The 57,671-nt window shown below is 61.9% G+C and carries 46 protein-coding genes and 1 pseudogene (2 of these 47 running past the window's edge); 27 read left to right on the top strand and 20 right to left on the bottom strand.

Translation table 11 applies throughout. The features are described from left to right. A protein-coding gene (locus tag M5C01_RS06320; RefSeq protein WP_152737682.1) for a DUF6543 domain-containing protein crosses the window boundary here: on the bottom strand, window positions 1-2,442 show its 5' portion. The gene continues 1,233 nt to the left of window position 1, outside the view; the window shows 2,442 of its 3,675 coding nt (coding positions 1-2,442); it begins with the start codon at window positions 2,440-2,442; the stop codon falls past the left edge of the window. A gap of 251 nt (window positions 2,443-2,693) precedes the next feature. Here M5C01_RS06320 and M5C01_RS06315 point away from each other — a divergent pair, with 251 nt between their 5' ends. After that, window positions 2,694-4,997 (top strand): YgiQ family radical SAM protein, encoded by a 2,304-nt coding sequence (locus M5C01_RS06315; RefSeq protein WP_103495682.1) that lies wholly within the window; start codon window positions 2,694-2,696, stop codon window positions 4,995-4,997. Between the two features lie 135 nt (window positions 4,998-5,132). On the opposite strand, the gene M5C01_RS06310 is transcribed toward M5C01_RS06315, so the two are convergent. Further along, window positions 5,133-6,512, bottom strand: a complete 1,380-nt coding sequence (locus M5C01_RS06310; protein WP_103495660.1) for an ATP-binding protein — start codon at window positions 6,510-6,512, stop codon at window positions 5,133-5,135. 316 nt (window positions 6,513-6,828) lie between these two features. On the opposite strand from M5C01_RS06310, the gene M5C01_RS06305 reads away from it, so the two are divergent. The 5 genes from M5C01_RS06305 to M5C01_RS06285 all read left to right on the top strand — a co-directional run bounded on the left by M5C01_RS06305 (window position 6,829) and on the right by M5C01_RS06285 (window position 15,151). After that, complete coding sequence (locus M5C01_RS06305) at window positions 6,829-7,749, top strand: NAD synthetase (RefSeq protein WP_152737681.1); 921 nt, start codon at window positions 6,829-6,831, stop codon at window positions 7,747-7,749. Beyond that, on the top strand, window positions 7,749-8,207 hold the full coding sequence (locus M5C01_RS06300) for a hypothetical protein (protein ID WP_152737680.1): 459 nt from the start codon (window positions 7,749-7,751) through the stop codon (window positions 8,205-8,207). Before M5C01_RS06305 ends, M5C01_RS06300 begins: the two co-directional genes overlap by 1 nt. Before the next feature lie 182 nt (window positions 8,208-8,389). Then, entirely contained in the window at window positions 8,390-11,665 is a 3,276-nt protein-coding gene (locus tag M5C01_RS06295) for a transglutaminase family protein (protein WP_177098575.1), read from the top strand. An 88-nt stretch (window positions 11,666-11,753) separates the two neighbouring features. Beyond that, a complete protein-coding gene (locus tag M5C01_RS06290) occupies window positions 11,754-14,240 on the top strand; it encodes a circularly permuted type 2 ATP-grasp protein (RefSeq protein ID WP_152737679.1) in 2,487 nt (828 codons plus the stop codon). Further along, entirely contained in the window at window positions 14,240-15,151 is a 912-nt protein-coding gene (locus M5C01_RS06285; protein ID WP_152737678.1) for a transglutaminase family protein, read from the top strand. Before M5C01_RS06290 ends, M5C01_RS06285 begins: the two co-directional genes overlap by 1 nt. Window positions 15,152-15,319: 168 nt before the next feature. On the opposite strand, the gene M5C01_RS06280 is transcribed toward M5C01_RS06285, so the two are convergent. After that, window positions 15,320-15,496, bottom strand: coding sequence for a hypothetical protein (locus M5C01_RS06280; protein ID WP_177098578.1), 177 nt, complete (start codon window positions 15,494-15,496; stop codon window positions 15,320-15,322). 419 nt (window positions 15,497-15,915) lie between these two features. On the opposite strand from M5C01_RS06280, the gene azu reads away from it, so the two are divergent. Continuing rightward, window positions 15,916-16,362 (top strand): azurin, encoded by a 447-nt coding sequence (gene azu / locus M5C01_RS06275; protein ID WP_152737677.1) that lies wholly within the window; start codon window positions 15,916-15,918, stop codon window positions 16,360-16,362. A 27-nt stretch (window positions 16,363-16,389) separates the two neighbouring features. Here the strand turns inward: azu and M5C01_RS06270 are convergent, their stop codons facing one another. From M5C01_RS06270 to M5C01_RS06255, 4 genes are all read right to left on the bottom strand, one after another. After that, a complete protein-coding gene (locus M5C01_RS06270; RefSeq protein ID WP_103495667.1) occupies window positions 16,390-17,085 on the bottom strand; it encodes a hypothetical protein in 696 nt (231 codons plus the stop codon). Between the two features lie 112 nt (window positions 17,086-17,197). Then, window positions 17,198-18,025: an ammonia-dependent NAD(+) synthetase gene (gene nadE, locus M5C01_RS06265; RefSeq protein ID WP_103495668.1), complete on the bottom strand. Its 828-nt coding sequence runs from the start codon at window positions 18,023-18,025 to the stop codon at window positions 17,198-17,200. A gap of 59 nt (window positions 18,026-18,084) precedes the next feature. Further along, window positions 18,085-19,284, bottom strand: coding sequence for a nicotinate phosphoribosyltransferase (pncB, locus tag M5C01_RS06260; RefSeq protein ID WP_103495669.1), 1,200 nt, complete (start codon window positions 19,282-19,284; stop codon window positions 18,085-18,087). A gap of 240 nt (window positions 19,285-19,524) precedes the next feature. After that, entirely contained in the window at window positions 19,525-20,430 is a 906-nt protein-coding gene (locus M5C01_RS06255; protein ID WP_103495683.1) for a LysR family transcriptional regulator, read from the bottom strand. Between the two features lie 163 nt (window positions 20,431-20,593). Here M5C01_RS06255 and M5C01_RS06250 point away from each other — a divergent pair, with 163 nt between their 5' ends. The 8 genes from M5C01_RS06250 (at window position 20,594) to M5C01_RS06215 (ending at window position 30,376) form a co-directional block, all read left to right on the top strand. Then, on the top strand, window positions 20,594-22,084 hold the full coding sequence (locus M5C01_RS06250) for an aldehyde dehydrogenase family protein (RefSeq protein WP_152737676.1): 1,491 nt from the start codon (window positions 20,594-20,596) through the stop codon (window positions 22,082-22,084). Window positions 22,085-22,109: 25 nt separating this feature from the next. Then, on the top strand, window positions 22,110-23,393 hold the full coding sequence (locus tag M5C01_RS06245; protein ID WP_152737675.1) for an FAD-binding oxidoreductase: 1,284 nt from the start codon (window positions 22,110-22,112) through the stop codon (window positions 23,391-23,393). Between the two features lie 363 nt (window positions 23,394-23,756). Continuing rightward, the gene (locus M5C01_RS06240; RefSeq protein WP_152737674.1) at window positions 23,757-24,890 is read left to right on the top strand and encodes a branched-chain amino acid ABC transporter substrate-binding protein; all 1,134 of its coding nucleotides are present in this window, start codon (window positions 23,757-23,759) and stop codon (window positions 24,888-24,890) included. Between the two features lie 170 nt (window positions 24,891-25,060). Continuing rightward, window positions 25,061-25,975, top strand: coding sequence for a branched-chain amino acid ABC transporter permease LivH (locus M5C01_RS06235; RefSeq protein ID WP_100939679.1), 915 nt, complete (start codon window positions 25,061-25,063; stop codon window positions 25,973-25,975). A 3-nt stretch (window positions 25,976-25,978) separates the two neighbouring features. Next, window positions 25,979-27,277 (top strand): high-affinity branched-chain amino acid ABC transporter permease LivM, encoded by a 1,299-nt coding sequence (gene livM, locus M5C01_RS06230; RefSeq protein WP_103495674.1) that lies wholly within the window; start codon window positions 25,979-25,981, stop codon window positions 27,275-27,277. Further along, window positions 27,274-28,149 carry an ATP-binding cassette domain-containing protein gene (locus M5C01_RS06225; protein WP_152737673.1) on the top strand — a complete coding sequence of 292 codons (876 nt, stop codon included), beginning with the start codon at window positions 27,274-27,276 and terminating at the stop codon, window positions 28,147-28,149. The genes livM and M5C01_RS06225 overlap by 4 nt, the downstream gene beginning before the upstream one ends. Then, complete coding sequence (locus M5C01_RS06220; RefSeq protein WP_100939676.1) at window positions 28,146-28,862, top strand: ABC transporter ATP-binding protein; 717 nt, start codon at window positions 28,146-28,148, stop codon at window positions 28,860-28,862. The genes M5C01_RS06225 and M5C01_RS06220 overlap by 4 nt, the downstream gene beginning before the upstream one ends. Window positions 28,863-29,611: 749 nt before the next feature. Further along, window positions 29,612-30,376, top strand: a complete 765-nt coding sequence (locus tag M5C01_RS06215) for an SDR family oxidoreductase (RefSeq protein ID WP_103495676.1) — start codon at window positions 29,612-29,614, stop codon at window positions 30,374-30,376. Between the two features lie 185 nt (window positions 30,377-30,561). Here the strand turns inward: M5C01_RS06215 and M5C01_RS06210 are convergent, their stop codons facing one another. The 7 genes from M5C01_RS06210 to M5C01_RS06180 form a co-directional block, all read right to left on the bottom strand. Continuing rightward, window positions 30,562-31,695, bottom strand: a complete 1,134-nt coding sequence (locus tag M5C01_RS06210; RefSeq protein WP_152737672.1) for an AGE family epimerase/isomerase — start codon at window positions 31,693-31,695, stop codon at window positions 30,562-30,564. A 270-nt stretch (window positions 31,696-31,965) separates the two neighbouring features. Continuing rightward, on the bottom strand, window positions 31,966-32,538 hold the full coding sequence (locus tag M5C01_RS06205) for a HupE/UreJ family protein (protein ID WP_103495678.1): 573 nt from the start codon (window positions 32,536-32,538) through the stop codon (window positions 31,966-31,968). Between the two features lie 40 nt (window positions 32,539-32,578). Then, on the bottom strand, window positions 32,579-33,193 hold the full coding sequence (gene ureG / locus M5C01_RS06200; RefSeq protein ID WP_103495679.1) for an urease accessory protein UreG: 615 nt from the start codon (window positions 33,191-33,193) through the stop codon (window positions 32,579-32,581). 9 nt (window positions 33,194-33,202) lie between these two features. Beyond that, complete coding sequence (locus M5C01_RS06195) at window positions 33,203-33,877, bottom strand: urease accessory UreF family protein (RefSeq protein WP_152737671.1); 675 nt, start codon at window positions 33,875-33,877, stop codon at window positions 33,203-33,205. Beyond that, the gene (gene ureE / locus M5C01_RS06190; protein WP_152737670.1) at window positions 33,874-34,374 is read right to left on the bottom strand and encodes an urease accessory protein UreE; all 501 of its coding nucleotides are present in this window, start codon (window positions 34,372-34,374) and stop codon (window positions 33,874-33,876) included. The genes M5C01_RS06195 and ureE overlap by 4 nt, the downstream gene beginning before the upstream one ends. A 290-nt stretch (window positions 34,375-34,664) precedes the next feature. Further along, a complete protein-coding gene (locus tag M5C01_RS06185; RefSeq protein WP_103495681.1) occupies window positions 34,665-35,297 on the bottom strand; it encodes a TetR family transcriptional regulator in 633 nt (210 codons plus the stop codon). Window positions 35,298-35,461: 164 nt separating this feature from the next. Then, a complete protein-coding gene (locus tag M5C01_RS06180) occupies window positions 35,462-36,079 on the bottom strand; it encodes a hypothetical protein (RefSeq protein WP_248764289.1) in 618 nt (205 codons plus the stop codon). A 283-nt stretch (window positions 36,080-36,362) separates the two neighbouring features. Here M5C01_RS06180 and M5C01_RS06175 point away from each other — a divergent pair, with 283 nt between their 5' ends. The 4 genes and pseudogenes from M5C01_RS06175 to M5C01_RS06160 form a co-directional block, all read left to right on the top strand. Further along, window positions 36,363-38,432 (top strand): AsmA family protein, encoded by a 2,070-nt coding sequence (locus tag M5C01_RS06175; RefSeq protein ID WP_152737669.1) that lies wholly within the window; start codon window positions 36,363-36,365, stop codon window positions 38,430-38,432. 121 nt (window positions 38,433-38,553) lie between these two features. Beyond that, window positions 38,554-39,444: a triacylglycerol lipase gene (locus M5C01_RS06170; RefSeq protein WP_152737668.1), complete on the top strand. Its 891-nt coding sequence runs from the start codon at window positions 38,554-38,556 to the stop codon at window positions 39,442-39,444. 363 nt (window positions 39,445-39,807) lie between these two features. Then, complete coding sequence (locus M5C01_RS06165) at window positions 39,808-40,092, top strand: hypothetical protein (RefSeq protein WP_152737667.1); 285 nt, start codon at window positions 39,808-39,810, stop codon at window positions 40,090-40,092. 179 nt (window positions 40,093-40,271) lie between these two features. Then, a pseudogene (locus M5C01_RS06160) lies at window positions 40,272-40,394 on the top strand (3-oxoacyl-ACP synthase); the annotation flags it as partial. An 82-nt stretch (window positions 40,395-40,476) separates the two neighbouring features. Here the strand turns inward: M5C01_RS06160 and M5C01_RS06155 are convergent. Beyond that, a complete protein-coding gene (locus tag M5C01_RS06155) occupies window positions 40,477-41,424 on the bottom strand; it encodes a LysR family transcriptional regulator (RefSeq protein ID WP_103496134.1) in 948 nt (315 codons plus the stop codon). 131 nt (window positions 41,425-41,555) lie between these two features. Here M5C01_RS06155 and M5C01_RS06150 point away from each other — a divergent pair, with 131 nt between their 5' ends. The 3 genes from M5C01_RS06150 (at window position 41,556) to M5C01_RS06140 (ending at window position 46,569) form a co-directional block, all read left to right on the top strand. Next, entirely contained in the window at window positions 41,556-43,079 is a 1,524-nt protein-coding gene (locus M5C01_RS06150) for a CoA-acylating methylmalonate-semialdehyde dehydrogenase (RefSeq protein ID WP_152737665.1), read from the top strand. A gap of 14 nt (window positions 43,080-43,093) precedes the next feature. Further along, window positions 43,094-43,978: a 3-hydroxyisobutyrate dehydrogenase gene (mmsB, locus tag M5C01_RS06145; protein ID WP_152737664.1), complete on the top strand. Its 885-nt coding sequence runs from the start codon at window positions 43,094-43,096 to the stop codon at window positions 43,976-43,978. 227 nt (window positions 43,979-44,205) lie between these two features. Continuing rightward, the gene (locus tag M5C01_RS06140; protein ID WP_178129783.1) at window positions 44,206-46,569 is read left to right on the top strand and encodes a DNA polymerase II; all 2,364 of its coding nucleotides are present in this window, start codon (window positions 44,206-44,208) and stop codon (window positions 46,567-46,569) included. 9 nt (window positions 46,570-46,578) lie between these two features. On the opposite strand, the gene M5C01_RS06135 is transcribed toward M5C01_RS06140, so the two are convergent. Then, on the bottom strand, window positions 46,579-48,201 hold the full coding sequence (locus M5C01_RS06135) for a methyl-accepting chemotaxis protein (protein WP_248764288.1): 1,623 nt from the start codon (window positions 48,199-48,201) through the stop codon (window positions 46,579-46,581). A 610-nt stretch (window positions 48,202-48,811) separates the two neighbouring features. On the opposite strand from M5C01_RS06135, the gene M5C01_RS06130 reads away from it, so the two are divergent. Continuing rightward, window positions 48,812-50,290 carry an NCS1 family nucleobase:cation symporter-1 gene (locus M5C01_RS06130; protein WP_152737663.1) on the top strand — a complete coding sequence of 493 codons (1,479 nt, stop codon included), beginning with the start codon at window positions 48,812-48,814 and terminating at the stop codon, window positions 50,288-50,290. A 68-nt stretch (window positions 50,291-50,358) separates the two neighbouring features. Here M5C01_RS06130 and M5C01_RS06125 read toward each other — a convergent pair whose 3' ends face one another. After that, entirely contained in the window at window positions 50,359-50,706 is a 348-nt protein-coding gene (locus M5C01_RS06125; RefSeq protein WP_103496138.1) for a cupin domain-containing protein, read from the bottom strand. Between the two features lie 39 nt (window positions 50,707-50,745). Further along, window positions 50,746-51,678, bottom strand: coding sequence for a LysR family transcriptional regulator (locus M5C01_RS06120; RefSeq protein WP_152737662.1), 933 nt, complete (start codon window positions 51,676-51,678; stop codon window positions 50,746-50,748). A gap of 80 nt (window positions 51,679-51,758) precedes the next feature. Between M5C01_RS06120 and M5C01_RS06115 the strand changes: the two genes are divergently transcribed. Further along, on the top strand, window positions 51,759-52,526 hold the full coding sequence (locus tag M5C01_RS06115; protein WP_152737661.1) for a sulfite exporter TauE/SafE family protein: 768 nt from the start codon (window positions 51,759-51,761) through the stop codon (window positions 52,524-52,526). 144 nt (window positions 52,527-52,670) lie between these two features. Here M5C01_RS06115 and M5C01_RS06110 read toward each other — a convergent pair whose 3' ends face one another. Next, a complete protein-coding gene (locus M5C01_RS06110; RefSeq protein ID WP_152737660.1) occupies window positions 52,671-53,282 on the bottom strand; it encodes a hypothetical protein in 612 nt (203 codons plus the stop codon). 304 nt (window positions 53,283-53,586) lie between these two features. On the opposite strand from M5C01_RS06110, the gene M5C01_RS06105 reads away from it, so the two are divergent. The 3 genes from M5C01_RS06105 to M5C01_RS06095 all read left to right on the top strand — a co-directional run bounded on the left by M5C01_RS06105 (window position 53,587) and on the right by M5C01_RS06095 (window position 56,096). Next, complete coding sequence (locus tag M5C01_RS06105; protein WP_177098595.1) at window positions 53,587-54,483, top strand: LysR family transcriptional regulator; 897 nt, start codon at window positions 53,587-53,589, stop codon at window positions 54,481-54,483. Between the two features lie 143 nt (window positions 54,484-54,626). Next, on the top strand, window positions 54,627-55,520 hold the full coding sequence (locus tag M5C01_RS06100; protein ID WP_152737659.1) for an NAD-dependent epimerase/dehydratase family protein: 894 nt from the start codon (window positions 54,627-54,629) through the stop codon (window positions 55,518-55,520). Between the two features lie 207 nt (window positions 55,521-55,727). After that, complete coding sequence (locus tag M5C01_RS06095; protein WP_152737658.1) at window positions 55,728-56,096, top strand: glyoxalase superfamily protein; 369 nt, start codon at window positions 55,728-55,730, stop codon at window positions 56,094-56,096. A 187-nt stretch (window positions 56,097-56,283) separates the two neighbouring features. Here M5C01_RS06095 and M5C01_RS06090 read toward each other — a convergent pair whose 3' ends face one another. Next, a protein-coding gene (locus M5C01_RS06090; RefSeq protein WP_103496145.1) for a methyl-accepting chemotaxis protein crosses the window boundary here: on the bottom strand, window positions 56,284-57,671 show its 3' portion. The gene runs 535 nt beyond the window's last position; 1,388 of the gene's 1,923 nt are visible here — the last part of the coding sequence; its start codon lies off the right edge, out of view; it ends in the stop codon at window positions 56,284-56,286.

Below are 57,671 nucleotides of genomic sequence, written 5' to 3'. Positions count from 1 at the left end.
TCGATTCGCGCCGCTGAAGCCCAGGTTGTCGAGTTCGGTTTCGGGTAGGGCGTGCCCGATGGCCGAGTAGAGGTCGCTCGGTGCCAGGATCTGCTTGCCGTCGGCATCGTAGACTCGATAACGCGAGTCTTCACGGAGCAGGCGCCTGACGGTCGCTGCGGAGTCGTTCCCGACACTGGCGATCGGCGGGTCGGCCAGTGTGCCCGAATACAGCTCCAGGCGAACGTCGCCTGACCAACCCGGTAGGGCTTCAAGGGTCTGGAACGCCAGTTGGTCCGAGGCCGGGTTGAATGTCGTGTGCAGATAAAGGCCTTCATGAAGTCGGGCGGTATCCACGTTCTGCATGGAGAGCTCGGCTTCGTCTTTCAGATAGGACAGCAGGCTTTTCTGGTTCAGGATTTGTCGGGCTTCGACTGGGTTGATGGATTTTTCCAGGGCTTGCACATAGCTTTTGGGCAGGTTCGGAAAGTCCTGTCGGATCTGCTCGGGCAACGGTCCTTCGACCTGTTCGCTCTGTTGATAAAGGTCCTCGAATTGTTCCGGTGTATGTTGCTCGGCAGTAAAGGAAAGGGCCGGGCTGTCGTTGTTCGGGGGGCTTCCCTGCAATCGCTGATGCTGGATTTGCCGGTCGAGCTGGAAGCGTTTCACGGTATCGATCAATTGCGCCGGCGGCGCCTGGTTCTCGCGATGAAGTTCAAGCAACAGGTTCGAATCGCTTGCGCTGGCGTGCAGGATCGGCGCCAGGTCTTCGGGCGGGGTGCCTGCTGCGACCGGCCCCAATCGTCTGAGTCGCTTCAGGTCGCTCCAGTCTTGGGGTTTTTCATGCAGGGTACGCCAGGCCCCGCTGCCGTTTTGCAACAAGGGCGGTGAATACGCCCAGGGGTCATCGGGGTGTCGAATGGACCATCCGGACGGGGGCGCGACAGTGCCGACCTCATAGAGTTGTTCATCCAGCGATAGATAGTGCTTGCCTTGATGGTGATACAGGCCCTGTTCATCGGGGAGCAGCGTTTCAGGGAGTTCAAGGGATTGGCGATAGGGGCTCAGGTCCGCTTTCCACAAGGCAAAGCGGTTGGACGACAGCTTGACCGGCAGCAGCGAGTTGACGAAACGCCCGGCCTTGACGGCGCCCGCGCTGGCGCCCATGAACGCGACCTGTTCGGCGACGTCCATCAGGTAGTTGAGTGCTTCCACCTTTTCGTCGCGCCTCCAGGCGTCGAATCCTTGATAGGCCTCCTTGATCAGTTGTGCCCCCGTGAAGATCAGCAGGACGTCGCCTATCACGGGGATGAACGAGGCCGCGAGGAGCAAGGCACTGAGGCCGGCCTTTGCGTAGGCCGCCCGCAGTTCTTGACGGGCTTGGGTATCGATATCCGCGGTGGGGACCACAACCTCCCGCCCATGTCGCTCGATCTGTCGCACGCGCTGGTCGCGCAGGCTTTTGAACACGTTGCCTTTGATGGGGTGCAGCGCCAGAAACACAGGCTCGGCCCACGGAATGGGACCGGTCTTCGGCGCCCATTTTTGCCGCAGGGCCCGTCTGATCATCTGGTCGAGCAGCTTTCCCTGATGGCTGAGCGGGAGGAATCGTGAAAAGAACTGTCGGTAGCCGGGCGACAGCAGCCTGCGGTTCAGTTCGTCTTCAAAATCCTTGATTGAGCCGTAGCGTGCCAGGGGGCGGATCGGGTCCTGGGGTATGTAGACGATGCACGGACTTGTCCCGTCTTCGGCGTCCAGGCCGATCACCAGCACCTCGCTGACGTCCATGCCGAGGAACTCGAGCTGCGAGCAGGGTTGGGTGCCATAGCGGACAACATAACGATCGTGCAGTACGTCGAGCAGTGCCCGCTGGCAGGCTGTCGAGATCTCTTGCTGGATGACGGCCAGGTGTATCGCTACGGCGAAGGCGTCCTTGTAACTTTTGATCAGGACATCCTGGGTGGTGCCGTCGACAGTGCCGTCGGGTTGGGTGGGCACCGCAAGAATGGAGCGCAGGTGAATCTGATACAGGCTGCCGAAGTCCAGGTTGCGACAGACCAGGGCGAACTCCTCGGGTTTGATCGGGGTTTTGCCGTCTCGGGCCCCTGGTGTCAGGTAAATCCCCGAGCCGGCACCGAAGGCGTCGGCGCTGGTCAGCGATTCGTCGAAATTGTGCAGGGCCGCTGACAGAAGCGTTTGCTCGGTGGTCGTGCCCTGGACCGATATCAATCCGAAGAAATAGTCGTTTTTATGCTCGTGAACAAAAGTCGCCTGTTCGACATCCAGGGTGAGTTGGAAATTGACGGTGATGGCGTGCTCCAGCAACGGTTTGACGAATTGCACGGGCGATTGCAGTTTGGCCATCATCTGCCGGACTTCATGTCGGGAATTGCTGCTGGCTATCAGGCTCTGGCGCAGGGCGTCGCGTTGTTCGCGGGAAGCCAGGAGCAGCCAGGGGGGCAAATGATTTTTGATCACCTCGAAATGAGACTGTTGGTTCGGGAGCGGGGGAGGGGATGGAATCATGACGGTAGCCTTGCCGGGTTTTTGAGGCTCCAGCTAACGACAAGGTGGATGTATGGCTGCACTAGATAGTTGTCGGCCTGTGCTCGGCGGATGGGCGCGGGTAAAACCCGACGGTTATCGTCGGACTTGATCAAAATTTGTGCTATATTCCGCGCCCGCGAATTTTCATCTCGACACCGGTCATCGCCATGCAAGCAGCCAAGCCGTTATTTGACTATCCCAAGTACTGGGCCGAATGTTTCGGGCCCGCGCCCTTCCTGCCCATGAGCCGGGAAGAGATGGATCAGCTTGGCTGGGATTCCTGCGACATCATCATCGTCACCGGTGACGCCTACGTTGACCATCCGTCCTTCGGCATGGCGATCATCGGCCGGCTGCTGGAGTCCCAGGGCTTCCGCGTCGGGATCATTGCCCAGCCGAACTGGCAGTCCAAGGACGACTTCATGAAGCTCGGCGAGCCGAACCTGTTCTTCGGGGTCGCGGCCGGCAACATGGACTCGATGATCAACCGCTACACCGCCGACAAGAAAATCCGCTCCGACGACGCCTACACGCCAGGCGGCCTGGCCGGTAAACGTCCGGATCGCGCCAGCCTGGTCTACAGTCAGCGCTGCAAGGAAGCCTACAAGCATGTGCCGATCGTCCTCGGCGGCATCGAGGCTTCGCTGCGCCGGATCGCCCACTACGACTACTGGCAGGACCGCGTGCGCAACTCGATCCTGATCGACGCCAGCGCCGATATCCTGCTCTACGGCAACGCCGAGCGGGCGATTGTCGAAGTCGCCCAGCGCCTGTCCTACGGCCACAAGATCGAAGACATCACCGATGTGCGCGGCACCGCGTTCATCCGTCGCGACACGCCGGCGGGCTGGTACGAAGTCGATTCCACGCGCATCGACCGGCCGGGCAAGGTCGACAAGATCATCAACCCGTACGTCAACACCCAGGACACCCAGGCCTGCGCCATCGAGCAGGAAAAGGGCCCGGTTGAAGACCCGCAGGAAGCCAAGGTCGTGCAGATCCTGGCCAGCCCGCGCATGACCCGCGACAAGACCGTGATCCGCCTGCCGTCGGTGGAAAAGGTCCGTGGCGACGCGGTGCTCTATGCCCACGCCAACCGCGTGCTGCACCTGGAAACCAACCCGGGCAACGCCCGTGCGCTGGTGCAGAAGCATGGCGATGTCGATGTCTGGTTCAACCCGCCGCCCATTCCGATGACCACGGAAGAAATGGACTATGTGTTCGGCATGCCTTATCAGCGTGTCCCGCACCCGGCGTATGGCAAGGAGAAGATCCCGGCCTACGACATGATCCGGTTCTCGGTAAATATCATGCGTGGCTGCTTCGGCGGCTGTACCTTCTGCTCCATTACCGAGCACGAAGGGCGGATCATCCAGAACCGTTCCGAAGAATCGATCATTCGCGAGATCGAAGAGATCCGCGACAAGGTGCCGGGTTTTACCGGGGTGATTTCCGACCTCGGCGGTCCGACTGCGAACATGTACCGCATTGCCTGCAAGAGCCCGGAAATCGAATCCGCGTGCCGCAAGCCGTCGTGCGTGTTCCCTGGCATCTGCCCGAACCTGAATACCGACCACTCGTCGTTGATCCAGTTGTATCGCAGCGCTCGCGCGTTGCCAGGTGTGAAGAAGATCCTGATCGCTTCCGGCCTGCGCTACGACCTTGCAGTCGAGTCGCCGGAGTATGTCAAGGAACTGGTGACCCACCACGTCGGCGGTTACCTGAAGATCGCCCCGGAGCATACCGAGGAAGGTCCGCTCAACCAGATGATGAAGCCGGGCATCGGCAGCTATGACAAGTTCAAGCGCATGTTCGAGAAGTACTCCAAGGAAGCCGGGAAAGAGCAGTACCTGATTCCGTACTTCATTGCCGCGCACCCGGGCACCACCGACGAAGACATGATGAATCTGGCGCTGTGGCTCAAGGGCAACGGCTTCCGGGCCGACCAGGTGCAGGCGTTCTATCCGTCGCCGATGGCCACCGCCACGGCCATGTACCACTCGGGCAAGAACCCGTTGCGCAAGGTCACCTACAAGAGCGACGCGGTGACCATCGTCAAGAGCGAGGAGCAGCGCCGGTTGCACAAGGCGTTCCTGCGCTACCACGATCCGAAGGGCTGGCCGATGCTGCGCGAGGCCTTGCAGCGCATGGGCCGTGGCGACCTGATCGGGCCGGGCAAGGACCAGTTGATTCCGCTGCACCAGCCGGCGACCGACAGCTACCAGAGCGCGCGCCGGAAGAACTCGACACCGGCCGGCAGCCACAAGGTGGCGAAGGACACGACCACCAAGATCCTCACCCAGCACACCGGCCTGCCGCCCCGTGGCAGCGATGGCGGCAATGCCTGGGACAAACGCGAACAGGCCAAGGCCGCCGCGTTTGCCCGCAACCAGCAAGCCGCCAAGGAGCGTTCCGACGCAGCCAAGGGCAAAGGCAAGAAGCCGACCCGCAAGCCGGTGGTGCCGCGCTGAGGCGTTAGCTTCAAACGCTAAGTGAAATACAAAACGCCAGCATCGCGCTGGCGTTTTGCTGTGTGTTCAACGTGGTTTTTTCGACAGCATCAGGTCACAGGAGCCTGTGTTCCACGTTAGCTTTGCCGGTATTGATTATTTGAGCACTTCCCAGTATCCGCTTTTAGTTGGGCCTACATGTCGGATAGTCCCGGATACCCGAAGCTTGTTCAGATGATATTTGACCCCATCAGAGCTCAGTCCGAGCTGCCTTGCCAGTTCGTAGCGGGTAGCGGCAGGTTGCTGGCGCAATAGCTCTACAATTTTCTCTCGCACCGTCCCCGGACGAACTTCTTGGGTAGTTTCTTGGGTAGTTTCTTGGGTAGTTTCTTGGGTGGTCAGCGCAGCATCTACTCGGTTCGCTGCCAGTTGTACCGGATCGGCTCGGAAAGTGAGCATCAGCCCAGACAAACCGTCATCGAATAGAGGTGGCGGAATACCGTGTTTGCGACACTCACTGAGGATCTTTTCGATCCCCCGTCCCCAGGACTCCACATAGCCAGCGCGGAAAAATGCTGACGCCAGAAGTGGATTGAATGGATGGGACGGATGTTTCGCCAGCAGTTGCTCCTGCGTCCAGCGATCCGGCAATTGGCCTGGGTTCCAGATCACGATTTGATGTTCATAGACGCTTATCTGGATTGGGATGCCGCTGGCGTAATCTTTGTGGATCACCGCGTTGAGCAGAGCTTCACGCAAGGCCTGCAAAGGGAACAGATATCGCTCCACGCGCTGGATACCTTCGTAACGGATATACGCCTTGAGGTATTTGCTGTGCAGTAGTTCCAGGGTCTTTTCCACTTGGCTGAACAAGTCGCCGTGGATTTCGTCCTGATAGCGCAAATCGTCGTCGGTGATGAAAAAACCGAGTTTGATATAGGCACCAGGTACGAAGCGCTCGGGCTGAGTGCCAAACAGGAGCGCGGTCGCCCGCTTCAGGTATTGGCCTTCTTCCAGTTGCAGGCTGGCGAGCAAGACGATGTCACTGTCTCCAAGCACGGCTTCATCCACCCGCCCACTCTTGGCGGCTCTGGCACGGAACCCTTGAAACGCGGTGGCTTGGCAGTCGTCGAGAGTCAGGCCCGGTAGAGGCACGCCATCCCAGTGCAGGCCCTGTTTGCGCAGTAGAAAGCGCGATAACGCAGGGCCTTTCAACTCCTGCTTGGTACTACCGCTGCGGTAGTGGTATTCACCCTTGTAACTGACTGGGCTGGGATAGGCCGGCACCACAATTTCCAATAGGTCTTTACCTGCCTCTTCACGCAGATTCACATCTACCATGATGCCGAGTACGTCGCGGACCTTATTGGGAATATCCTCCAGCAGGCGGGCGGCATCGGCCAGACCGACGGGGTTTCCAGAGTCGCTGCGCCCAATTTCCAGCACTCCGCCCTCGGCATTGGCGAAACCGCATATCCACTTCAGATAATCGTCTCGCCACGTGGCCTTCCATTCCCGCTGTTGGTGTTCACTCATGCCAATCGAATCCTTCCTGTGAGGAGTGCCTTGATTGGTCGCGTCATAATCGAGGTTCCCGAGCCGACCATCGTTGCCCACCTTTATCGTGAAGGCCGTAAGAATATCATCGCGCCCATATGGAATATGCCTCGACCTTGTCAGCGGATTTCTCTACGTCAACCTGCGAGCCCTCAGGAGAGCGTCGCGAGTTTCGAAGTCCTCGTTGAAAGCCGGGCGTTAGCTTGGTGCTGGCGTTTTGGTTTCTATCGGAGACCTGTTTCGTTTGCTAAGGTGCGGCGAATTTCCCAGCGCTCGATTCAAGGATGAACACTGCATGAGCAACCCGCTCCCTGGCATCGGCATGGATTCCAGCCCCTCGCAATTCCTCGCCCGCCAACGCATCGAAAGCCAGATCAACCTGCCGAAGCTCTTTGCGGCGATTGATGCCGACCCTGGCATCGTTGGGGCCGGCGTGGTCTATATCGACGCCGACTTCAATGTCGTCACCCTGCGCGAATTCCAGCCGATCTGCAGTATCCAGCCCAAGCGCATCATCTTGCGCGAGGCGCAGAAGTACATCGCGCCGGTGCAGTTTGCCCAGCAGGTGCAGGACAATCCCCGTGAGTCGCGTCTGGTTGGAGAGGCCATCAATACCACCTTGTCCTGCGCCGGGGCGGTATTGGGCTGGATTGTCGTGCTCAGTGGCTCGGTTGCGGTTCCCTTCAGTGCCGGGGCCAGTTCGGTGGTTGTGGTTCTGGGTTATACCGCCGCGGCCGCCAGTTCGGTGCAGTGTTTCGCCGGGAGCATCCGAACGGTGGCGGAAGTGGTCAACCCATCGTTCAACGACAAACTGGACAGTGAAGAGTGGTACCAATATGCCTCGATTGGCCTGGACGCGGCCTCGCTGCTGGGCGTAGGGGCTTCCACCTTGACCACTATAAAACTGGTGAAGGTGGCCAAGGCCACTACCGGTAAGAGTCTGCGTGAAGTGTTGCGCGGACTGACGCGCCAGGAAAGGTCGAAGTTGACCAAGGAGTTGCTCAGCATCAACGATCCACGTTTGACACCGAAGATGCTCAAACTCAAGCAACTGGCTGGAGAACTGCCCAAGCGCTTCACCCCAACCGAGCTGAAACACGCCACCGTCACCCAGATCAAGGACTCCCTGAGCGCGGCGATTGGCCTGCTCGGCAGCGGTTTGTCGGGTAATGTCAAAACCATTGCGGTCGGTTTGTACGAAGAGTTGGAGGAGTGATGGACGACCTGAGTCTGCCGCGTTTTCTATCGCGTTATTTCCCGACCTTTATCGGCGGTATTTTCGCGGCGCTGTTCTCATTGGCCTGTGCTATTCCGTTGGTGGCGGCGTTCTATTTCGCTGGGTCCTCACTCGGCGAGCAGGCGACCTGGTCGGTCGTGGGGGGCGCGGCGGTCACACTGGTCGTGGTGCACTGCAATTTCATGGTGGTGCGCGGCAGGCCGCAGTGGGTGTGGGGATTGGTCGTGGTGCTGGTGGTGTGCCTGTTGAGCGTATTGCCGACCCTCGAGGATCGTCCGCATAAAGTCATCTATGCACTGGCTGTGCTGTTTCCGCTGCTGGGACTGCTCTTGCTCAACAGCAAACGCCACCGCGAAATGCGCAGCAAGCTCGTCGATATTCGCCACCAACGCGAAGCCCTGAAAAATGCCCTGAAGGCCCGGCGCAAACCACGCTGAGAACGTCGTTCGACCATTCGCCCCGTTTCTGTGCGACTCTCTGCACTACGCCCTCAAGCTGGCGCCATTCTGGTGCTGTGCTTAGCTGAGCGAGCACGACTCACGCCGAAAGCGCAGGACTTGGCCAAGTGGCATAAGTCTTGCGCGCACAGGTATAAGCCCAGGCTCGCAGGAGGCACGCCGTGTCGATCCATGTCGCATTGCACCATGTCACGCATTACCGCTATGAACGCGCCATCGAGCTCGGTCCGCAGATCGTTCGCCTGCGTCCGGCGGCCCACAGTCGCACGCGGATTTTGTCCTATGCGCTGAAGGTCCAGCCCGAGCAGCATTTCATCAACTGGCAACAGGACCCCCAGGGCAACTACCTGGCGCGGCTGGTGTTCCCGGAAAAAACCACGGAACTGCGTATCGAGGTCGACCTGGTCGCCGAGATGGCGGTGTTCAACCCGTTCGACTTTTTCCTCGAGCCCTACGCCGAGAAAATCCCGTTCACCTACGCCGCCGATGAAAAGCACGAGCTGTCGCCCTATCTGGAAAAGCTGCCGCTGACGCCCAAGTTCCAGGCCTACCTGGACGGCATCGACCGCACGCCGTTGCCCAGCGTGGACTTCCTCGTGGCCCTCAACCAGCGCCTGAGCGAAGACATCGGCTACCTGATCCGCATGGAGCCGGGCGTGCAGACGCCCGAGCAGACCCTCGTCAACGCCTCCGGCTCCTGCCGCGACTCGGCCTGGTTGTTGGTGCAACTGCTGCGTCACCTGGGGCTGGCGGCGCGTTTTGTCTCCGGCTACCTGATCCAGCTCACCGCCGATGTGAAAGCCCTCGACGGCCCATCCGGCACCGAGGTCGACTTCACCGACCTGCACGCCTGGTGCGAAGTCTATCTGCCGGGTGCCGGCTGGATCGGCCTGGACGCCACTTCCGGGCTGTTCGCCGGGGAAGGGCATATTCCGTTGGCCTGTAGTCCCGATCCGTCGTCAGCGGCGCCAATCAGTGGCCTGGTGGAACCTTGCGAGTGCGAGTTCAGCCATGAAATGTCGGTAGAGCGGATCTGGGAGGCGCCGCGCGTCACCAAGCCCTACACCGAGGAGCAATGGCTGGCGATCCAGGCCCTGGGCCGACAAATTGATGCCGATCTGCTCGAAGGTGATGTGCGCCTGACCATGGGCGGCGAGCCGACCTTCGTCTCCATCGACGATCCCGACGGCGCCGAGTGGAACACCGCCGCCCTGGGCCCGGACAAACGCCGGCTGTCCGCCGAACTGTTCCAGCGCATGCGCAAGCGGTATGCCCCGCATGGCCTGGTGCATTTCGGCCAGGGCAAGTGGTATCCGGGCGAACAGCTGCCGCGCTGGTCGCTCAACAGCTACTGGCGCCGCGATGGCGTGCCGATCTGGCATAACGACGCGCTGATTGCCGATGAGCAGGAAGATTACGGTGCCGACGGCGAAATGGCCGGGCGTTTCCTGGCGAGTGTTGCCGAGCGTCTGAAACTGCCGAGCCGCTTCGTCTTTCCGGCCTACGAGGACAATTTCTACTACCTGTGGCGCGAGGGGCAGTTGCCGATCAACGTCACGGCCACGGACCCACGACTGGATGACGAGCTGGAGCGCGCGCGGCTGCGCAAGGTGTTCTCCCAGGGCCTGGACAAGGTCATCGGCCAGGTGCTGCCGCTGGCCCGCACCGCCGCCAATGACCATTGGCAGAGCGGGCGCTGGTACCTGCGGGACAGCCATTGCCGGCTGGTACCGGGGGATTCGCCGCTGGGTTATCGCCTGCCGCTGGCGTCCCAGCCTTGGGTGACGGCGGCGGAATATCCCTTCGTGCACCCGACCGATCCGAACCAGGATCTGCCCGAGTTGCCGGACACCGCCGCCCTCAAGGTCCACGGCGAGCCCGTGGTCAGCGAAGAGCGGGTGCCGAAGATCGACGAGTCCGCCGCCTGGCTGACCCGCACCGCCTTGTGCGCCGAAGCCCGGGGCGGGCGCCTGTACCTGTTCATGCCACCGCTGGAGCGGGTCGAAGACTATCTGGAGTTGGTCAGCGCCATTGAGGCCACCGCCGAGGAGCTGCATTGCCCGGTGTTGCTGGAAGGCTACGAGCCACCCCACGATGCGCGTCTGGCAAACTTCCGGATCACCCCGGACCCGGGCGTGATCGAGGTCAACGTACAGCCGTCCGCCACCTGGGACGAGTTGGTGGAACGCACCGAGTTCCTCTATGAGGAGGCGCGCCAGACCCGCCTGACCACCGAGAAATTCATGATCGACGGGCGCCATACCGGCACCGGCGGCGGCAACCACTTTGTCCTTGGTGGCGCCACGCCGGCGGACTCGCCGTTCCTGCGCCGTCCCGACCTGCTGCGCAGCCTGATCAGCTATTGGCACAATCACCCGTCGCTGTCCTACCTGTTCTCCGGGCTGTTTATCGGCCCGACCTCCCAGGCGCCACGGGTGGACGAAGCGCGCAACGACTCGCTGTACGAACTGGAAATCGCCTTCGCGCAGATGCCGCAACCGGGCGAGGAATGCCCGCCCTGGTTGGTGGATCGGCTGTTGCGCAACCTGCTGATCGACGTGACCGGCAACACCCACCGTGCCGAGTTCTGCATCGACAAGCTCTATTCGCCGGACGGTGCGACGGGCCGCCTTGGCCTGCTGGAACTGCGCGCCTTTGAAATGCCGCCCCACGCGCGCATGAGCCTGACCCAGCAACTGCTGTTGCGGGCGCTGGTGGCGCGGTTCTGGCGCGAACCCTATGCACCGCCGAAGCTGGCGCGCTGGGGCACCGAACTGCACGACCGCTTCCTGTTGCCGCACTTTATCGAACAGGACTTCGCCGATGTGATCGTCGATCTCAACGCCGCCGGTTATCCCCTGCGTGCCGAGTGGTTCGCGGCACACCTGGAGTTCCGTTTCCCGAAAGTCGGCGATTACGCGGTCAACGGCATCGAGCTGGAAGTACGCCAGGCCCTCGAACCCTGGCATGTGCTGGGTGAGGAGGGCGCGGTCGGCGGCACGGTGCGTTATGTGGATTCGTCCCTGGAGCGCCTGCAGGTCAAGTTGAGCGGCCTGGCGCCGCAACGCTATCTGCTGACCTGCAACGGCGTGGCGGTCCCGCTGCAACCCACCGGGCGGGTCGGCGAATTTGTCGCCGGCGTGCGTTATCGCGCCTGGCAACCGGCCAACTGCCTGCAACCGACCATCCCGGTTCATGCGCCGTTGGTGTTCGACCTGCTCGACACCTGGATGCATCGCTCCCTGGGCGGTTGCCAGTACCATGTCGCCCACCCGGGCGGGCGCAACTATGAGACCTTGCCGGTGAACGCCAACGAAGCGGAAAGCCGGCGCATGGCGCGGTTCTTCCGCCTCGGCCACAGTCCTGGCACGCTGCCGGTTCCGACGTTGAAGATCAACGACGAACTGCCGATGACATTGGACTTGCGACACACATAAATCTGACAGGGCGCACGGAGTTTTCGCGTATCCGTGCGCCATCTGTCTGCGTTAACCTTGATTGCCCTTGCCGTCTGCCGAGCTTTCCATGCCCGACCTGCTTGACCGCTACCCGCTGACACCGGGGACCTATCACGAACTGCTGGACGACGGCGGCGCCGTGCGTGCGCATTGGCGGCCGCTGATCGACCAGTTGCAACGCAGCACGCCTGTACAACTGGCGCAGCGCCAGGCCTTGTTGGCCCGGCAGATCCAGGAAAACGGCGTGACCTATAACGTCTATGCCGACCCCAAGGGCGCCGACCGGCCCTGGGAACTCGACCTGTTGCCGCATATCATCCCCGCTGACGAATGGCAGCGGGTGGCAGCGGGCATTGCCCAGCGTGCACGGCTGCTGAACGCGGTGCTGGCCGATCTCTATGGCCCGCAAACCCTGATTCGCGACGGCCTGCTGCCCGCCGAACTGGTCTTCGGCCACAACAATTTCCTCTGGCCCTGCCAGGGTATCCAGCCGCCGGCCGGGACCTTCCTGCACTTGTTCGCCGTGGACCTGGCGCGCACGCCCGACGGTCGCTGGTGGGTCACGGCGGATCGGACCCAGGCGCCCTCCGGGGCCGGTTATGCCCTGGAAAACCGCACCATCGTGTCGCGGGCCTTTCCCGATCTTTACCGCGACTTGCGGGTACATCACCTGGCCGGGTTCTTCCGCACCCTGCAGGAAACCCTGGTACGCCAGGCGCCGAGCGATGCCGAGGCGCCGCTGGTGGTGCTGCTGACCCCGGGACGTTTCAACGAAAGCTATTTCGAACACCTCTACCTGGCGCGCCAACTGGGCTATCCGCTGGTGGAAGGCGGCGACCTGACGGTGCGCGACGCCACGGTCTACCTCAAGACCCTGAGCGGCTTGCAGCGGGTGCACGCGATCATGCGCCGGCTCGACGACGACTTCTGCGATCCGCTGGAGCTGCGCACCGACTCGGCCCTCGGCGTGCCCGGCCTGCTGGAGGCGGTGCGCCAGGGCCGGGTGCTGGTGGCCAATGCCCTGGGCAGCGGCGTGCTGGAGTCCCCCGGTCTGCTGGGCTTCCTGCCGAAAATCAACCAGCACCTGTTCGGTGAAGAACTGATCCTGCCGTCCATTGCCACCTGGTGGTGCGGTGAGCCGCCGGTGCTGGCCCAGGCCCTGGAAAAACTGCCTGAGCTGTTGATCAAGCCGGCGTTCCCGTCCCAGAGTTTTGTCCCGGTGTTCGGCCGCGACCTCGATGACGAGCAGCGCCAGGCCCTGGCCGAGCGCATACGCGCACGGCCTTACGCCTATGTCGCCCAGGAGTTGGCGCAGTTGTCCCAGGCGCCGATCTGGCAAGCCGAGGAGGGCGCCTTGCAACCGAGGGCTATCGGCATGCGCGTGTACGCTGTTGCCAGCGCCGAGGGTTATCGGGTGTTGCCCGGTGGTCTGACGCGGGTGGCTGCCGACGCTGACGCCGAGGTGGTGTCGATGCAGCGCGGCGGTGCGAGCAAGGACACCTGGGTGCTCAGCGAACGCACGCCCAGCGGTGAGCAATGGCGCACCCAGCGTTCCCTCGGGGTCCGTGACCTGGTGCGACGCGATCCCTACCTGCCGTCGCGGGTGGTGGAAAACCTGTTCTGGTTCGGCCGCTACTGCGAGCGTTGTGATGACAGCGCGCGGTTGTTGCGGATCATGCTGGCGCGTTATGTCGACGGCGATGATCCCCAGGCCCTGCAGGCGGCGGTGGAGCTTGGCGAAAGCCTGATGCTGCTGCCGGACGAGGGCGAATTGCCCGAGCGCCTGCTGGCGGCCCTGCTCGGCGACGACTGGCCGTTCAGCCTGCGCTCCAACTTGCAGCGCTTGCAGTGGGCGGCATCCCAGGTGCGCGGCAAGCTGTCGCGGGAAAACTGGCAGGCGCTGGTGGAACTGCAACGCGAAGCCCTGAGCCTGGAAAGCGAAGATCCGAACTTTGGCGAGCTGCTGGATTTCCTCAACCGCCTGGTCATGTCCCTGGCGGCCTTGTCCGGTTTTGCCCTGGACGATATGACCCGCGACGAGGGCTGGCGTTTCCTGATGATCGGTCGGCGCATCGAGCGCCTGCAGTTTCTCAGCAGCAGCCTGGCGGCCTTCCTGCGCGGCATCGCGGTGTTCGATCAGGCCGGGCTGGAGTGGTTGCTGGAGCTGGGCAACAGCAGCATCACCTATCGCTCGCGCTATCTGGCGGTGCCGCAACTGATCCCGGTGCTCGACCTGTTGCTGCTGGATGAGCAGAACCCCCATGCGGTGCTGTTCCAGCTGAAACTGGTGAGCCGCACCTTGCGCCGTTTGAACGATGACTTCGGCGTCCCACGGGAGTTGGGGCTGAACCAGTTGGTCGAGCGCCTGGGGCGTTTCGATCTCGGCAACCTGGAAGGCGCCTTGTTCGGCGAGACCGGCGTGCGCGATGTGCTCGACGGCCTGGCCGAGCTGTTGCAGGAAGTCGCTGATGCCAGCGGCCAGGTCTCCGATCGCCTGGCCTTGCGGCATTTTGCCCATGTCGACGATGTCAGCCAGCAGACGGTGTCCGTGTGATGAGTGCCCTCTACCAGATTTTCCACGATACCCATTATCACTACGACAGCCCGGTGTCCCTGGCCCAGCAACTCGCCCACCTGTGGCCGCGGGCTTGTGACTGGCAAGTGTGCAGCGAGCAGATGTTGAAGATCAGCCCCGAGCCCACCAGCCGCCGGGATGAGCTCGATGTGTTCGGCAATCCCTTGACCCGGCTGGCGTTCGAGCGGCCCCATGACGAGTTGCTGGTCAATGCCTGGCTGAATGTCGAGGTGCTGGCGCGACCGGCGGTGGACTTCAATTTGTCCGCGGCTTGGGATGACACACGTAATGCCCTGACCTACAGCGGCCAGGTGCTGAACCCGGAGATTCTCGAGGCTTGCCGTTATCGTTTTGAATCGCCCTACGTGCATCTGAAGAAAAGCTTCGTCGAGTTTTCCGAGAGCTGTTTCCCGCCCGGGCGTCCTTTGCTGGTGGGTGTCCAGGCGTTGATGGAGAAGATTTTCAGCGAGTTCACCTTCGATGCCGAGGCGACCCAGGTCGCCACGCCGCTGGTGGAGGTGCTGGAGCGGCGGCGCGGGGTCTGCCAGGACTTCGCCCACCTGATGCTCGCCTGCCTGCGCTCGCGGGGCCTGGCGGCGCGTTATGTCAGCGGCTACCTGCTGACCCAGCCACCGCCCGGCCAGCCACGGCTGATCGGCGCCGATGCCTCCCATGCCTGGGTGTCGGTGTTCTGTCCGGTGTCGGGTTGGGTGGATTTCGATCCGACCAACAATGTGCAGCCGGCCCTGGAGCACATCACCCTGGCCTGGGGCCGGGATTTCTCCGATGTGTCGCCGTTGCGCGGGGTGATTCTGGGGGGCGGCAACCATGACCCGGAAGTCCAGGTGACGGTGATGCCGATGGGGGATGTGGGGCGGTCGGTCAGCTAAGCCGGATATGACTTCGAAAACGCTACGGAACCTGTGGGAGCAGAGCTTGCTCGCGAAGCTTTTGGCGGTTTTGAGGGCCTTTTCGCGGGCAAGCCCGACTCCTACAGGTTGGCGGCGAGCGCGGGTTTTGCGTACGCCCTGAATCTGTAGGAGCAGAGCCCGGTGCAATCAGGCGTTCGGGGTCGGATCCTGTGCCTCGGTTGCTTCGCCTTCCGCTTCGGGGTTCAACAAGGCCGCGGCCTCTTCTTCGGCGGTGGTTTTCTTGCGCTGCAGCTTTTCCTCTTTCTTCTGCTCTTTGGCCAGGTCGCGCTGACGTTTGGCAAAGGAGTAATTGGGTTTGGCCATGGGCGATCCTCTGGGGTCGAAGGTGAGGTTGAGCGGCGCGTATTCTGCCTGTGTTCGTGGCGCAGCACACGAAACAATGGTTTTTCGCGACAGGCTGACCCCAGAGTAAAGGCTGGCAGGCGACTCTCCAAGGATTAAACCTCGCGCGACGGCCTTTCAAAGGTACCGCTGGCCCCGCAGGCATAAGCGGCGAGCAAGCTTTGCAACAGGCTGTTAATTGACATGGTAGACGCTCCGTTGGCTGAGAACGTCCTAATGTTAGAGGGCGCCAGTTCGTCTGGCTGGTTGATTGTATCCATCGAAGCGATAGCTTAGGATTGTATACAATCTGTTGATACAGATCAGGAGAACTGAGCCATATTTTGGTTATTCTCCCCATTTGAGCCCTTGATTTTCATACCCTGCCTTGGAGATTCACCATGTTCGCCAAAGTTGTTGCGGTATCCCTGCTGGCCCTCGCCAGTGGCCAGTTGCTTGCCGCCGAATGCAAGGTCGATGTCGACTCCACCGATCAGATGTCCTACACCGTCAAGGAAATCAACATCGACAAGAGCTGCAAGACCTTTACCGTGAACCTGAGCCATTCCGGCAGCCTGCCGAAGAACGTCATGGGCCATAACTGGGTACTGAGCAAGGCCTCCGACATGGCCGCGATCGCGTCTGAAGGCATGGGCGCCGGGATCGACAAGAACTACCTGAAGGACGGCGACACCCGCGTCATCGCCCACACCAAGCTGATCGGTGCCGGTGAAAAGGACTCGGTCACCTTCGACGTGTCGAAACTGACCGCCGGTGAGGACTACGAGTTCTTCTGCTCGTTCCCGGGCCACAACTCGATCATGAAAGGCAAGCTCGCGGTCAAGTAACCGGTGCCGCAACCCTGGCTCCAGCGGTCAGGGTTGATCCTTCATCTTGAGATTCAGGCGAATACGCTTGCCTTGCAGGTCCTCCAGGCTCAGGGTTCCGCCGAGCCTGGAGGGTTTGCGATTGCCGCCGATCACCCGCCCCTGATCGTCCAGCGCGTGGCAGGTGAGGACCTGGCCCGGCCCGAAGAGGGCGTCGGGGTCGGTAATCTCCCAATCGCACAAGCCCTCATACTGTTTCTCTCCCGAACTCGGAAAGCCCGACACCCCAGGTCGCAGGTTGTCGCGCACGGCAATCGAGCCGCCATGGGTGATGCTGCGGTTCAGGTTGTCAGGTCCGTAGAACGCCTCGGTCTCGAAGTCCACTTCACTCAGATACAGTTTGCAGTCCGGCAATTCGTAGCCCAGGGGCACCTTGAAGTCGGAGCTGCGGGGCGTGTCGGCGAGGGCGGTATTGAAATGCAGCACCGGCGGTTGATAGGGGCAGCCGGTCTGGTTGGCTTGCGGGATGTAGTGCGCGTTGGCGCGCAAGGCGATTTGCGCCGGCATCTGGGCGATCAGCAGAAAATGCGCGGCGCTGGGCTGGCCGGCGGCCTGCTTGTCCGGCGTACTGGCGGCGGTGGCGACCCAGCAGACCACCCCGAGCGCGCCGAGCAGCGGAAAAAACCACGGGTGCCGGAACACGGGTTGCGCGTGCAACTTGGGGTATTTGCGATTGAGCAACATCGGGTGGGGCCCTGCCAACAACAAGATGCGGCGAAGACTGCCCAGTGACCGATGTTGCCTCAAGTGCTAGGCGGAAAAATAGACGATTCCTACGACATTCCCGCCGAATAAATCACGGCGCAAATGGCATCTCACGCTTGTGATGGGTTTTTTCGTACGTCCGACAAATGATGTCGAAGGCTTCCTGGCGCACCGGCTCGCCGTGCAGGAAGGCGTCGATCTCGGCATAGGTCACGCCGTGGGAGGCTTCGTCGGGCTTGCCCGGTGCCAGGTCCTCGAGGTCGGCGGTGGGGATTTTCTCCACCAGGAACTCCGGCGCGCCGAAGTGCCGGGCGATGGCTCGGACCTGGTTTTTCACCAGGCCGCTCAACGGCGCCAGGTCGCAGGCGCCGTCACCGAACTTGGTGAAGAAACCCATCACCGCTTCCGCCGCGTGGTCGGTGCCGATCACCAGGCCATGGGCGGCGCCGGCGATGGTGTACTGCGCGACCATGCGCATGCGCGCCTTGGTATTGCCAAGGACGAAGTCCCGCGACACGGCGGCCTTGCCTTCGAAGGCGGCGACTTCGCCGGCCAGGGATTTGACCGCCGGGCCGATATTCACCGTGTGGCGTTCGTCGGGGGCGATAAAGTCCACCGAGGCCTGGGCTTCATGTTCGTCGAACTGGGTTTCGTACGGCAGGCGCACCGCAATGAAGCGGTAATCCAGGTTGCCGGTACGTTCGCGCAGTTCACGCATGGCGCGTTGGGCCAGCAGGCCGGCGGTCAATGAGTCGACACCGCCGCTGATACCCAGCACCAGGGTCTTGAGCCCGGAGTTCAGCAGGCAATCCTGGATAAAGGTGACCCGTCGCGCGACTTCGGCTTCGAGGGCGGCCTGGTCAGCGAACGGTGGCTGGACCTTGAGCTGTTCAGCAATCTGGCGCTGTACGGCTTGCATGATTCACTCCTTGCGGGATGGGGTCTGGAACAGGTTGATCGGTACCACTGGACGAGTTTCTAGCCGGGGACCTGGAACACATGGCGCAGGTAGGCCACGAAATTCGGGTCCTTGCACTGGGCCTTGCCCGGCTCGTCGGAGATCTTCGCCACGGGTTGGCCATTGCAGGCAGTCATTTTAAGCACGATGCTCATCGGTTCCACCCCTTCGATGTCGCAGGTGAGGTTGGTGCCGATGCCGAAGCTGACATTGATCCGACCGCGTAGCGCGCGAAATATCCCCAGGGCCTTGGGCAGACTGAGGCTGTCGGAAAACACCAGGGTCTTGCTCATCGGGTCGATACCCAACTGGTGATAACGATTGATGCATTTTTCGGCCCAGATCACCGGGTCGCCGGAATCATGGCGCAAACCGTCGAAGAGCTTGGCGAAGTACAGGTCGAAGTCCGTGAGGAAGGCATCGGTGGTGATGCAGTCGGTCAGGGCGATGCCGAGCAGGCCGCGGTACTCGCGGACCCAGCAGTCGAGCGCGGCGATCTGGCTGTCGATCAGCCGTGGACCGAGTTGCTGGTGGGCCATGATCCACTCGTGGGCCATGGTGCCCAGGGGCTTCATGTCGAATTCGCGCGCCAGGTGCACGTTGCTGGTGCCGACGAAGCGCCCGGGGAAGTCGTGCTTGAGCACGCTGACCACTTCTTCCTGGACCCGGTAGGAGAAGCGCCGGCGGGTGCCGAAGTCGGCGACCTGCAGTTCCGCCAGTTCATCGGGGGAGGCATTGGCGTTCAGCCAGTCGAACTTGCGGTACAGCTGTTCGCGGGCCTGGCTCAGCAGGGTTTCCTGGTAGCGGTAGCGGTTGCGCACTTCGCTGACGATGGCCAGCAGCGGCACTTCGAACAGGATCACATGCAGCCACGGGCCGCGCAGGCGGATAAACAGCTCGCCGTTCTCGATCCCGGTGTGGATATAGCGCAGGTTGAAGCGGAACAGGCCGAGGAAGCGCAGGAAGTCCGGCTTGAGGAAGCTGATGCGTTCCAGGAAACCCAGCTGGTCGGCACTCAGGCTCAGTTCGGCGAGGCGTTCGACCTGGTAGCGGATTTCCGCCAGGTACGGGCGCAGGTCTTCACTGTTGCGGCAGCGGAAATCCCATTCGACTTCGACGTTGGGGTAGTTGTGCAGCACCGCCTGCATCATGGTCAGCTTGTAGAAGTCGGTGTCCAGCAGGTTCTGCACAATGCGATCGCCAAAGGCCTTATCGCTCATAACGGGTATCTCCATGCCGGTCGCGCGTTACAGCGGCGTCCTGGCAGTTCTTGAATGAAGACCGCTAGTGGCGCATATCCGTTGGCGGTTTTACCAGCGATTTTTGTTGCGGGTGCCGGCCTCTTCGCGGGCAAGCTCCGCTCCCACAGGTTCCCGGTCGTGCGCAGAACTCAGGTACGACTCGAGACTGTGGGAGCGGAGCTTGCCCGCGAAGAGGCCCGAGAGGGCAGCGCAATACCCTCAAGGTTGCACGGGACTGTCGATCTGCTCCAGCATCCAACTGACAAAATCCCGCACCTTCGGCACCTCCGCCGAATGCTCCGGGTAGGCCAGGTAATAGGCGTCGTGGTTGGGCATCGCATGGGGCCAGGCGAGCACCAGCTTGCCCTCCATCAGTTCCTCCTCCACCAGGAACCTGGGCAGCAAGGCTACGCCGCAGCCGACCTGGGCCGCCCGGATACACATATAGAAGGTCTCGAAACGCGGCCCGTGGTAACTGTGTTCGGTGTGATACCCCTGGCTGTCGAACCAGTCGTGCCAGGCCTGGGGCCGCGAGGCGTTCTGCAGCAGGACCAGCTCGCTCAACTGCGTCGGATCGCTGAAGGGCTTCTCCGGCAGGCAGCCCGGCGCGCACACCGCCACCAGTTCTTCACCGAACAGCTTCACGCACTCGGTGCCCGGCCGCGAACCCTGGCCGAAATAGAACGCCAGGTCGCTGCGGCCCTGCAGCAGGTCGTCGGCTTCCTGTTCGTTGCACAGGTCCAGGTGGATATGCGGGTGACGCAGGCGCCAGCCCTTGAGCCGCGGCACCAGCCAGCGGGCGCCGAAGGTCGAGGGCGTGGATACCCGCAGGACTTCGGTTTCACCGCCGTAGGAACGCAGGTAGTGGGTCGACATCTCCACCTGTGTCAGGATTTTTCGGACTTCCACCAGGTACAGATCCCCGGCCGGCGTCAGTTGCAGGCGTCGCCGTACCCGGCGAAACAGCAGGTGCTGCAACAGTTCTTCCAGCTGCGCGACCTGTTTGCTCACGGCACTCTGGGTCAGGTTCAGCTCTTCTGCCGCGCGGGTGAAGCTCAGGTGGCGGGTGACGGCTTCGAAACATTGCAGGGCCGTGATCGAAGGCAGGTATCTTTTATTCAGCATGGACGGGCCTTTTTCTTCTGTCTTGCGCTGCATGAATAAATGGAATGATATCTCGCCTAATCGTCGTTTGTTGGCAAAGCTGAAGGCCGCTACAACTGAAGGTCTGAATCGTCGTGTTGTTTTCGACTAAAGCTTTCCGTTTTCGCCTACAGGAGTGACCCCCATGGTTGCCGCATTGCTTGATCGTCTTGGTGTGGACCCGGCGCTGTATCAACAGGGCAAACAGCCCGTGCATTCGCCCATCGACGGCAGCCGCATCGCCGGCGTGAACTGGGAGGGCGCGGCTGAGGTCGAGCAGCAGGTCAGCCGTGCCGAGCACGCCTTCGATGCCTGGCGCAAGGTTCCGGCACCGCGCCGTGGCGAGCTGGTGCGCCAGTTCGGTGAAGTGCTGCGCGAATTCAAGGCCGACCTTGGTGAGCTGGTTTCCTGGGAAGCCGGCAAGATCACCCAGGAAGGCCTGGGTGAAGTGCAGGAAATGATCGATATCTGCGACTTCGCCGTGGGCCTGTCGCGCCAGCTGTACGGCTTGACCATCGCCTCCGAGCGTCCGGGCCACCATATGCGTGAGTCCTGGCATCCCCTGGGTGTGGTCGGCGTGATCAGCGCCTTCAACTTCCCGGTCGCGGTCTGGGCCTGGAACACCACCCTGGCACTGGTGTGCGGCAACTCGGTGATCTGGAAACCTTCGGAAAAGACCCCGCTGACCGCGCTGGCCTGCCAGGCCCTGTTCGAGCGTGTACTGAAGAACTTCAGCGATGCGCCCGAGTACCTGAGCCAGGTGATCATCGGTGGTCGCGACGCCGGTGCCGCCCTGGTCGATGACCCGCGTGTGGCGCTGATCAGCGCTACCGGCAGCACCCGCATGGGCCGTGAAGTGGCGCCGAAAGTGGCCGCGCGCTTTGCCCGCAGTATTCTCGAACTGGGCGGTAACAACGCCATGATCCTCGGCCCAAGCGCCGACCTGGACATGGCCGTACGGGCGATTCTGTTCAGCGCCGTCGGCACCGCCGGCCAGCGCTGCACCAGCTTGCGGCGTCTGATTGCCCATGAATCGGTCAAGGCGGAAATCGTCACCCGTTTGAAAGCGGCCTATTCCAAGGTCCGTATCGGTCATCCGCTGGAAGGCAACCTGGTCGGCCCGCTGATCGACAAGCAAAGCTTCGAGAACATGCAGGACGCCCTGGAGCAGGCCCTGAGCGAAGGCGGCCGGGTGTTCGGCGGCGAGCGCCAGTTGCAGGACAAATTCCCGAATGCCTATTACGTGTCGCCGGCCATCGTCGAGATGCCGGAGCAGAGCGAAGTGGTCTGCCACGAAACCTTTGCCCCGATTCTCTACGTGATCGGTTACAGCGACTTCGCCGAAGCCCTGCGTTTGAACAATGCGGTGCCACAAGGCCTGTCTTCGTGCATCTTCACCACCGATGTGCGCGAGGCTGAGCAGTTCATGTCGGCGGTGGGCAGCGACTGCGGCATTGCCAACGTCAACATCGGCCCGAGCGGTGCGGAGATCGGCGGCGCCTTTGGCGGCGAGAAGGAAACCGGTGGTGGTCGCGAGTCGGGTTCGGACGCCTGGCGCGGTTACATGCGCCGCCAGACCAATACCGTGAACTACTCGCTGGAATTGCCGCTGGCCCAGGGCATCACCTTCGACTGACGGGTTTCATTTTCGGAGTCTGGCAATGCCGTTACGTGAAGAATGTCTATGGGAAACACTGACGCCGCAGCGGCCTGAAGCACCGTCCTTCAAGGGCGAGTTGAAGGTCGATGTCTGCGTGATCGGCGCCGGTATCACCGGGCTCTCGGCCGCGATTCACCTGCGTGAACAAGGCAAGAGCGTCTGCGTGCTGGAGGCCCATCGTACCGGCCACGGCGGTTCCGGACGCAATGTGGGGCTGGTCAATGCCGGGATGTGGATTCCCCCGGACGAGATCGAGGCCGGTTTCGGCGAAGCGGTGGGCAGCCAGCTCAACCGCATGTTGGGGGCGGCGCCGGCCCTGGTCTTCAGCCTGGTGGACAAGCATGGCATCGATTGCCAGCTGCGCCGCGAAGGCACCTTGCACATGGCCCACAACGCCAAGGGCGAGGCTGATCTGCGCAGCCGTGAAGCGCAGTGGAAACGTCGTGGCGCACCGGTGGAGTTGCTGACCGGCAAGGATTGCGAAATCGCCACCGGCACCCAAAAAATCGGCGCCGCCTTGCTCGACCGGCGCGCCGGCACCCTCAATCCCATGGCCTATACCTCGGGCCTGGCCAAGGCCGCCTCGCGGCTGGGGGCGCAGTTGTTCGACCATTCCCCGGTCACCCGCCTGGAACGCCAGGGCCAGCGCTGGTCGGTGCAGACCGCCGAGGGCGCGGTCAGCGCCGAGCAGGTGGTGATGGCCTCCAATGCCTACACCGAAGGCGAATGGACCGAACTGCGGCGCAACTTCTTTCCGGGCTACTACTACCAGGTCGCTTCCAGCCCATTGACCGAAGAAGCCGCTCGGCAGATTCTGCCGGGCGGGCAGGGCTCCTGGGATACCCGCCAGGTGCTCAGCAGCATTCGCCGCGATGCCGACGGTCGCCTGTTGCTGGGCAGCCTGGGCAACGGCAACCAGAAACCGGCGTGGTTCCTGCGGGCCTGGGCCGACCGCGTGCAACAGCACTATTTCCCCTACCTGAAAAAGGTCGACTGGGAATGCACCTGGACCGGTTGTATCGCCTTTACCCCCGACCATCTGATGCGCCTGTTCGAACCGGCGCCCGGTTTAGTGGCAGTCACCGGCTACAACGGGCGTGGGGTGACCACGGGGACGGTGGTCGGCAAGGCGTTCGCCGATTACCTGTGTAACGGAAATCCTCAGGCCCTGCCGATTCCCTTCGCGCCCATGCGGCCGATACCGGCGGTGGGCCTTCGCAGTGGTCTCTACGAGGCTGGCTTTTCGCTGTATCACGCGGGCCAGTGCCTGCGGATTGTCATTTGAAACAACAAAAAATGCCGAATCGGACGGCGCTTTTGTTCGAGACGGCTAGCCTGTAATGGTGCGCGATGTAGCAGTCGCGCACCGCGAGTGTGCACTTCGGTGACGCACGTTGTTACAGGGTGGTTGCACGCCCTTCGGCGCCATGGTTGCAATAGTGGCACCGCTGGGTTGCACCTTTTTTCTTGAAAGGTTCCACCTTCCGCGGTTTAGACGGTTGCACGCCCAGTTAAAAAGGGCCCGAAACAGTCCATAAAACAATAAGACAGCGACTTTTTGCAGAACAAAAAACCTATGGCACGCCCCTTGCTCTGAGCATTCATTGAAGTCGCAGTGCCAACTAAAAAAACCTTGGAGCACCACCTCATGTCCCAGACGTTTTACAAGAAAGGCTTTGTAGCCCTCGCAGTGGCTGCTGCGTTGGGTGTTTCTGCGTTTGCTCAGGCTGACGTCAAGATCGGCGTGGCGGGTCCGATGACCGGTGCCAACGCTTCTTTCGGCGAGCAGTACATGAAAGGTGCGCAAGCGGCGGCGGATGCGATCAACGCGGCCGGTGGCGTCAACGGCGAAAAAATCGTCCTGATCAAGGGCGATGATGCCTGTGAGCCAAAACAGGCGGTAACGGTCGCCAAGGACCTGAGCAACCAGAAAGTCGCCGGCGTCGTCGGGCACTTCTGTTCCTCTTCCACCATCCCGGCTTCGGAGATCTACGACGAAGCGGGCATCATCGCGATCACCCCGGGCTCTACCAACCCTCAGGTGACCGAGCGCGGTCTGGGTGCGATGTTCCGTATGTGTGGTCGTGACGACCAGCAGGGCATCGTGGCCGGCAACTACATCGTCGACGTGCTCAAGGGCAAGAAAGTCGCGGTCATCCACGACAAGGACACCTATGGCCAAGGCCTGGCGGATGCCACCAAGGCCCAGTTGATCAAGCGCGGTGTGACTCCGGTGATCTACGAAGGCCTGACCCGTGGCGAGAAGGACTTCAGCGCCCTGGTGACCAAGATCCGTGCCGCTGGTGCCGACGTGGTCTACTTCGGCGGCCTGCACCCGGAAGCCGGTCCGCTGGTCAAGCAACTGCGCACTGAAGGCTTGAAAGACGTCAAGTTCATGTCTGACGACGGTATCGTCACCGACGAACTGGTGACCACTGCCGGTGGTCCGCAATACGTCGACGGTGTACTCATGACCTTCGGCGCCGACCCACGTCTGCTGCCGGACAGCAAGGCGGTCGTTGACCAGTTCCGCAAGTCGGGCTACGAGCCGGAAGGTTACACCCTCTATGCCTACGCCTCGGTACAGACCCTGGCCGCGGCTTTCAACGGCGCCAAGTCCAACAAGGGCGAAGAGGCGGCCAAGTGGCTGAAAGCACACCCGGTCAAGACCGTGATGGGCGAGAAGACCTGGGACGCCAAGGGCGACCTGAAAATCTCCGACTACGTGGTTTACCAGTGGGACGCGAGCGGCAAATACCATCAGCTGGAAAAACAGAAGTGACATGAAGGCCTGACCCGGCTGGCGCCCCGTGCGCCAGCCAGTCGCCACGCGTGTCCGTGCAGTACCTGTCTTTTCTCGTAGAGCTGCACATGGCTGTGCTGCGACGGTGGTTGAACCCCAGCCGTCGCGGTGCACTTCTGTGCAGTCTCTCAAATGCGTGAGATTGCGTTATGGATGGTATTTTCCTGCAGCAACTGGTCAATGGCCTGACCCTCGGGTCGGTCTATGGCCTGATCGCCATCGGCTACACAATGGTCTATGGCATCATCGGCATGATCAACTTCGCCCACGGCGAGGTTTACATGATTTCCGCTTACCTCGCGGCAATCAGTCTGGCTCTGCTGGCTTACTTCGGTATTGAATCCTTCCCGCTCCTGATGCTCGGCACGCTGGTCTTCACCATCATCGTCACCGGGGTGTATGGCTGGGTCATCGAGCGTATCGCCTACAAACCCCTGCGCAACTCCACCCGACTGGCACCGCTGATCAGCGCCATCGGGATTTCGCTGATCCTGCAGAACTACGCGCAGATCGCCCAGGGCGCCAAGCAACAGGGCGTACCGACGTTGCTCACCGGCGCCTGGCGCGTCGATGTCGGCACCGGCTTTGTCCAGCTCACCTACACCAAGGTCTTTATCCTGGTGGCCGCGTTCCTCGGCATGGGCCTTTTGACCTATGTCATCAAGTACACCAAGTTGGGCCGCATGTGTCGCGCGACCCAGCAAGACCGCAAGATGGCTTCGATTCTCGGGATCAACACCGACCGGGTGATTTCCTATGTGTTCATCATCGGCGCGGCCATGGCGGCCCTCGCGGGTGTGCTGATCACCATGAACTACGGCACTTTCGACTTCTACGCCGGCTTCGTGATCGGCATCAAGGCGTTTACCGCCGCGGTGCTCGGCGGCATCGGCTCGCTACCGGGCGCCATGCTCGGCGGGATCATCCTCGGCATCTCCGAATCGCTGTTCTCCGGCCTGGTCAACTCGGATTACAAGGACGTCTTCAGCTTCTCGCTGCTGGTCCTGGTACTGGTCTTTCGGCCGCAAGGCCTGTTGGGCCGTCCTCTTGTGTCGAAGGTGTAAGCAATGTCCTCAACCACTCAAAAATCGCTCGATATCAAGAAAAGCCTGGTTGACGCCATTCTCGCCGGCCTGGTCGCACTGATTGTCTTCGGCCCCATCGTCGGGGTCGTCCTGGAGGGCTACAGCTTCAACCTGCAACCGACCCGCGTCGCCTGGCTGGTGGCGATTGTGATGCTCGGCCGTTTTGCCCTCAGCCTGTTCCTGCAGACACCCAAGGGCCTGCGGATTCTCGAAGGCTTCGAGAGCACCGGTTCCGGTGTGCATGTGCTGGCGCCGGACTACAAGTCGCGCCTGCGCTGGATCATCCCGATCATGATCGCCATTGCGGTGATCTTTCCGGTGTTCGCCAACTCCTATCTGCTGGGGGTGGTGATCCTCGGCCTGATCTACGTCCTGCTCGGTCTTGGCCTTAATATCGTGGTGGGCCTCGCCGGCTTGCTCGACCTGGGCTACGTGGCGTTCTATGCCATCGGTGCCTATGGCCTGGCGCTGGGTTATCAATACCTCGGGCTGGGGTTCTGGACCGTCCTGCCGCTGGCCGCCATCACCGCCGCGCTGGCGGGGTGCATCCTCGGCTTCCCGGTCCTGCGCCTGCACGGTGACTACCTGGCCATCGTGACCCTGGGTTTCGGCGAGATCATCCGCCTGATCCTCAACAACTGGCTGTCGCTGACCGGCGGTCCGAACGGGATGCCGGCGCCGCTGCCGACCTTCTTCGGCCTGGAGTTCGGCAAGCGCGCGAAGGAGGGCGGGATTCCCTTCCATGAGTTCTTCGGCATCGCCTACAACCCGGACGTGAAGTTCTATTTCATCTACACCGTGCTGTTCCTGGTGGTACTGGCCGTGCTCTACATCAAGCATCGCCTGACCCGCATGCCGGTGGGCCGCGCCTGGGAAGCCTTGCGTGAAGACGAGATCGCCTGCCGCGCCATGGGCTTGAACCACGTGCTGGTGAAACTCTCGGCGTTCACCCTGGGGGCTTCCACCGCCGGTCTGGCGGGGGTGTTCTTCGCCACCTACCAGGGTTTCGTCAACCCGACTTCCTTCACCTTCTTCGAGTCCGCGCTGATCCTAGCCATCGTGGTGTTGGGCGGCATGGGGTCGACCATCGGTGTGGTGATCGCGGCGTTTGTACTGACCGTGGCGCCGGAGCTGCTGCGTAGTTTCGCCGAGTACCGTGTATTGCTGTTCGGCGTATTGATGGTGTTGATGATGATCTGGCGGCCACGTGGCCTGATCCGCATCAGCCGCACCGGGGTGACCCCACGCAAGGGCGTCCTGGTGGGAGGGACTGGCCAATGAGTAATGACATCGTTCTGAAAGTCGAAAAGCTGATGATGCACTTCGGGGGGATCAAGGCCCTCAGCGACGTCAGCCTGCAAGTCAAACGCAACTCGATCTTCGCCCTGATCGGCCCCAACGGCGCGGGCAAGACCACGGTGTTCAACTGCCTGACCGGCTTCTACAAGGCCACTGGCGGCAAGATCGAACTGAATGTGCGCGACAAGCGCACCAACGTGATCCAGCTGCTGGGTGAATCCTTTCGCCTGGGGGATTTCGCTTCGCCGAAAACCTTCTTCAGCCGGCTCTACTACAAGATGTTCGGCGGCACCCACCTGGTGAACCGCGCGGGCCTGGCCCGGACCTTCCAGAACATTCGCCTGTTCAAGGAAATGTCGGTGCTGGAGAACCTGCTGGTGGCCCAGCACATGTGGGTCAATCGCAATATGCTCTCCGGCATCCTCAATACCAAGGGCTACCGCAAGGCTGAAAGCGACGCCCTGGACACCGCGTTCTACTGGCTGGAAGTGGTCGACCTGGTGGACTGTGCCAACCGCCTGGCCGGCGAGTTGTCCTACGGCCAGCAACGCCGCCTGGAAATTGCCCGGGCCATGTGCACGCGGCCGCGGATCATTTGCCTCGACGAACCGGCGGCGGGCCTCAACCCCCAGGAAACCGAAGCGCTGAGCTCGATGATCCGGCTGCTGCGCGACGAGCACGACCTGACCGTGGTGCTGATCGAACACGACATGGGCATGGTCATGAGTATTTCCGACCACATCGTGGTACTGGACCACGGCAACGTGATTGCCGAGGGAGGGCCGGAAGCCATCCGCAACGATCCGAAAGTGATTGCCGCCTACCTGGGCGCCGATGAAGAGGAACTGGTATGAGTCAACCTATCCTCGAACTGAAGAACCTGGAAGTGTTCTACGGGCCGATCCAGGCCCTGAAGAAGGTCTCGTTGCACATCAACGAAGGCGAAACCGTGAGCCTGATCGGCTCCAACGGCGCGGGCAAGTCGACGCTGCTGATGTCGATCTTCGGCCAGCCGCGAGCCGCCGCCGGGGAGATCATCTACCGGGGCGTCGACATTACCCACAAGTCGTCCCACTACATCGCCTCCAACGGTATCGCCCAGTCGCCGGAAGGCCGCCGGGTGTTCCCGGACATGACCGTGGAAGAGAACCTGCAGATGGGCACCATCCCCATTGGCGACAAGTTCGTCGACGAGGACATGCAGCGCATGTTCGAGTTGTTTCCACGGCTCAAGGAGCGGCGTAACCAGCGGGCCATGACCATGTCCGGCGGCGAGCAGCAGATGCTGGCGATTGCCCGGGCGCTGATGAGCCGGCCCAAGCTGCTATTGCTGGACGAGCCGAGCCTGGGCCTGGCGCCGATCGTGGTGAAGCAGATCTTCGCCACCCTGCGCGAGCTGGCGGCCTCGGGCATGACCATCTTCCTGGTGGAGCAGAACGCCAACCACGCCCTGCGCTTGTCGGACCGGGCCTATGTGATGGTCAACGGCGAGATTCGCCTCAGTGGCACCGGCAAGGAGCTGCTGGTCAACGAGGAAGTGCGCAACGCCTACCTGGGCGGACATTAGAGTCCTACAGGTTTGTGCGACCCTGAAACGCCCCGTGATCTTCGGATCCGGGGCGTTTTTTTGTCTGTCCACAGCCTGGATCCGAAATTGTGGAAAACAATCTGCGCAACCTGCCAAAGTGCGACATGAAACCGCTGCAAATGATTGTTTTGTCATCAATTTGACTTGTCCCCGTTTGCTGTGGAGGTGGCTGTGGGTAACGTGGGAGTAGCTGGCTGAGAGCCTTTGAAACCGTGGCTTGCAGCGCGTTGGTTGTTTTTTGATCGGTGGTGTTTTGCAAAGCGCCGGGGCGTTTTGTCAACAGGTATATTGTCACGCCTTGCGCCCGACAAGCCGCCTGCACAGCCTGTGGATAACTCTGTGGGCAAACTCTGGAAACATGCCCCCGGGTGGCGTAATTACTGGCCTGGAGCCACTGGCGTGAAATCGTCCCCAGGGGATTTTTCGCCGGTGGCTACACAACGGCTGTTCCGGGGTCAAGGGAAAAACTTTTGAAATACCGCTGGAGGCCTTGTGTACAGCGGATTGGCGGGTTTTCGAGTTGCCCCCGGATACTGTGGACGGGGCTGTGGATAAGGTGCGTACAGCAGGCGCCAGGCCCCGATTTGCCTGGCTTTGCTGCGATTGATCATTTTTTGTACAGTTGTGTTGTTTTCAAGATTCCATTTCGCCGCTGGCCGACGTTGAGGCATGCTGCGCAACGACCGTATTCATATCTGGCGGCCCGCGGGCCGAGCAAGGAGAACTCCATGACATCCACGTTGTTTATCACGGGCGCGACTTCCGGTTTTGGCGAGGCCTGTGCCCGTCGTTTTGCCGAGGCCGGCTGGAAGCTGGTGCTCACCGGCCGTCGTGAGGAGCGCTTGAATGCCTTGTGCGCCGAGCTGTCGAAACAGACCGAAGTGCATGGCCTGGTGCTGGATGTGCGCGACCGCAAGGCCATGGAAGAAGCCATTGCCAACCTGCCGCCGAGCTTCGCCAAACTGCGCGGTCTGATCAATAACGCGGGCCTGGCCCTGGGGGTCGATCCGGCGCCCAAGTGCGACCTGGACGACTGGGACACCATGGTCGATACCAACATCAAGGGCTTGATGTACAGCACCCGTCTGCTGCTGCCGCACCTGATCGCCTATGGCCGTGGGGCGGGGATCATCAACCTGGGGTCGATTGCCGGCAACTACCCGTACCCGGGCAGCCATGTCTATGGCGCGAGCAAGGCGTTCGTCAAACAGTTCTCCCTGAACCTGCGCTGCGATTTGCAGGGCACGGGTGTGCGGGTGACCAATATCGAGCCGGGGCTGTGCGAGAGCGAGTTCTCGCTGGTGCGTTTTGCCGGTGACCAGGCGCGCTACGACGCGACCTATGCCGGTGCCGAGCCGATCCAGCCGCAGGACATCGCCGATACGATCTTCTGGGTGCTCAACACCCCGGCCCACGTCAATATCAACAGCCTCGAGCTGATGCCGGTGAGCCAGACCTGGAGCGGGTTTGCCATCGAGCGCAACAAGGGCTGAGAACGTTCGCTTATTGTGGCGAGCGGGTTTGGCCTGATGCCTTGTAGCCAAGGCCAGACATGTCCCCTGTGGGAGCAGAGCTTGCTCGCGAAGAGGCCCTTGAGGCCGCTAAAAGCTTCGCGGCGGTGCGGCGATCCGACAAGCACCGCTCCCGCAATGTCTTCAAGTGCCTGCTTGTGCTTGGCTCAGCCGAAATACTCGGCCAGGCCACTCAGGCAGGTCGCCAGGTGATAAGGGGTGGTCGACGGCATATCCTTCCGGCTGACCTCGCCCTTGGCGTCCAGGCACTCGTGCCAGCCGCCCGGGTGCAGGAAGTGCTGCTGCAAGGCCGCCAGCTGGTGCTGTAGGCGCGCCGAGTTATCCACACGCAACGTCAGCGCCCGCAGGTATTCGGCCTGGGCCCAGATCCGTTGGGTGCCGTCGCGCAGGCTGCCGTCGATGCCCAGCATGCCGCTGACCGCGCCGCTTTGCGGATCGACCCCCGATTGCTCGGCAAAGGCGAACGCCCGCTCCAGCGAGCCATGCAGCGCAGTGCCGCGCAGCAAGGGCGATGATTCCAGCAGGAACAGCCATTCGAACTGATGGCCCGGTTCGAACCAGTTATCCACAGCCCCCAGCGGTTTCTCCAGCATCACGCCGTGGTGGCGGTCGATAAAGCGTTGCTGCATGCCGGCGGCCAGGGCCAGCAGTGCGCCCTGGGTGGGGGCGTCTTCACGCACCGACAGGGTTGCCAGAAAAGCTTCGGCCAGGTGCATCAACGGGTTCTGCAACGGCCCGCTGCCCAGGGGCGACCAGTCACGCTCCAAACTCGCTTCATACAGGCCGTCGCCATTGGCGAAACGCACGGCGATCACTTCCAGGGCGGCGTTGAGCACCGACTCCACCAGCGGCTCGCGGACCTTGGCCCAGTAATGGGCGCAGGCGAAGAGAATGAAGGCGTGGGTGTAGAGATCCTTGCGGGTGTCCAGCGGCTTGCCGTGGGGGTCGACGCTGTAGAACCAGCCGCCGTACTCGGCATCGTGGAAATGCCGTTGCAACGAACGGAACAGCGCGCTGGCGCGTTCGCTGGCGGCGGGGAAAGCGGCGTCGCCGATCAGGCTGGAAAACAGATACAACTGACGGGCGCAGGCCATGGCGCGATAGCGTTGCGCGGGCAACGGCCGATGGTCGGCGTCCAGCGCCTCGTAGGGCAGCGCCATCTCGGCGTTCCAGCCGGGGCCTTGCCACAGCGGCACGATGACCTGGCGGAAGTGGTCTTGCACGGTGTTGAACAGTGCACTCAATTCAGGCGTGGAGGCGGAGCTGGAAACATCGGGCATCGGCTGGCGTCGTCAGGGCAAGGGCGGTTGCGCGACATGTTAACAGGCGGTAGCGGACGATGCTGTGGTTGTGGTGAGCAGAACGTAGGAATAGCGCAATGGGGTCTGCCTGAGACATTTTTGCTGATCATGCGGGCCTCTTCGCGGGCAAGCCCTGCTCCTACAGGGTTTATGTCGATCACCCCATTGAGGTTCGACGCAAAACTGTAGGAGCAGGGCTTGTCGGGACGCCGCACCGCCGCGAAGAGGCCCATCCTGGCGCTACAAGAATCAGCCCGCGAGCAACCAGACCCCGGTCGCCGCCGACGCAACACCGGCCACCCGCACCAACGGTGCCGCGGCTTGCGGCAACACCCGCACCACGGCATAACCCAGTGCATGCAAAGTCGCGGTCGCGACCACAAAACCGGCCGCATAGGTCCACGGGCTCGACATCTCTGGCAGTTCAAGACCGTGGGCCACACCGTGGAACAAGGCAAACAGCGCCGTCGCCGCCAGCGCCAGGCTCAACGGTGGCCGTACCGCCAGCGCCACCGCCAGGCCCAGGGCCAATACCGATGCGGCAATCCCGCTTTCCAGTGCCGGCAGCGCCAGCCCTTCGAAACCCAGTACCCCGCCGAGCAGCATGGTTCCGACAAAGGTGCAGGGCAACGCCCAGCGTGCGCTGCCTTTTTGCTGCGCCGCCCATAAACCGACGGCCACCATCGCCAGCAAATGATCGATGCCGCTGACCGGATGGCTGACACCCGCCATCCAGCCGCTGTCGCCGTGGCCGGGATGGGCAAAGGCGATGGCCGGCATAAGCAGCAGGGCGAGGGTGCCGAGGATTTTTTTCAAGGTCATGGTCGGGCTCCGTATTGTTGAAGTAGCGGTTGGCCAGGCATCAGGCTGCTGTCAGCAGGCCCTGGCGTTCGATAAAGGCGACGATGGCGTCCAGGCCATGTCCGGTTTTCTGGTTGCTGAAGACAAACGGCTTGTCACCGCGCATGCGCCGCGTGTCGCTGTCCATCATCTCCAGGGACGCGCCCACCAGCGGTGCCAGGTCGATCTTGTTGATCACCAGCAGGTCGGACTTGCAGATCCCCGGCCCGCCCTTGCGCGGCAGCTTGTCGCCGGCCGAGACGTCGATCACGTAGATCGTCAGGTCGGAGAGTTCCGGGCTGAAGGTCGCCGAGAGGTTGTCGCCGCCGGATTCCACCAGGATCAGGTCCAACCCCGGGAAGCGACGGTTCAACTGGTCGACGGCTTCGAGGTTGATCGAGGCATCCTCGCGAATCGCGGTGTGCGGGCAGCCACCGGTTTCCACGCCGATGATCCGCTCCGGGGCCAGGGCTTCGTTGCGCACCAGGAAGTCGGCGTCTTCGCGGGTGTAGATATCGTTGGTGACCACCGCCAGGTTGTAGCGGTCACGCAGGGCCAGGCACAGGGCCAGGGTCAGGGCGGTCTTGCCGGAGCCCACCGGGCCGCCGATACCGACACGCAGAGGTTGTGCGTTCATCATGTTCTCCTAGGAACGAAACAGGCGGCTGTACTGGCGCTCATGGGCCATGCACGCCAGGGACAGGCCGAAGGCGGCGCTGCCGATGGATTGAAGATCCTGGGCCGTGGCGGCTTGCTGGGCCTGTTGCAGCAGGGGCAGCAACTCGCTGGTCAGGCGCTGGGCGGCTTGCTGGCCCAGGGGCAGGGTTTTCATCAGCACGGCCAGTTGGTTTTCCAGCCAGCTCCAGAGCCAGGCGGCCAAGGCGTCCTGGGGACTGATCTGCCAGGCACGGGCGGCCAGCGCCCAGCCCAGGGCCAGATGCGGTTCGCTTTGCTCTGCGAGGAAGGTTCGGGCGGTGTCATCCAGTTCCGGCAGGCCGCTGAGCAACTGCTGCAGGGAATAACCCATCTGCCGGCTTTCCTGATACAGCTCGCGGGTTTCTCGGCTGGCGCGGTGTTCTTCGCAGAGCTGTTGCAACTCGCCCCAGTTTTCGTCCGCCGCTGTCTGGCAATGGGCGAGCAGCAGCGGCGCTTCGAAGCGGGCCAGATTGAGCAGCAATTGATCGGCGATCCAGCGCCGGGCGCCATCTGCGTCCTTGACCCGGGCCTGTTCCACGGCCATTTCCAGGCCTTGGGAATAGCTGTAGCCGCCGATGGGCAATTGCGGGCTGGCCAGGCGCAACAGCGCCCAGGCCGGGTTCATGGGCGCACACCGAACTGGTGCAGGCGCGGCGGGTAGTTGAAGTCTTCGTCGCCGTGGCGGGAGTGGTGATGGCCGCCGCCGTAGGCACCGTGTTCCGGCTGGAATGGGGCTTCGAGGGTTTCGGTATGGGCGCCGAGCTGTTCGAGCATGGCCTTGAGCACGTAGTCGTCAAGCAGTCTGAGCCAGCCGTCGCCGACTTGCAGGGCGACATGGCGGTTGCCCAGGTGGTAGGCGGCACGGGTCAGTTCGAAGGCATTGTGGCAGGTGACGTGCAGCAGTTGTTCGGGGCGCGCGCAGACCCGCACGATGCGGCCGTCCTCGGCTTCCAGGTATTCACCGTCGTACAGCGGTGGCTGGCCACGTTCAAGGAATAGTCCTACGTCCTCACCCTCGGCACTGAAACAGCGCAGGCGACTTTTGCTGCGGGCTTCGAAGTTCAGGTGCAGCTCGGCGGCCCAGGTGGATTGCGCTTCGATTCTGCGATGAATCACCAACATCAGGAGGCTTCCGGCAATGAGCGATGGTTGAGCTAGAGCAAGGGGCTTGCCAATCGTTCGCCGCGTAGGAAAGTCCCGTCAGAAAGCGCTGGATGCCTGAAAAGGGAGCGTAGTCATGTTTCAGAATGTTTCAATATGGTGCGCAAGTGATGTAAGTGCGCTTTTGTGGTGCCTGGCGGGCCTCATCGCCGGCACACCGGCTCCCACAGGTCTGCGTTTCAACGCCAAGATCTTGTCGTGTCGAACTGTAGGGGCTTGCCGGCGATCCGGGTGCAGGGCACCCGTTCCGGTTACTCGGTACTGCCCAGACCCTGCCAATGCTTCAATCCGATAAAGATGAAGCGCAGTTGCTGGGTAATCTTGGCCTGGGGCGTCAGATGTTCCGGCAAGGGATCGGACGGTGGGTCGATGATATCCGGCAGGGTGGCGAACACACTCTTGACGATCAGGTCGGCCATGACCGCCAACCCGGCGGGGTCCAGGTGGTCGAGCTTGGGCATCAGGCCCAGGTCGGTCGCCAGGTCCGTGCTGATATTTTCCCGCAACGCCCCGATGGCCTGGCGCACCGGCTGCGAACCACCGTATTGCTCACGGGCGAGAAACAGGAACTGCGAGCGATTGGCCGCCACCACATCGAGAAAAATCCGCACCGACGCATCGATGATGCCGCCCATGACGAACTCGTTGTGACGCACCAGCCGGATGGTTTCGCGGAAGGTCTGGCCGACTTCGCGGACCAGGGCCAGGCCGAGCTGGTCCATATCGTCGAAATGTCGGTAGAAACCGGTGGGCACGATGCCGGCGGTCTTCGCCACTTCCCGCAGGCTCAGGCTGCCGAAGCCACGGCCGGATTCCATCAGGTGCCGGGCGGCGTCCATGAGCGCGTGTCGAGTCTGTTGTTTCTGTTCGGCGCGGGGCAGCATCGCAAGGGTATTTTCTGGATGAAGAGAGCGGCGCACTCTAGCAAATCAGCTTTGCCGGCGTCGAACCAAGAGAAGGGGGCAATCGCGGGATTTCGAATATTCAGGGCCCTGAAATATCAAAGCCCGGTCCAGGAGACCGGGCTTTGTTCCAGGCCAGCAAGGCCTTAACTCAGGCTGCTGTTGCGTTCGATCACACGGTCACCGCCGTCTTGGACCAGGCCTTTCTCTTCCAGGCGAGCACGGCCACCTTCGGCGAATTTGTCGTTCTCACCAATGGAGGTCTTGCTGGAGCCGTTCTCGGCCAGGCCGTTTTCTCTTTCGTGTTGGGCTTGTGGTGTATGGGCGCTGCCGTTTTCAGCGAACTTGTCGTTCTCACCAATGGCGGTTTTGCTGGAGCCATTCTCGGCCAAGCCGTTTTCTCTTTCGTGCTGGGCTTGTGGAGTATGGTCGCTACCGTTTTCAGCGAATTTGTCGTTCTCACCGATTGCGGTTTTGCTGGAACCGTTTTCGGCCAAGCCGTTTTCTCTTTCGTGTTGGGCTTGTGGAGTACGGGAGCTACCGTCTTCGGCCAGGGTGTTCAGCACTTGGCTAACGGTTGCATGGCTGGCCTGAGCCTGTGGAGCAGCCTGTTCACGGGCTGGCAGCGCGTAGGCATTGGCAGTCAGGACGGCAAGTGTGAGGCTAAGCAGTAATTGGCGTTTCATGATCGGGTGCTCCGTAGGAGGGCGATAAAGTGGGTACGAAGCCAATGCTACTCTTGCAAAATCGATATAAAAGTTCATAAGCACAATGTTAATAATCAACGGAATTGATGGTTCTACCCAAACCCCTCTAGATCAAGGCTTACAGCGCGTTACCTTTGCTCCGCAATGGGTATTTTCGACCCACTGCCGCGCCACATGGGGGCATGCAGTGAACGAAAAGCTGGCGGATTGGTCAGGACCGTTGATTCCCAGCACGGGTCGATTAATGGTTTTTGGTGTTAAACCTTGTCGGGCGTTTGTGGGTCGTACAGGCATAATGCGTCGATTTTTAGACGCTCAGTCGTTCTAGGAGCCCCGTGCAATGACGCGCACTCGAAAGATTCTTGCCTGGACCGGCGCCAGCCTCGTCCTCCTGCTGGCCGTGCTGGTCGCCGTCATCGCCCTGTTCGATTGGAACCGGGTCAAGCCGCCGATCAATGCCAAGGTCTCGGCTATCCTCCATCGTCCCTTCGCCATCAATGGTGACTTGTCCCTGCGCTGGCAGCGTGAAGCCGACGAGGGCGGCTGGAGGGCCTGGGTGCCTTGGCCGCATCTGATCGCCGAGGACCTGACCCTGGGCAATCCTGACTGGTCGAAGAGCCCGCAGATGGTCACCCTCAAGCGGGTCGAGTTGCGTCTCTCACCGCTGCCACTGTTGGCGCAGCAGGTGGTGATCCCACGCATCGACCTGACCGAACCCAATGCCAACCTCGAACGACTGGCCGATGGTCGCGCCAGTTGGAGCTTCCAGTTCGATCCCTCGGACCCGAACGCCGAACCGTCCAGCTGGGTGGTGGATATCGGCGCGATTGGCTTTGACAAGGGCCATGTCACCTTCGATGACCAGAGCCTGAAAGCGCACCTGGACCTGGTGATCGACCCGTTGGGCAAGTCGATTCCGTTCGGCGATATCGTCGGTGACAAGGCCGCGAAAAAGGCTCTGGAGAAAGGCGCTGCCCCCCAGGACTATGCCTTTGCGCTGAAGGTCAAAGGCCAGTACCACGGCCAGAACCTCGCCGGCAGCGGTAAGATCGGCGGCTTGCTGGCCTTGCAGGACGCGGCCAAACCGTTCCCGGTCCAGGCCGACGTGAAGATCGCTGACACCCGTATCGCCGTCGCCGGGACCCTGACCGACCCACGCAATCTCGGCGCCCTCGACCTGCGCCTGACGCTGTCGGGCACCAGCCTGGGCAACCTCTACCCGCTGACCGGCGTCACCCTGCCGGATTCGCCAGCGTATGAGACCGACGGTCATCTGATCGCCAAACTACGGGATCCCGCCGGGGCCGCGTTCACCTACGAGAAATTCAACGGCAAGATCGGCACCAGCGATATCCACGGCGACCTCACTTATCTGGCGAGCCAGCCGCGGCCCAAACTCAGTGGCACCCTGGTCTCCAATCAACTGCTGATGACCGACCTGGCGCCGTTGATCGGCGCCGACTCCAACGCCAAGCAGAAGGCCCGTGGCGGCGAAAGCAAACAGCCGGCGGACAGGGTGCTGCCGGTGGAAGAGTTCCGCACCGAGCGCTGGCGCGACATGGACGCCGATGTGGAATTCACTGGCAAGCGCATCGTCCATAGCAGCGAATTACCGTTTACCGACCTCTATACCCATCTGGTGCTCACCGACGGCGAGCTCAGCCTGGAGCCCCTGCGTTTCGGCGTGGCCGGTGGCAAGCTCGACGCACAGATCCGCCTCAACGGCCGCACCACGCCGATGCAGGGCCGGGCCAAGCTGACGGCGCGCAACTTCAAGCTCAAGCAACTGTTCCCCACCTTCGAGCCGATGCAGACCAGCTTCGGTGAACTCAATGGCGATGCGGATATCGCTGGCACCGGCAACTCGGTGGCGAAGTTGCTCGGCACCTCCAATGGCGACCTGAAGATGCTGGTCAACGATGGCGCCATCAGTCGTGGGTTGATGGAGATCGCCGGGCTCAACGTGGGCAACTACGTGGTCGGGAAAATCTTTGGCGACAAGGAAGTGAAGATCAATTGCGCGGCGGCGGACCTGGGGATCAAGAGCGGCCTGGCGACCACCCGGCTGTTTGTCTTCGATACCGAGAACGCAATCATCTATATCGATGGCACGGCCAACTTTGCCAACGAGCAGTTGGACCTGAAGGTTACGCCGGAGTCCAAGGGCTTGCGCTTGTTGTCCTTGCGTTCGCCCTTGTATGTGCGGGGCAAATTTATCAAGCCCGATGCCGGCGTGCAGGCGGTGCCGTTGATGTTGCGCGGCGCCGGCATGGTCGCCCTGGGCCTGATTGCCGGGCCGGCGGCGGGGCTGCTGGCGTTGGTGGCGCCCAGCGGCGATGTACCGAATCAGTGCGCGCCGTTGCTGGAACAGATGCGTGCGGGCAAGGCGCCGAAGACGGTGAAGGGCTGAAAGCGTGGCGTGATACCGGCTGGCCGGCTCGCCACAATGCATTTGTCATCTTCAATGCCGATGCTTTGACCTTCGCAGTGCTGCCGGGCTTTGGCTTTTGACCTTCAGGGACGCTCACGGGATGCCGCAAGAACTTGCCACACGTTATCCGCTGGTGCTGGTGCCGGGCATGCTCGGCTTTGTCCGCCTGGTGTTTTTCCCCTACTGGTACGGGATTGTGCCGGCCTTGCGCCGTGGTGGCGCGCAGGTATTTCCGGTGGCGGTCTCGCCGCTGCATTCCAGCGAGGTGCGTGGCGAGCAATTGTTGGCGCGGATCGAGCAGATTCGCCGCGACACCGGGGCGGACAAGGTCAATCTGATCGGCCATAGCCAGGGCGCGCTGACCGCCCGTTATGCGGCGGCGAAACGGCCGGAGTGGGTGGCCTCGGTGACCTCGGTCGCCGGTCCCAATCATGGCTCGGAGCTGGCGGACTATTTTGACAAGCACTATCCCCGTGAGGGGCTGCCGGCTCGTCTGCTCAGCCTGGCGCTTTGTATGGTGGCGCGGGTGATGGGATGGCTGGACACGGGCCATTACGGGCTGAGGCTGCCGATGGACCTGCCGGCGTCACACCAGTCGCTGACCAGCGAAGGGGTTGCGCTGTTCAATCTGCAATACCCGCAAGGGTTGCCGCAGAGCTGGGGCGGGCAGGGCGATGAATTGGTGAATGGAGTGCGTTACTACTCCTGGTCCGGCATCTTGCAGCCGGGGATCACGGATCGCGGGCGCAATCTGTTCGATGGCACCAACCGCAGTTGCCGGCTGTTCGCCAAAACCTTCGTGCGTGAGGCCGGGCAGTGCGATGGCATGGTCGGCCGTAACAGCTCGCATTTGGGAACGGTGATCGGTGATGACTATCCGCTGGATCACTTCGATATCGTCAACCAGTCGTTCGGGCTGGTGGGCAAGGGCGCGGAGCCGATCCGGTTGTTTGTCGAGCATGCGCGGCGGTTGAAGTTGGCGGGTGTCTGAAAGCCGTGCCGCAGAGAGTGAAAATGCCATCGCTGGCAGCGGTACTGGCACGTATTTCAGGGTGTAAAAGCGGCAGCTATTCGGCGATTCACTGGACTATAGTTCGGTGGTCATCGACGAATCGGTGACCGGTCTTAGCCGATCGAAATACATGCTATTGGATGCACAAGCGCCTCCAGTACAATGCGGGCGCTTTTTGTCGCTTTGCGTTTTGCTATGGCGGCTGTGCGCGGGACATCTTCGGGTGTGCCGGGTTGTCCCAAAGTATGTCCCGGTCGGCTAACCCGCGTGCAGCTGCCACCCTCACTTGTTTAGCCGCAAAAGGGTGGTCGCTATTCAGCCTACATACTTTGGATTTGAATCATGACCAATTTCCACCCGCTACAAAGCAACCTCACTGACGCCCCGGTGCTCTACCTCAAGATTGATGTCCCGGTGCGCAATCTCTACGAATTTGCCATACAGCGCCTGAAGGCGGCTCGCGACCTGAGCCACAGCCTGACCTGCATGAGCATCGGCAATACCTGCGACCGCGATCTCCAACACTTCGCCTCAGCGGCCTATCTGTTATTGCAGGATGGCTGCGATGCGTTGGATGCAATGCAGGGGCGATTCACGGATCGTCAGCCAAGCGCCTTGCAGGCCTGATCGGAAAAACGCGGATCTGAAAACACCACACAAACCTGTAGGAGCGTGGCTTGCCCGCGAAGCTTTTAGCGATCTTGAGGGCCCCTTCGCGGGCAAGCCCTGCTCCTACAAGGGACCGCGCCCGGTCTTGCCGAGCATCTGGTGTGCCCGAAAATCTTCCAAACAGGAGGCCAGACACTATGTCGAAAACATCGAAAACTGACTGGGAGCACCTGGCCAAGCTGAACGACCAGGATATCGACACCAGCGAAATCCCCGAGCTGAGTGAAGACTTCTTCCGCAGTGCCGAATTGCGCTTGCCTGCGATGGGGCCCTGGAGGCTTGAGTCGCCCGTAATGACGCCATCGCCGGCAAGCCAGCTCCCACAAGGGATCGCACCCGGTCTCAATCGTGGAAAACCATGCTCCGGGTTTCCCCCATCAACAGCGCCTGATTGCGCTCCGTCACATCCCGAATGTAATCCCACAACAAGGTAATGCGCTTCAACTTGCGCAGATCCTCCCGGCAGTACATCCAGAACTGCCGGGTGATATTCACTTCATCCGCCAGCACCGGCAGCAGCCTCGGGTCCTGGGCCGCGAGGAAACACGGCAGGATTGCCAGCGCCCGGCCCTGCTGCGCCGCGACGAACTGCGCAATCACGCTGGTGCTGCGCAAGTTGGCCGTGGCATTCGGCAGGGCATTGGCCAGGTACAGCAGCTCATTGCTGAACGCCAGGTCATCCACATAGCTGACAAACCGATGCCGCCCCAAATCACTGGCACGGCGGATCGGCGGATGCTGGTCCAGATACTCCTGGGTCGCATAGAGCTGTAGCCGGTAGTCGCACAGCTTGCAGCATACATACGGACCATGCTCCGGGCGCTCCAGCGCGATAACGATATCCGCCTCGCGCTTGGACAAACTGATGAAGTGCGGCAACGGCAGGATATCGACGGAAATCGCCGGATACGCGTCGACGAAATGACTCAACTGCGGGGTGATGAAAAAACTGCCGAAACCCTCCGTGCAGCCCATCCGCACATGCCCCGACAGCGCCACGCCAGACCCCGAGACCTGCTCGCAAGCCATGTGCAAGGTGCTTTCGATGGACTCCGCATAGCCCAGCAAACGCTGGCCCTCGGCGGTCAGCACAAAACCGTTGGTCCGGGATTTTTCGAAGAGCAAGGTGCCTAGCGCACCCTCCAGTGAGCTGATGCGGCGCGACACCGTGGTGTAGTCCACCGCCAGGCGCTTGGCCGCGCTGCTGGCCTTGCGGGTACGGGCGACCTCGAGGAAAAACTTCAGGTCGTCCCAGTTCAATGAACCCAAAGACGTGATGTTTTTTTGCATGTTGGTCCGGTTTTTATGTGCATTCTTATTAGAAGAACGCACATCTATACTCCAAAAACAGTCCAGTCACCATGCTCGGGCGCTGCCTCGCCCGCCTCGGATTCGGCCCCACAATAATTCAGGAGACTTCAATGAACGTTTCTCTCAAGCCCGACACCACCCTCAAGACCGCCAAGCTGCTGATCAATGGCGAGTGGGTCGAATCCCAGACCAGTGAATGGCACGACATCGTCAATCCGGCGACCCAGGAAGTCCTGGCCAAAGTCCCGTTCGCCACCGCCGCTGAAGTCAACGCCGCCATCGACGCCGCGCACCGCGCCTTCCAGACCTGGAAGCTGACCCCCATCGGCGCGCGCATGCGCATCATGCTCAAGCTGCAGGCGCTGATCCGCGAACACTCCAAGCGCATCGCCGTAGTCCTCAGCGCCGAGCAGGGCAAGACCATTGCCGACGCCGAAGGCGATATCTTCCGTGGCCTGGAAGTGGTGGAACACGCCTGCTCCATCGGCACCCTGCAGATGGGCGAGTTCGCCGAGAACGTCGCCGGTGGTGTCGATACCTACACCCTGCGCCAGCCCATCGGTGTCTGTGCCGGGATCACCCCCTTCAACTTCCCGGCGATGATTCCGCTGTGGATGTTCCCGATGGCGATTGCCTGCGGTAACACCTTCGTCCTCAAGCCGTCCGAGCAGGACCCGCTGTCGACGCTGCTGCTGGTGGAGCTGGCGTTGGAAGCCGGTGTACCGCCAGGCGTGCTCAACGTGGTGCATGGCGGCAAGGAAGTGGTGGATGCGCTGTGCACCCACAAGGACATCAAGGCTGTTTCCTTCGTCGGTTCGACGGCCGTCGGCACCCATGTCTACGACCTCGCCGGCCGCCACGGCAAGCGCGTGCAGTCGATGATGGGCGCGAAGAACCATGCGGTGGTGCTGCCCGATGCCAACCGTGAACAAACCCTCAATGCCCTGGTCGGTGCCGGTTTCGGCGCGGCTGGCCAGCGCTGCATGGCGACTTCGGTGGTGGTGCTGGTGGGCGCGGCGAAACAATGGTTGCCGGACCTCAAGGCCCTGGCGCTGAAACTCAAGGTCAATGCCGGCAGCGAGGCGGGCACCGATGTCGGTCCGCTGATTTCCAAGCGCGCGAAAGCGCGTGTGCTGAGCCTGATCGAAAGCGGTATCAAGGAAGGCGCCAAGCTGGAGCTGGACGGTCGCGATATCCAGGTGCCGGGCTTCGAGCAGGGTAACTTTGTCGGCCCGACCCTGTTCTCCGGGGTGACCACCGATATGCAGATCTACACCCAGGAAATCTTCGGCCCGGTGCTGGTGGTGCTGGAAGTCGACACCCTCGACGAGGCGATCGCCCTGGTCAACGCCAACCCGTTCGGCAATGGCACTGGCCTGTTTACCCAGAGCGGCGCCTCGGCGCGCAAGTTCCAGAGCGAAATCGACGTCGGCCAGGTCGGCATCAATATCCCGATTCCGGTGCCGGTGCCGTTCTTCAGCTTCACCGGTTCGCGCGGTTCCAAGCTCGGCGACCTCGGTCCCTACGGCAAGCAGGTGGTGCAGTTCTACACTCAGACCAAGACGGTCACCAGTCGCTGGTTCGACGATGACAGTGTCAACCATGGTGTGAACACCACCATCAATCTGCGCTGAGCGAGGAATCTGCCATGAAGATTGCATTTATCGGCTTGGGCAATATGGGCGCGCCAATGGCGCGCAACCTGATCAAGGCCGGGCACAGCCTGAATCTGTTCGACCTGAACAAGACTGTGCTGGAAGAGTTGGCGGCCCTCGGCGGGACCATCAGCGAATCGCCGAAAGTTGCCGCTCAGGGCAGCGAGCTGGTGATCACCATGCTGCCGGCCGCTGCCCATGTGCGTAGCGTCTGGTTGGGTGAGGAGGGTGTGCTGGCCGGTATCGGTCGGGGCGTGCCGGCGGTGGATTGCAGCACCATCGATCCGCAGACCGCCAAGGATGTTGCGGCGGCGGCGGCCAGGCAGGGCGTGGCGATGGGCGATGCGCCGGTGTCCGGCGGGACCGGCGGTGCGGCGGCCGGGACCCTGACCTTTATGGTCGGGGCTTCCCAGGAGCTGTTCACCACCCTGCAACCGGTGCTGGCGCAGATGGGCCGCAATATCGTCCATTGCGGCGAAGTGGGCACCGGGCAGATCGCCAAGATCTGCAACAACCTGCTGCTGGGCATTTCCATGGTCGGGGTCAGTGAAGCCATGGCCCTCGGCGCGGCGCTGGGGATCGACACCCAGGTGCTGGCCGGGGTGATCAACAGTTCCACCGGACGTTGCTGGAGTTCGGAGACCTATAACCCCTGGCCGGGGATCGTCGATACGGCGCCGGCATCGCGGGGGTATACCGGTGGTTTCGGGGCCGAGTTGATGTTGAAGGATCTGGGGCTGGCGACGGAAGCGGCGCGTCAGGCGCATCAGCCGGTGGTGCTGGGCGCGGTGGCGCAGCAGCTTTACCAGGCGATGAGTTTGCGTGGGGAAGGGGGGTTGGATTTCTCGGCGATCGTCAACGCTTATCGCAAACCTTAAGTGGGGGCTACGGTTTCTCGCCGAACGCGCCTAAACGTACGACACAAAACTGTAGGAGCGTGGCTTGCCCGCGAAGAGGCCCGTGAGACCGCTAAAAGCTTCGCGGGCAAGCCACGCTCCTACAGGTCTTCAGTGTTCTTGAGGGCCTGAACGGGGCCGGATCCGCACACCTGTCCGTCCATGACGCGTAGAATCATCCCCCTGAAAATGCTTTCGAGGTGCGGGTGGTGGATCTACAGCAGGGTTTTGTCCTGACCCGGCATTGGCGCGACACCCCCACGGGCACGCAGGTCGAGTTCTGGCTGGCCACCGACAACGGTCCCCGGCATGTCCGGCTACCGCCGCAACCCTCCGTCGCTTTCATTCCCGTCGCCCATCGCCAACGTGCCGAAGCCTTGCTGCGTGGTGAGCGTGGAGTCGAGTTGCGTCCCCTGGAACTGCTCGACTTCCATCATCGCCCCATCCTCGGCCTGTATTGCCAGCAACATCGGCAACTGATGAATATCGAGAAGCTGCTGCGCAAGGGCGGCGTCGATGTCTATGAAGCCGATATCCGCCCGCCCGAGCGCTTCCTGATGGAGCGCTTTATCACCGCGCCGGTCCAGTTCGGCGGCACCGCCAACGTTGACGGCCCGCTGCTCGATACCCAGATGAAACCGGCGCCGGGCTATCGCCCGCGCCTGAAGCTGGTATCCCTGGATATTGAAACCACCATGCAGGGCGAACTGTATTCCATCGCCCTGGAAGGCTGCGGCGAGCGTCAGGTGTACATGCTGGGACCGGCCAACGGCGATGCCACCCAGGTCGATTTCAAGTTCGAGTACCGCGACACCCGCGCCGGCTTGCTCGAAGCCCTGAACGACTGGCTGGCCCTCCATGACCCGGACGCGATCATCGGCTGGAACCTGGTGCAGTTCGACCTGCGCGTCCTGCACGAACACGCCGAGAGCCTGAAGGTGCCGCTGCGCCTGGGACGTGGCGGCGACGTCATGGGCTGGCGCGACAACGGCGCGCGCAACACCCACTACTTCGCGGCCGCCGCCGGCCGCTTGATCATCGACGGCATAGAGGCCCTGCGCTCGGCCACCTGGAGCTTTCCTTCCTTTAGCCTCGAATATGTCGCGCAACACCTGCTGGGCGAGGGCAAGTCCATCGACAACCCGTACCAGCGCATGGACGAGATCGACCGCATGTTCGCCGAGGACAAGCCCGCCCTGGCGCGCTACAACCTCAAGGACTGCGAGCTGGTGACGCGGATCTTCGACAAGACCCAGTTGCTGACCTTCCTGCTCGAGCGCGCCACGGTCACCGGTTTGCCCACCGACCGCAGCGGCGGCTCCGTGGCGGCGTTCACCCACCTCTACCTGCCGTTGATGCATCGCCAGGGCTTTGTCGCGCCGAACCTGGGGGAGCGCACTCCCGAAGCCAGCCCCGGCGGTTTTGTCATGGACTCGCGGCCCGGCCTGTACGAATCGGTGTTGGTGCTCGATTACAAAAGCCTCTATCCGTCGATCATCCGCACCTTCCTGATCGACCCGGTGGGGCTGGTGGAAGGTTTGCGCCATCCCGACGACAGTGACTCGGTTCCCGGCTTTCGCGGCGCGCGTTTCTCCCGTACGCGGCATTGTCTGCCGGCCATTGTCGAGAGCGTCTGGCAGGGCCGGGAGACGGCCAAGCGCGAACACAATGCGCCGCTGTCCCAGGCGCTGAAAATCATCATGAACGCTTTCTACGGCGTACTCGGTTCCAGCGGCTGCCGCTTCTTCGATACGCGCCTGGCGTCGTCCATCACCCTGCGCGGTCACGAGATCATGCGGCGCACCCGCGAGCTGATCGAAGCTCAGGGTTACGCGGTGATCTATGGCGACACCGACTCCACCTTCGTCTGGCTCAAGCGAGCCCACAGCGATGAAGACGCGGCGCAGATCGGTCGCAGCCTGGTGGCCCAGGTCAACCAATGGTGGCGCGAACACCTGCAACAGGAGCTCGGGCTGGACAGCGCTCTGGAGCTGCAATTCGAAACCCACTTCAGCCGCTTCCTGATGCCGACCATTCGCGGTGCCGAGGAGGGCAGCAAGAAACGTTATGCCGGGTTGGTAACCCGTGCCGACGGTACCCAGGAGATGATCTACAAGGGCCTGGAAACCGTACGCAGCGACTGGTCGCCCCTGGCCCAGGATTTCCAGCAGGAGCTGTACCGGCGGATCTTCGACCGGATGCCGTATCAGGATTATGTACGTGACTACGTGCGCCGGACTCTGGCGGGCGAACTGGACGACCGGCTGGTCTATCGCAAGCGCCTACGTCGCCAGTTGGGCGACTACCAGCGCAATGTGCCGCCCCATGTGCGGGCGGCACGCCTGGCCGATGAGTACAACGATGCCCAAGGCCGGCCCCGGCAGTACCAGAACGGTGGCTGGATCAGCTACGTGATCACCCTGGCCGGCCCCGAGCCGCTGGAGATACGCCGCGCGCCGATCGACTACGACCACTACATCACCCGGCAGCTACAGCCGGTGGCGGATGCGATCCTGCCCTTTGTCCAGGACGATTTCAGCACCCTGATCGGCGGGCAGTTGGGGCTGTTCTAAGCGTCAACCTCAGAGACTGAAGCGCGCCACCAAGCGATGCATATCGGCCGCCAGTCGCGACAGTTCGGTACTCGCCACCGAGGTCTGCTGGGCGCCGGTGGCGCTGTGCACGGACAGATCGCGAATGCTCGTCAGGTTGCGGTCCACGGTGCGTGCCACTTCAGCCTGCTCCTCGGAGCCGGCGGCGATGCGCAGGTTCATCTCGTTGATCTGGTTGATCGCCGTGGAGATTTCCGTCAGCGCGGCGCCCGCTTCGTGGGCGATGCGCAGGGTGTCCTGGGCTTCCTGGCAACTGTCCTGCATGGCGCCGGTGACCTGCTCGGTGCCCTGGCGAATGCGCTCGATGATCTGCGAGATTTCCCCGGTCGACTGTTGGGTGCGCCCGGCCAGCGCGCGCACCTCGTCGGCCACCACCGCAAAGCCACGGCCCTGCTCGCCGGCCCGGGCGGCCTCGATGGCGGCGTTGAGGGCCAGCAGGTTGGTCTGCTCGGCGATGGTGCGGATCACTTCCAGAACCTGGCTGATGTCCTGGGACTGCGCCGCCAGTTGCTGGACGTCACCGCTGGTGCTTTGCACGGTGGCGCTGAGTTTTTCGATGGCGGCGACAGTGTGCATCACCCGGTCCGAGCCGACATTGCTCGACTGGCCGGATGAGCGCGCCGCGTCCGAGGCCGTAGCGGCATTGCGGGCCACGGCGTCGACGGCGACGGTCATCTGGTTCACCGCCGTGGCGGCCTGTTCGATTTCCTGGTTCTGGCGTTGCAGGCCGCGACTGGATTCGCCGGTCACGCTGCTCATCTGTTCGGCGGCCGATGCCAGTTGCGTGGACGAATCGCCGATCAGGCGGATGGTCTCGCGCAGGTTGTCCTGCATGGTCCTGGCCGATTTCAACAGGGTCGAGAGCTCGTCCTGGCCCTCGATCACGATCTCGCTGCGCAGGTCGCCACGGGCAATGGTGTCGTTGATCGTCAGCGCGTATTTCAGTGGCTCGACGATGCTGCGGGTGAAGAAAAACGCCAGGGCCAGCGTGGCGAGGGCGGCGACGATGATCAGCGCGACAATGACGTTGAAGCTGTTGTGGTAGGTCTGGTCGGAGTCCCGACCGGACTGCCTGGCGCCGTCGATATTCAACTGCACCAACTGGTCGATCGCTTGCTGCATCTGTTTGTTCAGGGGGATCTGCTCGTCGAGCAGGGCGGCGGCTTCGGCGTACTGGCCTTTCTGGCTGAAGTCGATGCAGCTGTCGGCCAAGCGCGTCAGGCGCTGGATACCGTCGCTGACCACCTTGAACAGTTGGCGTTCCTGGTCGCTGCTGATGTAGGCGCTGTAACTCTGCAGTTGAGTGAGCAGATCGGCGCGCAGGGTGCGGATGTTCTGCACGGTAGCGTCATGGTTGGGGGAGTTGGTCTGGGCGATCAGTCGACGGCTTTCCAGCAGCAGCTTCAGGCCCGTGGCATTGACCCGGTCGGCGGCGATAACGCCCGACATGGAGTGCTCTTCCAGTTGCGCGGCCAGACCACGAATCGACTTCATGTTCGACAGGGAGAACAAGCCGAGGATGACCAGCAGCAAGGTGATGGCAGCGAAGCTCAGGGCGGAGCGCACAGGGATCTTGAGGTTCCTCAACAGCATGACGAACGGCTCCTGGATAGGGTCGATAAGGGAAGGGGGCTGGAAGCGGGGTGGGTTCTTTCCGAATGTCGCGATACTGGCATAGTAATGTTACCGCCCACAGAACGTGATGATTGAATTAACTAATCAGGCTGATAGCTTTCGGGTCGGGGGAGTGGCCCAGTGCCGGAAGCAGGCTCCAGCAGGCTCCAGCAGGCTCCAGCAGGCACCAGATTGGCGCAACGGTTGCACCGGACTCGCGCCTGGGCGCTATCAAACGGCGACACCCGTATCGTCCAAATACTCTTCAGCAGGATTTCGAACCCAAAAAGGGATCGGAAAGCCCGTGCCCGAAAAATAAGCGTCTACGCTGATCGAACACTTCAATGAACAATTTTATTCATTGGATGTATCCATTTTTAAAGCCTTCAGTTGTACCAATCGGAAAGTCTCCAGGCAGCACGGTCATTTCAAGGTCAGATTTGTGAGCGTCCATCAGACAGCTCATGGTTTTTCTGGCGCGTATTTTGCTGATGCGTGTTTATCAGGCTTGCGGTTGTGGCCAATCTTGCATGCATCTGTATTCAAAATAACGCCAATCAGAATGCGAAAAATCATGGGAGTCACCCCGATGTCTATCGATGCAAATCAGGTCCCGGTGGTCGTCATCACCGGCGCGCACGCCCAGCTCTACAACCAGGACCTGGCGCCCACGGCGCCGGAGGGGCGAACCTGGGGGACGTTCAGCCTGTTCTCGATGTGGATGTCCGACGTTCACTCGGTCGGCGGTTATACCTTTGCCGCCAGCCTGTTCTTTCTCGGGCTGACGGGCTGGCAGGTGCTGCTCTCGATGATCGTCGGGATCACTATCGTCTACTTCCTGATGAACCTGATCGGCAGGCCGTCGCAAAAGTACGGCATTCCGTTTCCGGTGGTCGCGCGCATGTCTTTCGGCGTCCGCGGCGCCAATCTCGCCGCGGTCGTGCGGGGAATCGTCGGTATCGTCTGGTATGGGGTACAGACCTATTTCGCCTCCAAGGCGGTGCAGGTGCTGGTGATCGCGATGCTGCCCTCGGCGGCGGAGTTCACCCATAACAGCCTGCTGGGGCTGTCCACGCTGGGCTGGATCAGCTTCGCCTTCATGTGGTTTTTCCAGCTGGTGATCTTCCTGGCCGGGATGGAAACGATCCGCAAATTTATCGATTTCTGCGGCCCGGTGGTCTATGTGGTGATGTTCGCGCTGGCCGGCTGGATGATCTCCAAGACCGGCCTGGACAGCTTCTCGATGCAGTTCTCCGACAAGCACTTCACGGGCCTGGAGTCGATCGGCCTGATGGCCAGTGCCGCGATGCTGATCGTCGCCTACTTCGCCGCGCTGCTGCTGAACTTCGGCGACTTTTCCCGTTTCGCCAAGAGCGAAACGGTGATGAAAAAGGGCAACTTCTGGGGCCTACCGGTGAACTTCATCGTTTTTGCGATCATCACGGTGATTGTCACGGGCGGTTCGATGAAGGTCTTCGGCGAGGCGATCATGGACCCGGTGCTGATTGTCGAGAAAATCAATAACCCCCTGGTGTCGATCATCGGCGCACTCACCTTTATCGTCGCCACCATGGGCATCAATATCGTGGCGAACTTTGTCTCGCCGGCCTATGACATCGCCAATCTGGCGCCGCAGAAAATCAACTTCAAGCTGGGCGGCTTGATCACTTCGATCCTGTCGGTGCTGGTCTGCCCATGGCTGTTTGTCTCGAGTCCCCAGGCGATCACGATATTCGTCAGTATCTTCGGTGCCGTGCTGGGGCCGATGTTCGGCATCATGGTCGCCGACTACTATCGGGTGAAGCGCCAGGTCATCAAGCTGGAGGATTTGTACACGCTGTCGCCCGAGGGTTCGCTGTATTTCGAGAGCGGCTGGAACAGCAAGGCCCTGTTCGCGCTGATCGTTTCGGGAAGCCTGTCGATCGGCCTGGCGCTGCTGGGCGCATTCGGCTTGATTTTCAATGTCGGTGACTGGGGATGGCTGATCGGTGCCGGCAGCGGGGCGATCGTTTATGTGCTGGCCAATCGTAGGGCGGCGGCTGTTTCAGCGCTCGGCGAAACAGTCTAGAGGGGCTGGGCGAAACGACGGGCAGGGTTATCCGTCGTTTCACCCGCGGCCTGTTCCGGCTGGCGGAATCAGGCGAAGACGAAATACTTGCGCACGGTTTCCACCACTTCCCAGGTGCCTTTCATCCCGGGCTCGATCACGAAGATATCGCCGGCGCGCAGGTGGATCGGCGCCAGGCCGTCCGGGGTGATGATGCAGTAGCCTTCCTGGAAGTGGCAGTACTCCCACTTCAGGTACTCGACCCGCCATTTGCCCGGGGTGCAGATCCAGGTGCCCATGATCTTGCTGCCGTCTTCGCTGGTGTAGGCGTTGAGGTTGACGGTGTGCGGGTCGCCCGCCAGTTTTTCCCATTTGCAGGCATCGAGGACCGGCAACGGGTGGGTGTCGCGCAGAACGGTGATCGGTGGATTGGACATGCTGGGCTCCGGGCGCAGGTTCTTGAGGAAGCCTGCACCCTAGCGGTCGTCGGCACCGGGCAGTTGTCCAGGTTCGACATCGACCTGCCCATGAGCGCATAACGCATCGAGCAAGGCGCGGGCGTAACCCGGCAGGTGTTCGAACGAGCGGGCGCACAGCAGCAGCTTGCGTCGGGCCCAGGGCTCGGGCAACGGGCGGCTGACAAAGGCCGTCGCACCCGGCCAACGATCCAGGGTTGCCTGGGGCACGATGCCGGGACCCGCACCGCGCGCGACCATGCGCAACACCCCGTCAAAGCCGTCGGCCCGCACCCGCAGTTGCAGGCGCATCCCCAGGTGCAAGGCCTGTTCTTCCAGGTAGGCGGCGAGGGCGCTGCCAGCGGGCAGACCGACCTGTTCGTGGCGCAAGGTATCGCTGAAGCGCAGGTGCGATTGTTGCGCCAGGGCGTGGCCGAGGGGAATCGCCACCACCAGCGGATCGTCGCAAAAGGCTCGGGTCTGCAAGTCCCGGGTATCCACCGCGTCGGAGACGATGCCGATCTCCGCCGCGCCCTGGCTGATGGCGTGGACAATTCGCAGGCTGGGTAACTCCTGCAGGTCGAGGTCGATATGCGGGTGGTTGCGCAGAAAGTCCGCGAGCCGTTCCGGCAGGTATTCGCTGATCGCGGCGCTGTTGCCCAGCAGGCGGACCTGGCCTTTCACGCCGTGGGCGTATTCGGCGAGGTCCTGGCGCAGGCGTTCGGCCTGTTGCAGCATCAGCCGGGCATGCTGGGCCAATGCCTTGCCAGCGGGTGTGGGGGTGACGCCACGGCGGCCACGCTGGAAGAACGGCGTACCAAGGGAGGTTTCCAGAGCCCGTATCCGTGCGCTGGCGGCCGGCAGCGACAGGTGGCTGCGCGCCGCCCCGGCGGTGATATTGCCGGCGTCGAGGATATTCAGGTACAGCCTAAGGTCGATCAGGTCGAAGTGCATGCTCAGCCTCTCTCTTTGCAAGAGGCTAGCTCAATGCATGACAGATTTTCAAACTCGCCGCCCGGGTCCAGTCTGTCGGCATGAATACATTCCTCGAGTTTTACCAAAGCCTGGGCCTGGCCCTTTCCCTGCAGGTGCTGGGCACCTTTCTGCTGGCGGGCATGGTCAAGGGGGTGATCGGCCTCGGGCTGCCGACGGTTGCCATGGGCCTGCTTGGCCTGGCTATGGCCCCGGCGCAGGCTGCGGCGCTGTTGATCATTCCCGCGACCCTGACCAATGTCTGGCAACTGGCGGCGGGTGGGCACCTGTCGACCCTGCTCAAACGGCTCTGGCCGATGTTGCTGGCGATCTTCCTCGGCACCGGCGCCGGCACGTGGTGGCTGGGTGGGGTGGAGGGTGGCCATGGGATGGTTCGGGGATTGGGCGCCGCCTTGCTCCTGTATGCCTTGAGTGGCCTGTTTCTGCCGACGCTAGGGGTGGGGCCGCGGACGGAACGCTGGTTGGGTCCGGCCTGTGGATTGGTCACGGGGATCATCACCTCGGCCACCGGCGTGTTCGTGATTCCCGCCGTGCCTTACCTGCAAGCACTGGGCTTGAACAAGGATGAACTGGTGCAGGCGCTGGGCCTGTCGTTCACTGTCTCGACCCTGGCGCTGGCCCTCGGTCTGTTCTGGCGTGGGGCGCTGGGAGAGGGGGCCCTGGGGGCCTCATTGCTGGTATTGCTCCCCGCGATCCTCGGCATGCTGTTCGGGCAGTGGTTGCGCCAACGTGTCAGCGCCGCGCTGTTCAAACGAGTATTTTTTGTCGGGCTGGGCCTGCTGGGTGGGCATCTGCTGATCGGCGGTTGATGGCTTGAAGTGATCGTGGGGATAGGTCGCGGCCAGAGCCGCGGCGTCTTGTGCCGAATACAGGTTGCTGATCTCGGCCCATGCATACGGATCGGTCTTGAGTGTGCCGTGTTTGAGCGCCGACAGGTTCAGGATGGATTGCATTTATCGCTCTCTCAATTTTCTGAAACTACGCCTCAGTGAGCGCAGCGGCGCCGTGACTCTGAAGCTGTTGGATGCTTGCAGTCTCGTGACCTTCGCTTCGCTGAGCGCTAGTTGTTCGGTCAGCAGGAAGATCTGTCGCTGTCGTGCATTGAGTTCGATATTCAGAAAGTCGAGCGTAGGTGCTGGAATTTCTGTCGGTGCCGAGGGCTGGTTATCGTCATGTTCAAGCAAGGTAGGCAGGTTTTGCCAGAAGCGGTTGAGGGCGCTGAGAGTCGAGGTCTTGCCTTGGGCGATGATCTTCGCGACCCGGTCCCGATAGGTGGCCAGCGCCACCTTTGCGGCGCTTAACGACGCCGATGGCCGGGTTTTGCCAAGTCGTGAAGTAAACCATTGCACCGTCAGTTCTTCGGCTGGCGGCAGGGCATGCATCTGCCCCATCCCGGCCAGTGCCGTGTACTTGCCGGGGCTCAGATCCTCCGTCGAAAACACCGGCACGCCGAATACCAGGGCACTGATGGACAGGTGATAGCTGCGCTCAACTCCAGCAGGGCGGCAATCCGGCCCTGTTGTCGGTGTAATGAGTAGGACTTCTCTCTGAATTGAGGGGGCCATCCCAATTTTTGTAGTGTAATTCTTGTGTGGCTGAGAATAATTGATGATTGGGGTTTCTGAAATAATGAATTATCCCTGGGGACAAAACAGTCCGTCTTGAAGAAGAGAGTGGCGGGGAATAGGCTGGTTTGTGTCGGGATATTGGTGTCAATAGGCATTTAAGTGCCGAAGTTAGTTAAGGGAAGTTTATCTGGAGAGCGGCACTGACAATGTAATAATTGTGTTTGGATTAATACATTTCAGACAAAATAACGCAGCCGCTGAATAGGGCGATTGTCGAGCGAGTTTTCCATGAGGAACACAGGTGAAAGCCAGATCCGATGAATTGCAGATCTTTGTGTGTGTCATCGAGTGCGGCTCGATTTCCGCCGCAGCCGAACAGGTTGGCCAGACGCCATCGGCGGTCAGCCGGAGCCTGTCGCGGCTCGAGGCCAAGTTGGAGACCACCTTGATCAACCGCACCACGCGGCGCATGGACCTGACCGAGGAGGGCAAGTTTTTCTTCGAGCGAGCCAAGCAGATCCTGGAGCAGATGGATGAGCTGGAGGAGCGCCTGTCCTTGCGTCAGCGCAGGCCGGCCGGGCGCCTGCGGATCAATGCCGCTTCGCCCTTCATGTTGCATGCGGTGGTGCCCTATATCGCGGAGTTTCGCCGCCTGTATCCGGATATCCAGTTGGAGCTCAACAGCAACGACCTGATCATCGACCTGCTGGAGCAAAGTACCGATATCGCCATTCGTATCGGCAACCTGGCGGATTCGACCCTGCACGCGCGTTCCCTGGGCAGCAGCCCGCTGAATATCCTCGCCAGCCCCGCGTATCTGGAAAAGCATGGGCTGCCAGCCAGCGTCAGCGAGTTGTCCGGGCATACATTGCTCGGGTTTACCCAGACCGAAAGCCTGAACCACTGGCCTTTGCGGCATGCCCAGGGTGATCGCTGGCAGATCCAGCCTGGCATCAGCGCGTCCAGCGGCGAGACGTTGCGCCAGTTGGCCCTGGAAGGGCAGGGCATTGTCTGCCTGTCGCATTTCATGACCCATCAGGACATCCAGGCCGGGCGCCTGCGGGTGATTCTGCCCGAGGCCAACAGCGGCTATCGCCAGCCGATTCACGCGGTGTACTACCGAAACTCGCAGCTGGCGTTACGGATTCAGTGCTTCCTCGATTTCATCCAGGACAAGCTGGCGGGGTATGCCGTGTAGGTGTCGGCATGGGGGGGGCGGATCTGATGCTTTCAGATCATTCGTGACGCCTGCGCAAGAGTGAATTGGGTCGCATAGGCTTATTCGGCACGGATAAGTCTTCGATACTGGGTCCATCACTGACCCACGCACGGAGTTTCTCCATGAACGTTTTCATTACCGGCGCCGCCGGCTTTATCGGCGGCTCCATCGCCACTGGCCTGGTCAAGGCCGGTCATCAGGTCACGGGCCTTGTGCGCAGCGCCGAGCAGGCTGAAGAAATGCGGCGCCTGGGCATCACCCCTGTCATCGGTACCCTGGATGACAGCCTATTGCTCGCTGAACAGGCACGCCAGGCCGACGCGGTGATCAACGCCGCCAGCAGCGACCATCGGGGGGCGGTGGAAGCCTTGCTCGGCGCCCTGCGCGGCTCCGACAAGGTGTTCCTGCACACCAGCGGTTCGAGCATTGTCGGTGATGCCTCCGGCGGCCTGGCCAGCGACCACATTTACTATGAAGACCAACTGCCCGAACCGACTGTCGACAAGGCCGCGCGCGTGGCCATCGACAACCTGGTCCTGGGCGCGGCCGCCTTCGGCGTGCGCTCGGCGGTGCTCTGCAACACGCTGATCTACGGCCACAGCCGGGGCGTGAACCGCGACAGCGTGCAGTTGCCGCGACTGCTCAAGCAGGCGCGCAAGAGTGGTGTGGTGCGCCATGTCGGCACGGGCCGGAACATCTGGTCCAACGTGCATATCGATGATGTGGTGGCGCTGTATCTGTTGGCACTGACCAAGACCCCGGCGGGCGCCTTCTACTTCGTGGAAAGCGGTGAGGCCGCGTTTATCGAGATGACCACCGCCATGGCCCGGGCCCTGAACCTGGGCGAGCCGCAGGACTGGCCGCTGGCTGACGCCGAGGCCGAGTGGGGTTATGAAATGGCCAACTATGGCCTGGGTTCCAACAGCCGGGTACGCGGCAAGAAAGCCCGGGAACTGCTGGGCTGGGCACCCAAGCGTACGTCGGTGATCGAGTGGATTCTCAACGAGATGGTGTAACGCAGCAGCGGGTTGATCGTTCCCGGACCTGGGGGCGATCAGCCCGGCCAGGTGCTCTGATCTGTGCGCTTGCCTGTGCGTCCCGGAGGCTTTAAGACGTGGTTTTTGCGAGCCACTTCGCGCTTTTTATGATGATGGCACCTGGCTATTAAAGAATCTGCTTTCGAGGCCGAAGCGCTTTGATCCAGGTAGCCAGGAAGACCCGTCATGAGTTTCGGTAAAACCACTCCCGTCCTGCATATCGATGACGAGGGCAGGGCGTTGGCGTTCTACATCGACTTCCTCGGATTCTGCGTCGATTGGCAGCACCGTTTCGAGCCCGGGTTTCCGTTGTACCTGCAAGTATCCCGGGGTGACTGCGTGCTGCACCTGAGTGAGCACAAGGGCGACGCCACGCCGGGAGCGGCGCTGCGTATTGAAACCGACGAGCTGGAAGCGTTCAGGGCGCAGTTGCTGGACAGGGCCGGCGGCGATGTACCGCCAGAGATTCAGGCCATGCCCTGGGGCAGCCTGGACATGACGCTACGTGATCCGTTCGGCAATCGGCTGGTGTTTACCAACGCGATTTGCGCCTGACGACGTCCAGCCGGGCTGAAGGCGGTCATCTGTGGGCGCGGAGCTTGCCGGGACGCCGGACCGCCGCGAAGAGGCCCATGAAGCCGGCAAAAGCTTCGTGGATGCACGAGGTGGAAGGCAGTGCTGTTTTCTTCGACCTGATTGGCGCCACAGATTCCCTTCCGTGGGCTTGGCGAGACTGGGGTTATCAGACTCGGAAGTGGCTGACCATCGCCTGCAACTGACTACCCAACCGGGCCAGTTCGACGCTGGACGCCGCGGTTTCGTCGCTGGCGGCGGCGGTCTGTTCGGACACGTCACGGACATTGACGATACTGCGGCTGATCTCTTCGGCCACCGCACTCTGCTGCTCGGCTGCCGCGGCGATCTGCTGGTTCATCGACTGGATGTTCGACACCGTGCGGGTGATGTTTTCCAGTGAGGTGCCGGCCTTGCGGGTCAGGGCCACGCTGCTGTCGGTCAGGGTGCGGCTGTTGTTCATCACATTGGCCACTTGCTGGGTGCCGTTCTGCAAGGCGGCCACCAGGCCTTCGATCTCCTCGGTGGACTTCTGGGTGCGCTGGGCCAGGCCACGTACCTCGTCGGCGACCACGGCAAAACCGCGTCCGGCTTCACCGGCCCGTGCTGCCTCGATGGCGGCATTGAGTGCCAGCAGGTTGGTCTGTTCGGCCACGGCCTTGATCACGTCCATGACGGCACCGATCTTGTCGCTTTCCTTCTGCAGCACGCTCATGGCTTCGGTCGAACGCACCACTTCGGTGGCCAGGCGTTCGATCTGGGCAATGGCTTCGCCGACCACCTTGTCCCCTTCACGGGCTTCACCGTCCGCGGCCGCGGCGGCCTGGGAGGCCTGTTCGGCATTGCGCGCGACCTCCTGAACGGTGGCGGTCATTTCGTGCATGGCAGTGGCGACCTGGTCGGTTTCGATCTTCTGGCTGTTGACCCCGGCGCTGGTCTGTTCGGTGACCGCCGAGAGTTCCTCGGCGGCGCTGGCGATTTGGGTGACGCCATCGCGGATACCGCTGATCAGGTCACGCAGGGTGCTGCCCATGCGCTGGATGCCTTGTTGCAACACGCCCAACTCGTCACGGCGGGTCACCACCAGGTTGTGGGTCAGGTCGCCGGCGGCAATGCGTTCGACCACGCCGAGGGTCTCGCGAATCGGGCGGGTGATCTGTCGGGTGATGACCACGGCGGCGAGAATCCCCACCAGCAACGCCAGCAGCGTACTGCCCAGTTGGAAGGTACGGGCCTGGGCGCTTTCGCTGTCACGCCGGTCCAGCTGGATCTGATACAGCGCTTCGCTGCGCGTGACGATGTCGGTGCCCTGGTCGGTCATTTCCTTGCGCGCCTGCACGGCGGCGGCGTTAGCGGACTTGTAGGCCTGCAACGCGGTGCGGTAGTTGCCCAGGGCCGTCTCGAGCTGGGTCACGGAGCCTTGTTCGGCGCTGCTGAAGGCTTGCTCCAGGTCCTTGAGCCCGGCGATCGCTTCGCTCAGTTGATTGAAGGCTTTCTGCTCGGTGTCCGGGTTGCTGTTGGCGGCGTAACCGCGCACTTCATAGCGGGTGAGCTGGA

Source organism: Pseudomonas sp. MWU12-2319, assembly GCF_023242525.1.
Lineage (GTDB): Bacteria > Pseudomonadota > Gammaproteobacteria > Pseudomonadales > Pseudomonadaceae > Aquipseudomonas > Aquipseudomonas gingeri_D.
Note: the sequence above shows the minus strand (reverse complement) of the source record. Positions and strands in the feature narration are given on the sequence as shown.

What these genes read in the sequence shown, in the direction of transcription:
- M5C01_RS06315 (WP_103495682.1), top strand. Translation starts at nt 2,694, where the DNA reads ATGCAAGCAGCCAAGCCGTTATTTGACTATCCCAAGTACTGGGCCGAA.
- M5C01_RS06310 (WP_103495660.1), bottom strand. Translation starts at nt 6,512, where the DNA reads ATGAGTGAACACCAACAGCGGGAATGGAAGGCCACGTGGCGAGACGAT.
- M5C01_RS06305 (WP_152737681.1), top strand. Translation starts at nt 6,829, where the DNA reads ATGAGCAACCCGCTCCCTGGCATCGGCATGGATTCCAGCCCCTCGCAA.
- M5C01_RS06300 (WP_152737680.1), top strand. Translation starts at nt 7,749, where the DNA reads ATGGACGACCTGAGTCTGCCGCGTTTTCTATCGCGTTATTTCCCGACC.
- M5C01_RS06290 (WP_152737679.1), top strand. Translation starts at nt 11,754, where the DNA reads ATGCCCGACCTGCTTGACCGCTACCCGCTGACACCGGGGACCTATCAC.
- M5C01_RS06285 (WP_152737678.1), top strand. Translation starts at nt 14,240, where the DNA reads ATGAGTGCCCTCTACCAGATTTTCCACGATACCCATTATCACTACGAC.
- M5C01_RS06280 (WP_177098578.1), bottom strand. Translation starts at nt 15,496, where the DNA reads ATGGCCAAACCCAATTACTCCTTTGCCAAACGTCAGCGCGACCTGGCC.
- azu (WP_152737677.1), top strand. Translation starts at nt 15,916, where the DNA reads ATGTTCGCCAAAGTTGTTGCGGTATCCCTGCTGGCCCTCGCCAGTGGC.
- M5C01_RS06270 (WP_103495667.1), bottom strand. Translation starts at nt 17,085, where the DNA reads ATGTTGCTCAATCGCAAATACCCCAAGTTGCACGCGCAACCCGTGTTC.
- nadE (WP_103495668.1), bottom strand. Translation starts at nt 18,025, where the DNA reads ATGCAAGCCGTACAGCGCCAGATTGCTGAACAGCTCAAGGTCCAGCCA.
- pncB (WP_103495669.1), bottom strand. Translation starts at nt 19,284, where the DNA reads ATGAGCGATAAGGCCTTTGGCGATCGCATTGTGCAGAACCTGCTGGAC.
- M5C01_RS06255 (WP_103495683.1), bottom strand. Translation starts at nt 20,430, where the DNA reads ATGCTGAATAAAAGATACCTGCCTTCGATCACGGCCCTGCAATGTTTC.
- M5C01_RS06250 (WP_152737676.1), top strand. Translation starts at nt 20,594, where the DNA reads ATGGTTGCCGCATTGCTTGATCGTCTTGGTGTGGACCCGGCGCTGTAT.
- M5C01_RS06245 (WP_152737675.1), top strand. Translation starts at nt 22,110, where the DNA reads ATGCCGTTACGTGAAGAATGTCTATGGGAAACACTGACGCCGCAGCGG.
- M5C01_RS06240 (WP_152737674.1), top strand. Translation starts at nt 23,757, where the DNA reads ATGTCCCAGACGTTTTACAAGAAAGGCTTTGTAGCCCTCGCAGTGGCT.
- M5C01_RS06235 (WP_100939679.1), top strand. Translation starts at nt 25,061, where the DNA reads ATGGATGGTATTTTCCTGCAGCAACTGGTCAATGGCCTGACCCTCGGG.
- livM (WP_103495674.1), top strand. Translation starts at nt 25,979, where the DNA reads ATGTCCTCAACCACTCAAAAATCGCTCGATATCAAGAAAAGCCTGGTT.
- M5C01_RS06225 (WP_152737673.1), top strand. Translation starts at nt 27,274, where the DNA reads ATGAGTAATGACATCGTTCTGAAAGTCGAAAAGCTGATGATGCACTTC.
- M5C01_RS06220 (WP_100939676.1), top strand. Translation starts at nt 28,146, where the DNA reads ATGAGTCAACCTATCCTCGAACTGAAGAACCTGGAAGTGTTCTACGGG.
- M5C01_RS06215 (WP_103495676.1), top strand. Translation starts at nt 29,612, where the DNA reads ATGACATCCACGTTGTTTATCACGGGCGCGACTTCCGGTTTTGGCGAG.
- M5C01_RS06210 (WP_152737672.1), bottom strand. Translation starts at nt 31,695, where the DNA reads ATGCCCGATGTTTCCAGCTCCGCCTCCACGCCTGAATTGAGTGCACTG.
- M5C01_RS06205 (WP_103495678.1), bottom strand. Translation starts at nt 32,538, where the DNA reads ATGACCTTGAAAAAAATCCTCGGCACCCTCGCCCTGCTGCTTATGCCG.
- ureG (WP_103495679.1), bottom strand. Translation starts at nt 33,193, where the DNA reads ATGAACGCACAACCTCTGCGTGTCGGTATCGGCGGCCCGGTGGGCTCC.
- M5C01_RS06195 (WP_152737671.1), bottom strand. Translation starts at nt 33,877, where the DNA reads ATGAACCCGGCCTGGGCGCTGTTGCGCCTGGCCAGCCCGCAATTGCCC.
- ureE (WP_152737670.1), bottom strand. Translation starts at nt 34,374, where the DNA reads ATGTTGGTGATTCATCGCAGAATCGAAGCGCAATCCACCTGGGCCGCC.
- M5C01_RS06185 (WP_103495681.1), bottom strand. Translation starts at nt 35,297, where the DNA reads ATGCTGCCCCGCGCCGAACAGAAACAACAGACTCGACACGCGCTCATG.
- M5C01_RS06180 (WP_248764289.1), bottom strand. Translation starts at nt 36,079, where the DNA reads ATGAACTTTTATATCGATTTTGCAAGAGTAGCATTGGCTTCGTACCCA.
- M5C01_RS06175 (WP_152737669.1), top strand. Translation starts at nt 36,363, where the DNA reads ATGACGCGCACTCGAAAGATTCTTGCCTGGACCGGCGCCAGCCTCGTC.
- M5C01_RS06170 (WP_152737668.1), top strand. Translation starts at nt 38,554, where the DNA reads ATGCCGCAAGAACTTGCCACACGTTATCCGCTGGTGCTGGTGCCGGGC.
- M5C01_RS06165 (WP_152737667.1), top strand. Translation starts at nt 39,808, where the DNA reads ATGACCAATTTCCACCCGCTACAAAGCAACCTCACTGACGCCCCGGTG.
- M5C01_RS06155 (WP_103496134.1), bottom strand. Translation starts at nt 41,424, where the DNA reads ATGCAAAAAAACATCACGTCTTTGGGTTCATTGAACTGGGACGACCTG.
- M5C01_RS06150 (WP_152737665.1), top strand. Translation starts at nt 41,556, where the DNA reads ATGAACGTTTCTCTCAAGCCCGACACCACCCTCAAGACCGCCAAGCTG.
- mmsB (WP_152737664.1), top strand. Translation starts at nt 43,094, where the DNA reads ATGAAGATTGCATTTATCGGCTTGGGCAATATGGGCGCGCCAATGGCG.
- M5C01_RS06135 (WP_248764288.1), bottom strand. Translation starts at nt 48,201, where the DNA reads ATGCTGTTGAGGAACCTCAAGATCCCTGTGCGCTCCGCCCTGAGCTTC.
- M5C01_RS06130 (WP_152737663.1), top strand. Translation starts at nt 48,812, where the DNA reads ATGTCTATCGATGCAAATCAGGTCCCGGTGGTCGTCATCACCGGCGCG.
- M5C01_RS06125 (WP_103496138.1), bottom strand. Translation starts at nt 50,706, where the DNA reads ATGTCCAATCCACCGATCACCGTTCTGCGCGACACCCACCCGTTGCCG.
- M5C01_RS06120 (WP_152737662.1), bottom strand. Translation starts at nt 51,678, where the DNA reads ATGCACTTCGACCTGATCGACCTTAGGCTGTACCTGAATATCCTCGAC.
- M5C01_RS06115 (WP_152737661.1), top strand. Translation starts at nt 51,759, where the DNA reads ATGAATACATTCCTCGAGTTTTACCAAAGCCTGGGCCTGGCCCTTTCC.
- M5C01_RS06110 (WP_152737660.1), bottom strand. Translation starts at nt 53,282, where the DNA reads ATGGCCCCCTCAATTCAGAGAGAAGTCCTACTCATTACACCGACAACA.
- M5C01_RS06100 (WP_152737659.1), top strand. Translation starts at nt 54,627, where the DNA reads ATGAACGTTTTCATTACCGGCGCCGCCGGCTTTATCGGCGGCTCCATC.
- M5C01_RS06095 (WP_152737658.1), top strand. Translation starts at nt 55,728, where the DNA reads ATGAGTTTCGGTAAAACCACTCCCGTCCTGCATATCGATGACGAGGGC.